Raw genomic sequence first — 57,017 nt, 5'->3', positions numbered from 1 at the left:
GTGTTCCGACTTTTACCCCAGATAAAAAATCTTTTTTCAACTCTGGATTTATATGAAGTATCGAGATCGTTAGAATCAAATAAAGGAGATTGACGAAAAATTTTTGTCCCGTCATGATGACTGAAAAAAGAGAAACAGAAGTATCCACCCATGAACTTAACAATATCGTGGACAATAACCTCCAACAAATAACCCCAATAAAAAATAGTACTAATTGTTTACTGAACACCACTTTTTTCATTAGTAGAAGGTAGCCAACTAATAGCACCATAAATACATCACTTATTGACATATTGATCCCGAAAAAAACACGCGAAATACAGAGTGTAAATCCCAGTAGGTAAAGTAACCTTCCTAAAATTTTTTGGTTACTTTTCGTTAATTCATCAATTGATGAGTACCCATTTGCTTCAATTGTTTTCATTTTCTATCTCCCCGTGCGCCTTTAACAGCAAAAATTCACTGATTGATTTATTTTTCCAATCATCATTTCTATCTTTTCTTCATTCATTAGAAGCATTTGCAAACGCTATAACTTTCTTGGCTGCTTCGCTTTCATCTTCTGGTAACTGTTCAATTAGCTGGGTGACTTCTTTTAAAGAAAAGCCTTTAATGTCCCCAACAAAAATCTTCTCAAAAATTTGCGTTTCTTTCTTTTCTTTTTCTAATAGCAATTCTTCATATAATTTTTCCCCAGGACGTATCCCTGTTTCGACAATCTCGATATCTTCTTCTGTATAACCACTCAAATGGATCATATTCTTAGCTAGATCCACGATCTTGATCGGCTTATCCATATCCAAAACAAAAATTTCTCCTCCCTTAGCCAATGCACCTGATTGAATAACTAATCTGCTCGCTTCAGGGATCGTCATGAAGTAGCGGGTCATCCGAAAATCGGTGACAGTGATCGGTCCCCCTCTTAAAATCTGTTCTTTAAACAGTGGAATAACACTACCTCTAGACCCAAGTACATTCCCGAAACGGACAGCCGAAAACTTGGTCTCACCAGATTGGTTCAGACTTGTGATTAACATTTCTGCGATTCTTTTTGTTGCTCCCATCACATTTGGCGGGCGATTTGCTTTATCAGAAGAAATCATCACAAAGTTCTTAACATGATTTTTTTTAGCTGCTTCAGCCACATTTTTTGTTCCGTTAATATTATTCTTAATTGCTTCTGTGGGATTATATTCCATCAGCGGAACGTGCTTATGTGCGGCTGCATGATAAACAATCGTGGGATGGTATTTTTCCATCAAATAAAAGATGCGTTCTCTATCTTGAATATCAGCAATGATTGGTAGAATCTCTACTTTCCTCTGAGGATCTAATGTAGTTAGTTCTCGATGAATCGAATAAATCGAATTTTCTCCATGTCCAAGTAAAATCAACTTTGCTGGTTCAAATGCCAAAACTTGCCGACAAATCTCTGAACCAATCGAGCCCCCAGCCCCAGTTACTAAAATCGTTTGTCCTTCTAATTGATGGCTGATACTTTCTAGGTCAAGGGAAACTTCCTCTCTTCCTAATAGATCGATCACATCTACTTCTTTTAATTGCGAAACATTGATTTTTCCGGTAGCTACTTCTTCAAAAGAGGGAACCATATTTACCTTGATATTCTTATTTTCAATGGATTGAACAAGCTGTTGGATCTTCTTTTTTGGTAACGAAGGAATCGCTATCGTAACCATATTGATACGGAATGTCTGGATCAATTGATTTATTTCACGGGTATTTCCCAGTACTTTTTTACCTAAAAGATAAGTTCCCCATTTGTTACAATCATCATCGACAAAGCCCACAACTTCAATATTATTCACAATTTGAGAACCTAAAAAACTTTGATACAGTAATTGTCCACCCTCTCCAGCACCAATGATCAAGATTCGTACTTTTTTTTCATTCGAACGACCATTTTTATTTTTCAATTCAACCCAGACCCGCCAGCCTAACCGACTACTAGCAATCAATAAAAGTGCCATTATGTAAGAAAAAACAACTAATCGCAAACTAATCTGGTACATGAGCTCCTGGTTAAACAAGTAAAACAAAGGAAAAATTGAAAATAACATAAAAGTGAGTGCCGCAAAGATCCCTAACAACTCATTAAGATTCGTATAACGATTGATTCTTGTAAATACTTTAAAGATCCCACCATAGAACAGATAACAAACAACTGATGAAATGAGTGTTATTGCCAAATAATCCCTATTGATGATAACAAATGGAACCATAAATATAAAACTGATGTAATTAGCAAGTATGATCAGAAAACTATCGAGTAGCACCAAACTAATCGCTTTGATTTTTCTATTTGGTTTAATCAATAAATCACCTTCTTTAGTACTTGATATGCACGATCTTGATCAACATTTTCTTTCAATCATTTTAACACACCATCTACTACCTCAATAATAGTAGTTGATATCTTTCGACTTCTTTACTCCATTATAGACAATCCCTAAGATATTTGCCTGAGCGATCGTCAATAGTTCCTTTGCTTTGAACAATTCTTGCTTTAGCGTTTTTCGTTCTCTCACGACAATGATTGTACCATCTGTTTTTGAAGCTAGTATCTGTGCATCCGTCACAGGCACAACAGGCGGTAAATCAAAAATGATCAAATCAAAATTTATGCTTAATTCGTCAATGATTTCATTCATTCGGCTTGACTCGAGTAATTCAGAAGGATTGGGAGGTTTTGGTCCACTGGTCATCGTCCACAAATGTGCAATATTTGTTTCATGAATGAATACGAAAGCTGATTCATTTCTTTTTTTTAACAGGTTAGTTAGTCCGTCACTGTTCGAGGTTGAACGAAATGTACTTTCTACACTTGGCTTTCTTAAATCTGCATCAATTAGGAGTGTTTTCTTCCCGCTATTTGCAAAAACAATCGCTAGATTCGCTGAAACAGTTGACTTCCCTTCCTCTGGACCTGCTGAAGTAACGACGATTGTCTTTATATCCTGATCAAATGAGCTAAATTGGATATTTGATCGAACCGTTCGATACTGTTCAGAGATCATGGACGATTGTTTACTAGCACTAATCAGAGGAACACCCTTTTTTTTCATATTATTTTTCACGTATTAGTCTCCTCATCTATTTTCGTGTGAACCGATTTTCTCTGCTTAGATGTGTACGCGCTCGTTGTCTATGTGTATGAGTTCCTTGTCGAGAGTATGTTGTGAGTTGAATCGATTGCCCACTTTCAATTTCCTTATTACTCATTTCACTAATTATCCCTAAGACTGGATACCCCATCGTTGCGAGAAAATGCTCATCCTTTACTGTTTTATCCAATATTTCTAACAAGACAGCCATCCCGATCCCTAGAAGTAAACCTAAAAATGCACCAAGAAAAAGATTCAACCGTTTATTGGGTGAAACCGGTAGCTGATTTGCTTGCGCGATTGATGTGATCGTTACTTTATTTACGTCTAAAACTTCTTTTACTTTTTCTTCAAAAGTATAAGCAAGAACATTTGCTATATTCGCAGCTTTTTCAGCTTCATCTGACATCACCTTGATATGGAACATTTGTGAATCTGAAGATTGAATAATCTGAATATTCTTTCTCAATTGATCTTTCGTTAAGTAATAAGCAAATTTATTTTCTAAGTATTCGGTTGCTTCATTAAGTACGATATCTCCTAAAATCATGTCTTTATATGTATTAATCAAGAGTACATTTGCATGTACTTCTGATTGTAAATTATGGTTGACGATTTCGTTTTTCGATTGAACGATCAATTCAGCCGATGAACTGTATGTTGGAGTAATAACAAAATAAGTTACTCCAGTCGCAACGGCGAAACCGCCGATCAATGAACAAATGATCAACAGTATCCGCTTTTTTAACCAGCTTAGTATCTCATTCAAATTAATAACCGCTTCCATCTTTTCGCCCCTTTCTATTCTATTTTTCACGTCGAACTATTTTCTTTCTGAAAAACTCACTTACGCCAAATAGGAACAAGCTCAACAGGATACTGAAAAGACCAAATTTCATAAACATAAAGAGAAAATTTTTCAAATAAGTCGTTAAAAATAAGTATAGAGCTTCAGAATGAATACCCAATCGTTCAATCAATCGAGTTACATACAAATAGGTCGGTAAAGCCCCTACCATTAATCCAGCTCCACCGATCACATAAGCAAGGTAACGGATAATTAAATGAAAGAAAGGTTTGTTAAGCGAAATGATTGCGGAAAATAAGATTCCAAAAAAAGCGACTGCAAAAATGAGCAACAGGTTAAGAGTGGATGTATAAGCCATTATTTTTTTGCCGTATAACGCAAAATAAGGGATTTCGATATCACGCCGAACTGTTTCAATACTCACTTTTTTTAGTTTATTTACTGTGGTTTCAAATTCTGCATTTCTTGGGTAATTCTTTTCTTTTCCATAACTTTCTAATTGGCTTTGGACTGTCTCTTCTATTTGCTTCTCCCCCTCTAATTGAAAGGTTGAGCCAGCATAGATACTATGAATATATTGTTTGATATTATCATTTACTAAGCTTTCTGAAACTGTCTGATTCAACCATTTTTGGGAGATATTGGCGCCTCTTCCTGCATCAGCAATTGTGTGATTGATCTCTTTAGTGATCGTTTCCCCATAATGTGAGGATTCCACTGCACGGATCATAAAATTTTGATTGAATAAAGTAATCTTAAGAATGCCCAAGACAAAAATTGCAAATAAACTAAGCGAACAGATAAAAGCAAGAATCATTTTTGGCACTTTTCGCCATTGTTTTCTTTTTTTCATAACTATTTTTACCAAATGTAAGAAAAGACCATAAAATTTCACAAACTCATTGCAGCTTAAATTGCCCCACTTCGAAATTTTTTATCCACTAACTTCATTTTTAGTGAGCCAAACAAGCGATTATTCGATTGATCATTTGATTCTTTTTTGGTAAATCCACCTCTTTTCAAAGCGTTTTGCTTAACACATGAGTAGCGCAATTTTTCAATTCATTATTTATCTGGTTGGATCATTGGCCCCTTAATGAGATCGCCTAGAATAAATAATCTTTGATCCGTCATTCCAATACTATCGACTGGATAACAAGTATACAAAATCAGTTTTCCTTGCTGTTTTTGAACTAGAAGTTGACTAATCAATTTCGCATTTTTATCTAAAATCTTTGTTTCGTATACTTGGTAAACATACTCACCATAACTAGTGGAAATGTTAATCTTATCCGTAATTTTGACAGCACTTAATTTTCCAAATTCACTACTATTATGCCCACCAATCAATGTAGTCCCATGTTCACCTGGATACACAGACCCCATGTATTGTCCAGCACCCTCTCGTAAAATATCATCTGAGTCTCCATAATATAAGGGCACATTCAAATTTACAGAAGCAACATCAACCTGTCCATATTGATACCCGCTTCTTGGATAATCGATTTTACTGGAGGGAATGTTCTCTCCTTCCAACTCAATTGTTTTCCGTTTTTCTTCTAACTCACTAGTTGACATACCTTTAGCTGATGGTTGTGTCTTTTTTTCATATTTTGGAATATCCGAAAGCAGAAACAATCGTAAGGAAGAAGTCGTAAACTGAATGACAGGTCGCCCAATAATATACATTAGCGAATAACCCATGATCAAAAAAAAGATAGGGGTAAAAATCATTCCGCCTATTCTTTTTATTTTTTTCTTTTTTTTATGCAAGTTTGACTTTCTTTCCTACGATGAATGCACCTGTCGCAGTCATCATTAAACATCCAATTGCAAGAATGCTTGAGATAGGGAATGTTCCCGTTTGTTTAATCGGTTGTTTCGAGTTGAACACTGCTGAAATCGAGCCATCAGAGTTTTGTGCGCCTAGCTCAACATACCCTTTATTCCAACTTAAAACGACTAATCCTAAAGCATCCGCTGTTGATGAAATCAATTGCTGAATTTCCAAAATTGTTTCCCTAGGGATAATTTTTATTAAATCATTTATCGTATGAACCGATGACAAATCAATGTCTAAATTAGTCAGTTTTTGCTTCACATTTTGGATATTTTTTACTGCTGTATCCACTTGTGACTTGGATAAATCATTTTGTTTTAAATAATTTTCAGTTTGTGTAATATATGTTTGAGGCATTTGAAATTCTTTGCCTTGAATTAAAATAGGTTGAGTCAATTCTTGGATGATCATTTGCTCATCTTGCGAAATCGCCCCGGCAGCATCAACATAAGACGTAAAAAAGAAACTACATAAAATTAAAACCATACTCTGTAACACATATTTCATCTTCTAACTCTCCTTTTCCTATCAAAATAATTAAACAACCATTAAAAAATAACACATAAAAGCATTTCTACCATCCATATTAGCATATGTTATTTCTTAAGACAATTAAATAAATGCCTTCAAAACAAATAACCATTGTAATAAAATCACTACTCGCAAAATAACAATTACTATTTAGAAATAGTTATTATAATAAGCGATTTTGCTGAGAACATAGTATTTACGTCATTTGTATTCTTAATCTCTAATCCATATTATCGCGAGATCTCTTATTAATATAACGATTTGAACAATAGAACAAAAATTTCCAAATTTAGAAATTTTAAGTCAAAAAAAGCTTGGAACAAATAAAAGATTGTCCCAAACTCTTTAATAGATGTAAAAATAAAAATGATATTCTAACTTTCGTATTTCATTAATTAATCGATTTCACTTACTACAAAGTAAGTTTTTCTCAACCGCTCTTGCCATGTATACGAAAATAAGGTGAATTTTACTCATTTCCTCCTTGATTCAATACCACACTAGGTTTCGCATTTAAACGAAGATCAGCGAAATTGGCTTGTTTCAACTCTACATGCGCAGCTGCTCCAATCATTGCTGCATTATCACCACAAAGTTTTAATGGAGGGATCAGCAGTTCAATTTCTGGATGTTCTTTTTTCAATGCCTCTTCGAGTGTTTCACGCAATCCTTGATTGGCTGCAACTCCACCTGCTACAATCAATTGTTTGACTGGGTATTCGTTACAAGCACGAAGGGTTTTATTGACTAAAACGTCCACAACGCTCGCTTGAAAACTAGCAGCTAAATTATTTGTATCAAGAGTTTCTCCACGTTGTTGGGCGTTGTGTACTAAATTGATAAAGGCGCTTTTTAAACCACTAAAGCTAAAATCATAATTACTTTCATGGATCATGGCTCTTGGAAAATGGTAGGTATCTTCACCACGATGCGCTAACTGATCGATTTCTTTTCCGCTTGGATAACTCAAACCTAAGACACGACCAACTTTGTCATAAGCTTCTCCAGCGGCATCGTCTCTCGTTTCACCGATGATTTGATAGTTCCCGTCTTCCTTCATATAGACCAGCTCTGTATGTCCACCACTGACAAGCAATGCTAGTAGCGGAAATTCAAAAGGCTTTTGAAAGCGTGCAGCGTAAATATGACCTGCCATATGGTTCACAGGTATCAAAGGCAAATTGTTCGCCCAAGCAAAAGCTTTAGCGGCAGAAATCCCAATCAGTAACGAACCAACTAAACCAGGACCATAAGTAACCGCTACAGCACTCAGTTGTTCAACAGAAGTTCCTGCCTCCGCCAAAGCATCTTCGATACATAAGGTGATTTGCTCTACATGATGGCGACTTGCTACCTCTGGAACAACACCGCCAAATCTTTTATGGCTGTTAATCTGTGAAGCAATGACATTGGCTAAAATCTCATCACCATTTTTCACAACTGCGACACTCGTTTCATCGCAACTTGATTCAATTGCCAGGATCAATTCTTCTTTCATTTCATCGTCTCCGTTTTTAACTTTGTACTCATAATGATCGCATCTTCTACTGGATCATGATAATAAGATTTTCGTTTCCCTAGTTCTCTAAATTTCTCTGATTGGTAAAGATGACGAGCTGCTAGGTTAGACGTTCGTACTTCTAAATAAACATTATATGTTCCTGCTTGTTTTTCTCGGTCTAATAAAAAGCGTAATAACTGACGTGCATACCCTTTTTTTTGCAGTTTTTTTGCCACAGCAATATTCGTGATCTCCGTCTCATCGATAACTTTCGAATAACCAATGAATCCTTGGAGTAGCGAATTTTCCACCAATAAGTAATATTGCGTATGTGGTTGTTGGATATCCATTAAAAATTGGTCTTTGGTCCAAGGAGAACCATGTTCATATGCTTCCTCACAAAGCGCCCATAAACAAGACGCTAACTGTTCATCTTCAAAGTCATTCTTAGTATAAATCAATTGTACCTCTCATTTTTCTAAATATTTGATCATTTCTAATCCATCTTCATTTGTTTGGGTATAATACCCTTTTTTTACTTTGTTCGATTGAAATCCTAATTTCCGATAGAGTCTTTGGGCATCTTGATTACTCATTCTCACCTCTAAAGAGAGTGTGTCACAGCGATTCATTATAGCAAATTTTTCAATTTCGTCAATTAACAATGTACCGATATTTCTTCGTTGGTACACAGGAATAACCGCAATATTTGTAATATGGCAATCCAAGCCAAAAATTCTCGCACCTATAAATCCAATTAACTGTTCACCGTCTAGTATTCCTAAATATAAATTTTGAAAAGGTGAATTTAATTCAGAAAGGAAGGCACTTTTTGTCCATGGTAATTCGCCATTGTATACCTGGCGTTCAATCGATAATAAATCTTTGATATCTCGAGGCATCAGCTCTTTTATTCGATAGCTTTTCCCTTGATTTTCAATTATCTTAGTAGCAAATTCTTTTTTTTCATAGAATAAACTTCTAGCATATGCTTTAAATTTTTTCAACATATCTTTCGTCTCCAGGAGTGTGGGTTTCCAACCACTTTTCCTCTGCTTCTACTTTTTTCAAATAACGTGGTACAAAATTGGTTAAATCTCTTACTGGTTCACGATTGGCCCCTAATGTTGCAATCGTACAGCCATTAGGAAGATCCCATTCAAGCACCTTATTTATTTCTGCTTCATGTAATACTTCCTTTATTTCATTCGTAAATTTTTGCGTATCTGTTCCGACAAATAAGATAGGTTCATCGAACTGAGACAGTTGCTTAAGCAGTTCTTCAATTGAAATATGTACATCTTCAAGAACTGTTTCTAATTTTCCATTTTGTCTTCGGTACACACCAGCATAAACATTTTTTCTTCTTGCATCAAATAAAGGCACGATCAACCCATTTACGTTCCGGCAATTAGCAGCAATTGCTTGTAAACTTGAAATCCCCACAAGTTCTTTACCCAATGTATATGCAAGTGTTTTTGCAGTAGTTACACCGATTCTTAGACCGGTGTATGAACCTGGTCCATCGGAAACAGCAATTCGATCGATAGCGGTTGGTGCTAATCCGAGTGCTGAGAATAACTGATCGATAGCCGGCATCAAACTAACGCTATGATTTTTCTGTTTATTGATTTGGATTTGCCCTAAGACAGTATCATCTTCAATCACGCCGATAGCTAAAGTTTGATTAGCGGTGTCTATCCCTAATGTAATCATTTTGATGCATCCTTTCTACTAACTTCTATCGTTTTATATTGTAGCATACTTCTTGCTAAGAAAAAGACAATTCATTTCAGAAAAAAAGAAAAAAAGTTGCAATCATTCGCAACTTTCTCTTGATTTGTTCTTTAGTTTTTTGTAGACTCACGCAAGATAAGATCCGTTTCTACAATGATTTTTCTCGAAACAGGTGCTTTTTCATTCATCATTTGTAACACGGTCTCTACCGCCAGTTCCCCCATCCATTCCGTGTGAACTTTGACTGTCGAAAGAGCTGGGGAAACATATTTTGCTACACTAATGTCATTGAATCCGATCAATGAGATATCCTCAGGTACTTTCAGACCTTTTTCGTTAATTGCCTTCAATGCACCGATCGCTAGTGTATCATTTGCTGCAAACAGCGCCTCAAACGAATACTGTCCACTATCTAAGTATTCTTTGACTTTCCGATAGCCAGATTCAACTGAAAAATCTGCTTCAATGATCGTTGTAGTCAATCCTTTACCAGCCATGATTTGTTGGTAGGCGGCAATCCTTGGGTCATCAATCCGTTGATGTCCTTTTTTGGTGTATTCCCTACCAGCAAGCATTGCAATCGTTTTTTTATCTTGGTTAAAAAAATAATCAATCACTTTTTGGATACTTGTTTGAAAATCAACGATTAATGAATTAATGTTATAGGGTGTTCCATCAAAATCAACTAATAACAGATTGCTTTGTGTCTGCTTCAATTCAATCAACTGCTGCTCATCGAATTTTCCTAGAGCAATCGTTCCATTTGTCGGTCTATCACTGATAGCGTCCCACGTTTCCTTTAGCAAAGTCACATTTGATTCCTCTGCCTTTTTCTCTATTCCCAAACGAATAGCAAGATAATAGAGATCCTCTAATTCTTCTTGATCATTGTACCATTGGATCAAACGCAACGACTTTTGATTCAACGATGTGTTTCTATGATGCTTCGTGTAATTCAGCTCTTCAGCAGCCTCAAAAATTTTTCTTTTCGTTGCTAGGCTAACTGATAACTCCTGATCATCATTTAAGACTCTTGACACAGTAGCAGGAGAAACCCCTGCCAACTTTGCAATATCTTTAATCGTTGCCACTTGTTTCTCCTCCTATCTATTCCACTCGGGCATTCTTCTTAAAGCGTTGCAGTAAAGCGTTGGAAAGCTTCTTGACCTTTTATATCGCGTTTGAATACCCCTGAATCTTCCAACACACGAGCAAAAACTTTACCAATAGCTTGCTGAACGATCTCTGTTACTGTTTCAGTTGTCACATTTGGATGGTCGGCTTTCAAGCCCTTCGCCCATTCCATGTGATACTCAGCTATCTTATTTTCTTGTCCAAGCAAATACTTTTCTACTTCTGCCATTTCTGATTTTAAACGAGGTGGTAAAACAGCTAATCCCATGACTTCGATCAAACCGATATTTTCTTTTTTAATATGCTGAATATCTCGGTGAGGATGGAAAATCCCTTCTGGATGTTCGTCAGAGACATTGTTATCTCGTAACACTAAATCGAGTTCAAAATAATTTTCGCGTTTTCTAGCAATTGGTGTAATCGTATGATGGGGCGTACCATCTTTAGAAAATGCCGTCACTGCTACCGCGGGATCTGAATATTGATGCCATTTTTCTAAAATACTATTAGCAGCTTCCACTAGGATTTCTTTCCCCGTCGCTTGCAGACGAATGACAGACATCGGCCATTTGACAACACCTGCGATTACTTGAGGATAATCCGATAATTTGATTAATCGTTCGATTGGAGCTTTAGCCATTGGAAATTCATGGCGCCCTGCTTGGTAATGATCATGTGACAGAATCGATCCTCCAACAATTGGCAGATCTGCATTTGAACCAACAAAGTAGTGTGGTAAAACCTCTGTGATTTTTAATAAACGTGAAAATGTTTCTTTCGTAATCTTCATAGGACGATGCTCTTCTGACAAGATGATCGAATGTTCATTGTAATAAGCATATGGAGAATACTGAAATCCCCAACTTTCCCCATCAAGATTCATTCTGATGATTCGATGATTGGTGCGAGCTGGATAATTTAAACGTCCTTTATAGCCTTCATTGTTCATACAAAGCATACACTCAGGATAATCAACTTTTTTGGCATGTTTTTCGGCAGCAATTTGCTTAGGATCTTTTTCAGGTTTGGATAAGTTGATCGTAATCTCTAATTCGCCATATTCTGAAGGATACGTATACCTGATATTTTTCGCAATCGCTCTGGTTTTGATATAATCATTTCTTTTACTCAATTGATAAAAGTAGTCTGTTGCTTCTTCTGGATTTGTTGCGTAATGTTGTGCAAAAAACGCATTGACTACTGATGGTGGTGGTGTTAAAAAATCCATTAATTGTGCTTCAAAGATTTCGATTTCAGCTGGTAAATCAGTAACCACTTCATTTTTTTTGGCTTGTTCGACTAACCGATCAAGTAACACCACCGATTCTTCTGAAACAGGGCGCACTTCAGTGTTTTCCAAAGCCTCTTCGCCGATCATTCCCAAAATTCGATTTTGTAAATAAATTCGATCCATTTCCATCCAGCCACCAGCTTCAATTGCTAGTGTCGTAAAATCACAAATCGTTTGACTGATTGTCATCTTCTCTCTACTCCTCATAACCATGGGGATGACTCACATGCCAATCCCAGGCTGTTTTAATGATTTCTTTTACATCTGTGTAAGCTGGTCGCCAACCTAAGATTTCTTCAGCTTTAGCACTGGAAGCGACCAACCGGCTTGGATCTCCGGCTCTACGTGGTGCCACCTTAGCTGGAATTTCTCGATTTGTTACTTCTCTAGCGGCTTCAAGCATTTCTTTGACGGAGTAGCCTTGATTGCTCCCTAGATTAAAGAAGTTACTTTCATTCCCCGCTCTTAAATATTCTAAAGCTAAGATATGGGCATCAGCCAAATCTTCCACTTGAACATAATCTCGGATGCATGTTCCATCGGGTGTATCGTAATCATCACCGTAAATCGCCAAAGAATCACGTTGACCTAGAGCTACTTGGAGAATAATAGGAACTAAATGCGTTTCTGGTGTGTGATCTTCCCCAATCGATGCATCTGCTTTTGCACCTGCTACATTGAAATAACGCAATGCTACATATCGCATGCCATAGGCTTGGTCACACCATTTCATCATTTTTTCCATCATCAATTTGCTTTCACCGTACGGATTTTTTGGATTCGTAGGAGTTGCTTCGGTAATTGGTGATTCTGTAGGTTCACCATAAGTGGCTGCTGTAGATGAAAAGACAATATTCTTCACATGATATTCATGCATCACTTCTAACAATATTTGCATACCATAGACATTGTTATTAAAATACTTCAATGGTTTCTCAACAGACTCTCCCACTAATGAACTAGCTGCAAAATGAAGGACTCCTTCGATCGTTTCTTTTTCAAAAACAGACTGTAAAAAAGATTTATCCCGAATGTCACCTTTGTAAAATTGTGCTTTAGGATGAATTGCTGCTTGATGCCCCGTTAATAAATTATCCACTACTACCACTTGATAGTTTTGATTGATCAACCGATCAACAGCATGTGAACCGATATAACCTGCGCCACCCAATACCAAGATTGCCATGAAAACACTCCTTTTTTTACAAAAGCAGCAAAAAGTACGTTTTGAATCGTTTGAAACTATGACTCTTTTGTTTCTGATGCCTTTGCTATTTATTTAGTAAATTTATAATAAAACATTTAGTAAATATTTTCAAGGAAAATTTGTAAAGGTTTCCAATAAATAGACGTCAGACTAGCCTTTTTTTTCAATTTGTTACATAATAGAAGCAACAACTAATAAACGAGGTGGATTTAATGAAAAAATTTGTATCTGGAATTTTAGTCGGTAGTCTTGCAACAGCAGCAGCTGTTGCTGGATTGGTAGCTTCAGTTAAAAAAACAGTAATCGATCCCATTGATGAAAAAGAAACAATGATCGAAGAAAATCGTAAAAAAGCGATGCGTAAACGTGTAGCTCGCTAATCTTTAAACGATTCAAGAAAATCATCCCTTTTATAACCCAAAGAATCATTATTAATTAGTAAAACACAACCGATCTTAAAAGTTAGATGAATGATCTAGCCTTTAGAGTCGGTTGTGTTTTTTGCTTCAATTGGTTGTCCTTCCAAGAATCAGCTGTGCCACTTTATCGATTTGCCTCAAATTCCAAGCATCGGTATATGGTCGTGAGACTGTAGCTGTCAACCAATCCACACCTTCGACCGGAATCCCTAAACAATATAAATTTTCTTCTAGCTCTCCCTGTTTGTTCCAGACTTGATTGGTGCTTAGTTTGATATCAATTGCACCAGTTTCATACACGCCAGTCGTGTCCTGATAAGTAAAAGGACGAATCAGCTGATGTTTTTTCAAGCTATTTAATGCTGGGTTCTTTGTTTGTGTCAAATCCGTCTGCGGGAGTCGGGCTTCAATCAAGTAGCGACTTTCAATCCGTTGTCCCTCGTTTTCTACGATAAAGAAACCGGCCTCTGTTTTGATTTCCAGCGGTGGGGAAACGATTGTGAAAATACCCGCATCAATCAGAGCGGCTAATTCTCTTGTCCGAACAACTGGCGGACCGATCGTGAGAAAAGCATTGAGCTTAGTAAACCAACCCCATAATACTTCTCTGTATTCTTTGGCAGTGAAGATGCCCCATTCAATGACCAGATGGACAGGATCACGCCAATCTTTTAACGCATCAAAAGCTGAAGCAAGCGCCCCAGTACAATTTCCTTTCATTGATTCATTGATTTGATAATCAATAAACTTTCGACTTTCTTTTTGAAAGTCATGCTTCTCATGATAGATAGGCGTTTCAAAAAAATCCCACTCCCATTGATAAGGCTGTAATTCAGGAAATTGTTTTTGCCAATCACTTTGATCACGTGTTAAAAAGATTTGTTCAAATAATACTGGTGAAATAGCTAGATGTTTTTCCTCAATTAATTTCTTATAATAAAAAAGTTCGACATCTTTTTTTAGCAAGTCGAAAAACAGTTTCCCAGTTAATTGTTGATTTTGATAAAGCTTTGCTAAATTTTCTTTGGTGATCAATTTAGGAACAGCCATTGCTCCTCCCCGTTTTTCATTTTTTCCTCGAGGAAAATAGGGCAACCCTTTTCTAGACCCGCAGTATACGATCGGCTCACGTCCAGACGGCAAATATACCAATTTCTCTCCTTGTTTTTCAAACTTACCTCCTCTATTCTCGGTAAGTAAACCTACATAATCAAAAAAACTTAGACCTAATCCTCTAAGAATCACTGTGGCTTTTGGCGGAATAGTTTCTACGGAAACATCAGCTGGATTTGCTGGCGGTTGGTAGAACAATTGCTCTTTTTCAGCATAGTCATAAAACCTTTTCTCGTCTTTGGATACTTTATTTTCCCAATGTCCCGTAGTAATCACTAACTGATCTACTACTAAATGCTGTTCGTTTGTTTTCAAGTAAAAACCTGTCTTTATCTTGTCAATCTCTTTCACTAAGGATCGAACGATAGTGAATGAATGCGGTGCTAATTTTTTTAATTGTTCATAAAACCACTGCTGGTACAAGCCATAAAAACATCTGGTAGCTGGTTCATTAGCCCGTAAGCGCCCGGCTTCTGCCAAAAAAAATTCTTTATTCACAAACTGTTGCTTTTCGATATACTTTTTCGCCTCTGTATGGCTCCATTGATATAAATTAGGCCCCGGTGAAATCTCTCCGCCACTTGTTAATGTTTCATCTGTAAAAAGCGTAACTTGCTGAGAGACTGAGTTCATCAATAACTCTGTTGGTTGATCGAGCCGCCAGACTCGACCACCAGGCCCATCAGGATCGAATAAACAGATCTGGATATGTTGGTTTTCCCGATTGTTTCGGATCAATCGTTCTACCATGCTTAGTCCTCTGGGGCCTGCCCCAACAATGCCAATAATCATCGATTCAGCTTCCTTTCCATCAACCCTTTTAGCACCACGGCTTGATTTTGCTGTTCATTCTTTGCACCATAAACTAAGGTCACGATTGGATAGTTTTGACAGAGTTCAGCTAGCTGCTTGACTGCCAATTGCTTTTCTTGATCTGTCATTAACTCTTCTAGGTATTTTTCTTCAAAAACAGGAAAACGTTCAGGAAGATGTCCAAAGAATTTTCTCAACTCAGTACTTGGTGCAATCTCCTTTAACCATAGATCAATCTGTGCTTTTTCCTTTGATATCCCTCTTGGCCATATTCGATCAACTAAAATTCTAAAGCCATCACCCTTTTCGCGCGCACTGTACACTCTTTTCAGTTTGATCATTTTCTCCACTTCTTTCATTGCTTATACATTGATCATAGCATAAATGATTAGATTCTCCTTTGATTATGTCATAGCAAAAAATTGTGACTTGATTTCTGTTAGTACTCCCTAAATGCTAAGTTTCAATTTTGCACGATCTATGGATACTTGCTAGTGATTCCTATCTCCCTTTTCTAGAGGGGCAATGTGTTGGTATTGATTATTATTATGACAAGCATCATTAGTTTTGCTCGATTGTCGTCTCAATATTTTTTTTAAAGGTACCCCACCCTTATCCATTTCAATTCCTTGACGATTTGTTATATTCTCTTGTTTATCTGTGTTACTCTTTCTGAAAATGTTTAACGATTGACCCCACTTCTTAATCCTTTTCCTGAACGTTAGCTTTTCAGTTGTCAACTTACTTGTTTTTTGTTCTTGAATGCTTTCTGGTTTTGAACTATCTTTTTGTTCGACCGATTGATCTTCTGTTATTATTTGTGGAGAATCTAATGCGCTCTCTATATTTTCTATAACCACAGAATTGGTTATAGAAACTCTACTTTGGCTTGGACCATCATGGCTGATTAAGCGTTTTATGTTATAGTCCTTTACGACCTGCTGATATAATTGGGCAGAAAGATCTAGTGAGTATAATACTCTCCCAAGTTCAGATTGCTCTACCTTCTTATTTATAATCTTAGACACAACCGATTCAACGATCTCCTCATATGTCTTTCCTTTTAATTTACCAGCTAGTGAAACCTCAATCGTTCCAACAAGTTTATCAAGTTCCTTTTTTCTTTTTTCTGTTATTTCTACTTTTTTTACTATTTCTGCAGGTTGTTGCTCAGCGAAAGTTTCATTAGATATTTCTGGCATTGTCTTTTCTCCCCCATTGTTTGATTTATCATTGAATCATCATACATGACGTACGCAATGGAGATAGAACTTTTATTTCTGGAAAGAATAAAATTTAGTATTTTATCTTGTGCGATCTAATGAATTCTTTTTATTCCCGTTGCCTAATCGAATAATCAGTCATGCAATTTTCTAAAAAGTATCTGTTACTTTATATACAAAAACTTCTGATAAATTGGCTCTATCATTTGTGGAACTGGTGAATGTATCAATCCCAAAAAGTAAGACCAAAATCTAACTTCTGGTGGTTACTACAGAATCAAAGTTGATCCTTCAGCCCCATTTTCCTTCCAAATGAAATAACAAAAAATCTGAGACAGAATGAGGTTCATTCTGACCCAGATTTGACTTTACACGACTCATCAGGATTGACCGATAATTTGACGTCATGACGTTCTATACTTTTTTACTTTTAATCTTGCCAGACCAGCCATCATATCCACCTTTTAAGATATAAATATCTTGGTAGCCAGCTTTTCTTAACTTATTCGCTGTACGAATACTTAAGCTTTTCTTTTGGTCGTAGATATACACCGGTTGATCTTTTCGGATAGATCCTAATGAATCTTTTAAAACAGTATAAGGGATATTTCTTGCCCCTAAAATATGTCCTGCATCAAACACGTCTTTTTCACGAACATCAATGACTTGTGCCTTACGCATCCCATCACGAAATTCTTCTTCTTCCAGTGTTTTTGCAGAACGTTTTGCCATTACTCGTAGATAAACTTCCCAAAACACAATAGCAAGAATAATCAATAGCAAAATGATGTTAATTACCCATAAAACCATGTCATTCCTCCACGTTATTCCGCAAATTTCAAGGCTAATGAAGCAGCACCGATCACGCCAGCTTCATTTCCTAATTCTGCTAATTTGATTTTTGTTGATTGTTGTACTTGAGGGAACGTAAATTGGTTGAAATATTTTTCAACACGACTACGTAAAAATTCCCCGGCAGCAGATACTCCGCCGCCTAAAACAATACTTGATGGGTTCATAGTGTTCCCTAGATTACCGCAAGCTAATCCTAAGTAGAAACAAACACGATCAACGACCATCAGACCAAATGGATCGTCTGCTTGTGCCATTTCAAAAATATCTTTACTTGTTACTTCTTCTCCATTGTCAAGCATTGCTTTTAATTTTGAATCTCCGGCATACTCTTCTGCTAAGAAACGTGCTAAGCGAACTACACCTGTTGCACTTGAAACTGTTTCTAAGCACCCTCTTTTACCGCATGTACATTCAAAACCTTCTGGGTCCACTGTAATGTGTCCAATCTCGCCACCTGCACCAGCAACGCCGTGGATCAAGTTCCCAGCAGCAACGATTCCGCCACCGACACCCGTTCCTAAGGTAACAAAAATAACGTCAGGATCATTTTCCCCTGCACCTTTCCAGCGCTCACCTAAAGCAGCAACGTTCGCATCGTTATCAATAGCAAATTTGATTCCAGTTCCTTCTTCAATTTGTTTTTTTACGTATTGAAGTTCAGTCCAATTTAAATTGTAGGCTCCGATCACTGTACCTGCTTCACTATCGACACTTCCTGGTGTTCCCATACCGATTCCGATGAAATTTTCAGCATTCATGTTATATAATTTGATACGATGATTTACTGACTCGATAATTTCCGGAATAATATGTTTACCGTCATCCAATATATTGGTATCGATGCTCCATTTTTGTTGAATCTCTCCTTCTGGTGTTAGAATTGCAAATTTTGCTGTTGTTCCACCTAAATCAATCCCAATAATTTTTTTGTCCATTACAAGTTTCCTTTCTTTCGGCTTTCTTCCACTCGGTGCTCTCGTTTTAGTATGCGCCACGCTGTCATGTATGTATCATGATCGATCAAACGACTGTCATGAAGATTCTTCAATTCAATCGTCATTAATTCAATATCATAGATACGTGACCCAACATAGACAAAGATGCCAAATCGTTTGAGCAGTTGTTGCACGTCATATAAGCTCTCCATCTCAAAGCACTTCCTTCACATTATACAAGTAATCCGTAGTTTTTTAAACCCAATAAAACACATATTATCAAAAGAAATCCAAAAACAAGCGTAGATAGGATTTTTTGATGAATCGAGTAATTGGTCACTTTCTGTGGTAGGCCGATGATATTTCCTATAAGCAAGCCACCAACAATCCCACCGAGATGCCCCCAGATATCGACTGAGGTATCCGTCAAACCAAATACAAAACTGATAACAATAAACAACATGTAATGACGAATCAATTGGCGAACCTGAGAGTTATTTTTGAAATGAAATCCAAGAATGAATAACGCACCAAACAAACCAAACAAAGAAGTACTTGCTCCACCAGATAGAACGCCAAGATCGTTGAATGCAAAACTCGCTGCATTCCCAAGGATACCACTAAACAAGTAGATCAAGAAAAAACGCCAATGACCGTAGAGTGTTTCAATTTGGTCTCCCATAAAATACAAAATCAAAGAATTCATGACAAAATGCACCAGTCCAAAGTGAATGAAAATCGGTGTAATAAACCGCCACCATTCATTTCCAACTACAATAGACGGCCCAAACATGCCTAAATATGCAGGAATATTTAAAAATGGAAAGAACTCCATCATTGCAAACACGATGGTTTGTATCGCTAAAAACAAATAAGTCAAAATTGGTCTTCTTAGCCAAGCGTTTAATTTTAATTTCTGTTGATAATTCATGTAACCCTCCTTATTATTTATCGATAAACAAGTGTTGCACTTTTTTATCAAAACTTTCTGGTACCCATTGATTGTTTATTTGTTCTTGAAAAACCAGACTACATGTCTGGTTCGGATAATTGGCTAGATAGCGATCATAGTAGCCTCCACCAAAACCAATCCGATAACCATTTTGATGATAAACAACCCCTGGAACGATCAGCAAATCGATAGCGTCCGGTGAAAAAGAATGATCAGATAATGGCTCCAGTACGCCAAAAGCGGTGCGTTCAAATCGGGTATCCGGATCAATTTTAAAAAAACACATTTGACGTTCAGGCAATGTCTTAGGAACAAGTATGGTTTTACCCTCTTCCCATGCCTTTTCAATAATTGGGGTCGTAGCCACTTCTATCTCATTTGCCATCGTCAAACCAACCACTTTTGCTTGCTGCCATTCATTACTTTGAAAGAGTTGTTGGTAAATTTTTTGCTCTTTTTGCTGCTTCTGTTCACTTCTAGCAATCTTTTGTAAATTTTCAATGCCAAGTTTTCTAAGTTTTTCTTTAATATGACTCAAACGTATCAACCCACCTCTCGTTAAAATGGTAGCGGAAAATAGTAAAAATAGCAATTTAACTTTTTAAATAAAAAGAGTTTTATAAACAGAATTTAAGACATCACTCTCACTCTTTATTCTAAAAACGAGTAAACGGTGTTCACGCATCAGCTCCTTGAAATAAGCCTCAATTTTTCAAAACATGAGAAGCTGTTTAAAAAAATTCTTTCTTATTGTCATCGGAGCTTTCCGATGCCTTCACGACCTCTGATTCACTCTTTTCATTTGAATAGACAGAATAATCGTAGTCTCAAAATAACGAGAAACTACTTTGGGAAACACTGCTTACTCAACACAATCGTTTCTTCCCCGTATTTATTTTCTAAGCAATCGTTTGTTTGGAAAATAATAAATATAAGAAATATGGAGCTCCTAGGACCGCAATTAAAATCCCAGTAGGAATCTCACCACTTGGTAGAATCACTCGTGTAAGAACATCTGCAATCGTTACAAAAAATGCCCCAAATAATCCACTCAAGATCAAGGACAGTTGATTTTCTCTTCTGACGACAAATTTAGCCAAATGAGGAGCTAACAAACCGACAAAAGATAAGCTGCCAGCTACCGCAACGCTTCCGCAGGCTAAAGCAACAGCGAGTATCAATAGGATTTTTTGACTTTTCTGCACGTCTAATCCTAGACTTTGCGCTCTTTCTTGACCAAAAGATAATAAACCAATTCGTCGACTGTAAATCAGCACGAAAGGAAGCAAAATGACTGCCCAAGGTAACAATGAGAAAACATATGGCCAACTAGCTCCCCAAAGTGAACCTGCTAACCAGGCATTAACAAAACCATAGTTTTCTTTCGACAATTTAATCGTAAATAAAAGCATCAATGCAGACAATCCAGCATTGACTGCAATTCCTGATAGTAAAAGCCGGTTCATCCCTAAAAAACTATTTCTCGTATAAGCAAACAAGTACACAAGTAAAGCTGCAAGCAAGCCGCCTAGAAAAGCCACGATCAATAGTAAAAACGGAAAAGTTTGGTTGGCATAAAAGCCCAAATAAATCATAACGAAAAAACCTGCTCCAGCGTTAATGCCCAATATGCCAGCATCAGCTAGTCTATTTCTGGTAACTCCCTGCAAGATAAAGCCTGAAATACCTAAACACATACCAGCAAGAAGACTGATTAATAGACGAGGGGCACGAAATTCATAAACAATCAACTCTTGGATTGCCGAACCCTTCCCTTGAAACACCTCAGCTAATTGATCAAATGGAATAAATGGTGTGCCAATCATTAAACTTGCAACTATACTAACAACTAATAAAAGAAATAAAACAACTAGTGATTGGTAACTTCTTTTCATCCTTGTTCCCTCCTTACTTGGAGTAGTAAGAACGGTACACCGATCAAAGAAATAATTAAGCCGAATGGCGTTTCAAATGGCGGATTGATCATTCGTGCAACATAATCCGCCAACATCACTAATCCTCCACCTACTAAAAAAGAGGCTGGTAAAACATACCGATAATCGGAACCAATGATTCCTCGGACGATTGGTGGAACCATCAATCCAATAAATGAAACTGGTCCAACTAACGACACCGCCATTGCAGCTAACCCCGCCACTAATACAAATGCAAAAAATCTGATCCGTCCAGGGTTGCCTCCTAATGCCAAGGCATGTGACTCACTTAAGTTGACCAACGAGATGGAGCGACCTAGCAAAAAAGAGCCACTAACTGTCAACAGATAAATCGGAGCCAAAATTTCCAATTGATGCCAAGTGACATTCGCAGCGCCTCCCACGAACCAAAACGCCAAGTCTTGTTGCAAATTGAATAGTTGTGTCAGCGCTTGACTAATAGCTGTAAAAAAAGTACTGATCGCAACACCTGCTAAAATCAATTGAAGTGGATTCATCCCCATTTTTGAAAAACGTAAGAAACCAAAAACAAATAACGTAACTACCAACGAACCAAGTAATGACAGTAAAAAAACAGAAAAAGCAGAAGCTTGTGGCCAAAACGCAAAACAAAGAGCCATTGCAAGTGATGCTCCTGCATTAATTCCTAATAACCCTGAATCAGCTAAAGGATTCCGTGTCACCCCTTGCATCAATGCGCCACTAAGAGCAAAACAGCTTCCGACTAAGAAAGCCCCAAGCACTCGAGGCAACCGAATCGTTCGGATAATCAACTGCGATTGAACTGAGTCGTCAAATTTAAAAATCGCTTGCCACAAATTAGAAAAGTCGACAACCGCCGCTCCATTGGCTAACGCAAAGAAAAATATACTAACTACTCCTAGCAACAATAGGGAAAGAATCATTCGTTTCCTCTTTGTCTTCATTGTTCATCCTCCTTACGATCATTGATTAAATCGTAAGACAAAACAACGGGTTTATTCGTTTCAGGCAATTCGATGATCTGCGCTTCAATTTCATAGATTTCCCTCATCCATGACGTTGTGATTACTTCATCAGGTGTGCCTTGAACCACTATTTGTCCTGCTTTCATCCCAATTAAATAGTCAGAAAAGCGAGAAGCGTGATTGATGTCATGGATCGACATTAAAATGGTTGTCTGTTTGATATGATTGATCTCTTTCAGTAAATGTAAGATTTCCAATTGATGCGCAGGATCTAAAAAAGTGGTTGGCTCATCTAAAATCAAAATATCCGCTTCTTGGGCTAAAGCCATCGCAATCCAAACTCGTTGAGCTTGTCCACCTGATAGACTCGAAAGCTCTCTTTCTTTCAACTTAGTTAGTTGCGTCGCTTCCAACGCCCATTGGATAGCATGTAGATCTTCTTCATTTAATCCACTAAAAAATTTTTGATAAGGATAACGACCATAAGAGACCACCTCTTCGACAGTCATGCCTAAAGGGTGTTCACTACTTTGGGCTAACAGTGCAATTTTTTGCGCTAACATCTTAGGACTATATGTAGAAATTTCAGATCCATCTACGATAATCTTTCCTTCTTTGACAGGTAACAGTCGAGTAAAACTTTTTAATAAAGTTGATTTACCACTGCCATTAGGACCAATCAAACTTGTCACTTTTCCTTCTGGTATCTTGATAGACATTTTTTCAATCACTTGTTTATTTAAGTAACCCGTTGTAATATCAACAGCTTCAATCGTCGTCAAATTTTTCATCCTTTCCCTGAAAATCATTCTCAATTATGAAGCTCCTTCACAAATTCGTCAAGTTTTACTCAAAATGGCTCTTTCCCGAAAATAGTTGACATGACCACTATTGTCAGGAATAATATCAATTGAGAATGATTATCAATGAAAATCCCTTCAGGAGGAAAAAATGAAACTAAAAAAGAATATCTTTACCATTGGGGCCACAGTGTTGCTGCTTAGTTTACTTAGCGCCTGCTCTTCTTCAAATAATTCATCCAATTCAACTGACACAGCAGGTAATGAAACAACTGCAAAAACTCACCTAGTGACTGATGCCTTGGGTCATAAAGTCGAGATCCCTAATCAACCAAAACGAATCATCGGGAGTTACCTCGAAGACTATCTTATCGCTTTAGGTGAAAAACCTGTTGCTCAATGGACAGTTGGTAGTGGATCGATTCAACATTATTTACAAAAAGAATTAAAAGATGTTCCCACGATCTCTTATGATCTTCCGTATGAAAAAGTCTTAAGTTATGAACCCGATCTTTTATTGATCTCTTCTTCGGCTACAGTTGAAGGAGGTAAATACGAGCAATACAGCAAAATTGCGCCAACCTATGTCGTAAAAAATGGGAATGATGTCACTTGGGAAACCCAACTAAAAGATATCGGAAAAGCATTAAATAAAGAACAAGCAGCCGAAAAAATCATTACTGATTACCAAAAAAAGGTGAAAGCCACTAGACAAGAACTCGCAGATAAAATCAACGGCAAAACGGCTGCTGTTTTATGGGTAACGAATAACTCAGCATTTATGGTTAGTGAAACACGTTCAAGTGGAAGAATCATTTACGGTGATCTTAAATTTGGTGTGCCAAATCTAGTTACTGAAATCTCTAAAAGTGCAACTTCAGATTGGTCAGCTGTCTCTGCAGAAAAATTAGCAGAGTTAGATGCAGACTATCTCATCTTAGTCAACAGTGATGAAAAAGCTGCGATGTTTAATGAAGCAACTTGGCAAAATTTAAAAGCGGTCAAAGAAAATCATGTCTTAGAATTTGGTCCTGAATCTAGTTGGCTCTATAATGGTCCAATAGCTAGTCAAAATATGGTCAATGATATCAAAAATAATTTGAAATAAATCACCTGAACAAGAATAGACGTTCACCTTCCTTTCTTTACAAATTGGAGTGAACGTCTTTTTTTATTTAACTATGTGCTAAACCACTTTGCTCATTTTTTGCCATTTCTGAAATCGATGAGGGTATTGATTTTCTTGGTTGACAATTCCTTCATGTTCTTCCACTAATTCAAAACTTGTAAAATCGATTTCTCCAATAAATGTATCCCCCTCAAACTCTGCATCAATTAATGTTCGCCAGATGATTTTTGTTTCTGGTAACAAAGCTTGAAAAATTCGACTTCCTCCTGACACATAGATATCTTCAGGTATATCCTTGGCATATGCCAAAAGTTCATCAATCGAATGAAGGACTTCCGCATTTTTTTCTACTTTAAAATCTTTTTGAATAGTTAACACAATGATATGCCGATAAGGAAGAGACAATTTGCCCATGCCTTCATATGTCTTTCTTCCCATCACTAATATTTTATCCATCGTATGTTCCCGAAAAAAACGCATATCGTTTGGTAACCTCCAAGGAAGCAGGCCATCTTTTCCAATCAAACCATTCTTGTCTTGTGCCCACATTGAAATAAACATGTGTTTCATCCTCTCAAACTGAATTTGAACAAACGATTTCAATCATACAAGAAAAACGACCCTGTTACAAGAAAAAGAGTCGCTTGTCAGGTTTATGGTTTCATTCAACCTTCACTATTAAAAAAAGTCTAGCTTCCTAAAAAGGATTCTAGACTTACGCTGAACTAATTATTTAGTTTCACGGTGTAAAGTAACTTTACGTTCGCGTGGGCAATATTTTTGTTTTTCCAAACGATCAGGGTTGTTACGTTTGTTTTTGCTTGTTAGGTAGTTACGTTCTTTACAAGAAGTACACTCTAAAGTAATGTTTACGCGCATGTTTTTCCCTCCCATTTTTTACTAGAATCCTCTAAGATGACTCTCAGACTTGATTATCTTACCATGATTTCCACTAGATTGCTAGCCTTTTTACAAAATTTGTTAAGTAAAACTACTTGACGAAAGTTATCTAAATAACTACTTGCTAAACAAAATCTTTTCCTTTTCCAACTATTGCGCTTACACTTGAAATATAAATAATTTTTGAGGAGGAAGATTTTATGCCTTGGAATATGAAAGATTATCCGCCTGCAATGAAAAATTTAGAAGAGTTAACACGAAAGAAAGCAATCGATATCGGTAACGCCTTGCTTGCAGAAGGCTATCCTGATGATCGTGCTATTCCGATTGCTATCAAACAAGCCAAAGAATGGTCAGAAGATGCTACTTCTACTGAAAAAAAAGAGTTTTCTCAAGAAAAAAATCCAACAAAGCATGATTCTCACGACACAAATCCAAGAGCTTCTAAATTATTGACAGCCAAAGTGATCGTAAAATTTGAAGAAGATAAGTGGATTGTCCAATCAGAAGGAGCTAAAAAAGCAAGTAATCATTTTGATACGAAAGAAAAAGCGATTGAAAAAGGGAAAGAAATTGCTCAAAACAAAAACACATCATTAATTATCTACAAAAAAGACGGAACGAAAGAAAGAGAAATAAACTATTAATAAAAAACAACTCCTCCACAATAAAGGAGGAGTTGTTCACTGTTAAAAAGGAATAAAATCAATCCGCTCGAAGCGGGATGTTCTTTTGCTTCGCTAGCTGATTACTTTTTAGACTGTTACATAATCGATTGCTTCAGCCTTAGGGATTTCTTCGTCAACGAAGAAAACTTTATACCAAGTTAAAAAGCTGAAAATCGTCCAAATTTTTCGTTGCTCTTCATGACGCCCTTCATGATGGTCATTTAACAACTTCATGATTTTTTCTTGATCAAAGAATTCTTTGGCAAAATCAGCCTCAAATAATTCTTTGACTTGTTGATAGCCATGGTCTTCTTTCAACCAAGCTTTGATTGGTACAGGAAAACCAAGTTTTACACGGTTAGACCATTCTTCTGGCAAATGTTTGTTTGCTGCTTGTCGGAAAATATCTTTGGTATTATTTTGATTTAACAGATACTTACTTGGGATCTGTTCTGCCAATCTCATCACTTCGATGTCAAGTAACGGTACGCGTACTTCAAGTGAGCTAGCCATTGATAATTTATCCGCTTTTAATAAAATATCTTTTGGCATCCATTGATGAAGGTCAACGTATTGCATTTTGTTCACTTCATCTTCGATTTTTTCAGTTTTAGCATAATGGACTGCCATAATCTCCTGAACGGAAGGAGCCTTTTGGTATTCTTGTGTTAAAATATCTGACGCTTCGTTTTCTTCAAACACTCGGGCATGACCAATAAAATATTCTTTCGCAGGAGCTAAAGATTCATATAAATGGATTCTACCGTGGAAGTTTTTCATCTTGCCAATTTTTCGTCCCAAGTTATAACGTGTTCCTTTTGGTAGTTTCTTCAACCCTTGAGCAATGACACGAATAACTTTTGAATTCGTATGGAACCCATAAGTTTGGTATCCCGCAAATAGTTCATCTGCCCCTTCACCTGATTGGACAACTCGAACACTTTGCGAAGCCAAGTTTGCTAAGAAATAAAGTGGGACACATGAAGGATTCGAATCTGGCTCATCTAAATGGTATTGAATCAAAGGAAAAGCTTTAAATGACATATCTCCATCGATGACAGCTGCTGTATTATCTAAGTCCAAAAGTTCTGTTAACTTTCTAGCTTCAATAGCTTCATTATATGTTTTATCATCAAACCCAATTGAAAAAGAATGATCAGGTTTTAATACAGAAGTCACATAGCTTGAATCTACCCCACTAGATAAGAATGAGCCAACTTCTACATCGCTGATCGTATGTGCTTTAATCGATGCTTCAACTGTTTCATCAATCTTATCGATCCATTCTTTCCGTGAATAGTTTTGTTTTTCTTCAAAATTAGCATCCCAATATTGATGAATCGCTAACTTATTATCTTTGTAAGTGAAATAATGACCTTCTGGCAAACGGTGAACCCCTTTAAAAAAGGTTTCTCCATTTAATGGTGAATATTGAAATGTCATATAAGGTTTCAAGGCTTCTTTATTCAATTCTTTATGAAAATCTGGATGTGGTAAAAAGCTTTTGATTTCTGATCCGAACATAAATGTGCCGTTCATTTCCGCATAATAATATGGTTTGATTCCAAAATGATCCCGAGCACCAAATAATTCATTGCGTTTATTGTCCCAGATTGCAAAGGCAAACATACCCCGAACCTTTTGTAATAGATCAGTTCCCCATTCTTCATAACCATGCAACAATACTTCTGTATCCGCATGTGTTTGAAAAACATGTCCAGCTGCAATCAGCTCTTCTCTAAGAGGTTGGTAATTATAGATTTCCCCATTAAAAATGATGACTTTTGTTCGATCTTCATTATAGATAGGTTGTTTTCCACCCTCTAAGTCGATAATACTTAATCTTCTAAATCCTAAAGCAACATGCTGGTCAATATAATCACCCGAACTATTCGGTCCCCGATGAACGATTCGATCCATCATGTCGTTTACGATTGCTTTTTTATTGTCTTTGTCGTTAATAAATCCTACAATTCCACACATTTTATTTTTCACATCCTAGATAATAATTACTATTACTTTGTTTCGTCCATAAGCATCTTATCATAGAGGCTATTAAATCTTGAAATAATAGCTCTCTTACAGTTTCGTCACATGAAATAACAGTGAATATTTTTGAGTTCTACTATAAAAAAAGTAGTCCTATTAATTAATTTAACATGTTTTGACTAAGGAAGCTATTTTGTTTAGCAAAGACTTGAAAAATATTCATTATTATTTAATCATCTCTATCATTTAACCAATCAAAAGATAGTCCTTACTAAATAATCCGCTCTAATTAAGTTACGAGCGATTTCCAATAAGACTTGTTTGATTTTACTCTTAAACCTTCTTGTCGTGAAAGAAATTCCGTTGGAACAATCTCGTTTAAAAACAAGAATATATTTTCCACTTACAAATAAACCTAACTAGATCTGACCTCATCTCGCCTAGTATCTGGTTTATATTTTCTTTTCTATTTCTTCGAACATAGCTGAGAAGACTTTGTTCGTTTACTTATCTCTAAAACTATATTTTTTTTGATTCATTCATGTTATTATTATGAAGGATCTTTATTGGAAAGGGTAATGTTATGAAAGTATCAATTGTGGTTCCATGCTATAACGAAGAAAAAACAGTTCCTCTTTTTTTTAACGAGGTCGAAAAATTTAAGGGAATACATGAATTTGAATATTTGTTTATTGATGATGGTTCAAGAGATAATACATTACAAGCAATCAAAGCATTAGCTAATGACCATGAATATGTACGCTTTATTTCCTTTTCTCGAAATTTTGGGAAAGAAGCTGCTTTATATGCTGGTTTACAAGCTTCTACTGGCGACCTTGTCTCTGTAATGGATGTTGATCTACAAGATCCACCTGATCTATTACCAGAAATGATTGAAACAATTATGCAATCTGATATTGATTGCGTCGGTACTCGTCGTTCGACTCGTGACGGTGAACCACCGATCCGTAGTTTTTTTGCTAAGAAATTTTATCAGCTAATCAATAAAATCAGTGATACTGAAATGGTTGACGGAGCGAGAGATTTCCGTTTAATGACTCGCCAAATGGTTGATGCTATCTTGGAATTAACTGAATACAACCGCTTTTCGAAAGGCTTGTTCAGTTGGGTTGGTTTTAAAACCAAGTATATTTCCTTTGAAAACCGTGAACGAGTAGCTGGTGAAACCTCTTGGTCTTTTTGGAAATTATTTAATTACTCTATTGATGGAATCGTCAACTTTTCAGATGCACCATTAACAATTGCTTCATTCGTGGGAGCATTATCATGTATTGGTTCAGGTCTTGCTATTTTATTTATTATTTTACGTGCCCTGTTGTATGGTGATCCTACAGCTGGTTGGCCTTCCATGGTCTCTATTTTCTTGTTTATCGGAGGTATCCAATTATTGTGTCTTGGAATAATTGGCAAATACATTGGAAAAATCTTTTTAGAAACCAAACAACGTCCAGTGTATATTATCAGAGAGACTGAAAAAATTAATCCAAAAAACTATCAAAGCGAGAAATAAAAAAACTCAAGTTGTAACGATCTCAATAGTTAGTGATCTAACTGTTGGATTTCCTACAACTTGAGTCTTTTTTTATTTTCATCTATTTATGATGGTTAAAACAATGGTCCCAATCCCCAGCATAGTCAAACTAAATTGTACGAGTTCTGCTTTTTGCGGATTCCAGGTTTTCAACAATTCTTTTACCAGCATTAACACTAAAATTCCTACAACAATATATAAAATATAATAAGTTCTCATTCCTGAAGCCCAGATCGTAGGAGAAAATCCCATAATTATTCTTGAACAAGCGCCCATCATCATTAACAACATAAGAAAAGATGCTGTTTTTTTATTTTCAAAACTTAAGTAGATCCCTAGGAGCAAACAAGCCAATAAACCTAAAACAAGTAAAGTCGCTAGCCATGATCCAGGACGAGTAAGTGACAGATTCGTTCCAGTATCGGTAAATAGCTTTGTTAAGTGACTGCTATCCCATATTTGTGCACGATTATTGCCACGAATGTGTATAAAACTTTCACCCATCGTATTCCCTAGATAGATAATCAGATTCAAGAAAAAAGGTATAGCAGATAATAAGCGGCCATAATAATTTTTGCACTTGTTATAAGAAAGTAAAAAAACAAATAAGAACAAAATTAAGAACAATACATTTGTATCTAGAAAAAAAGGCTTTCCAAAAGAAGAAATACCCAAATCCAATTTAGTGATAAACCCAAATTGATCATATTGAGGAAACCACTTGCTAATTTCTTGAGATGTCCTGATGGCATTCCCCGGTGTTGTCAACGAAAATAGTAACTCAATAAAACTTATGAGCAATGGGAGAATCAATAAGCGATGATATGCTCTTTTATATAATAAATAGCCAGTTATAATGGCCGTTAAAGTAAAAAAGCACGCATTCACTTGTTCTTGGTTAGCAGCAAATATCAGGAAAGGCAAACTAAACCAATAAATACTAGGAGTGATAGCTCTTCCTTTTAAGCGTTGGAAGAATGGGAAAAAAGCGAATAAGCAAAATGAAACGGACCATTGATAATTCAAAGTTGTCGACTCCCAGCCTGTTTCCCCCATCACGGTAAGTGGGACTAAGCAGTAGACAGATGTAACTAGCAACACGTTCTTACCATCCAATTTTTCAAAAACATACTTACAAATCATCAGGACCGTGCCCAACATGATGATTGAATTGACAAATTTCCACAGCAGAAAATGTTTAGAAAAAAACATCATAAACAGCTCTATGATAATTCTCGAACTCCAAGTTTTATAATGTTCGATCGAAGCTCCTAAATACCCTAGTTGGTCTAATCTATTTGAGTAAACTAAATCGTCTGCTCTAAATGATGGCATATATAGATTGAAAAATAAAAAACCAAGCCAAATAACTAAAAGCAAAAAAAATATTTCTTTATTAATTCTTTTTTTATTCCAGTACATTATTAAACTCCTTTTTATAATTTATCCCAGCAATTATAACACAGAGGCATCTGTTTCCTATATTTTTTTCATCCTTTTATTTTTAAATAATGAACAAACTGGTCACTTTATCAAAAATAAACATAACGATTAACAGGTTTCATTCATTGGTTTTCCAAAGCGTTTGATCAACCATATTTGGCTAAAAAAGTATTCATTACTTGTTAATAAAACTTTACAAGAAAAATAAGTACTCCAAACAAATAACACCGCATAATTTTTGAAACATTCATAAATTCCCCCTTCTAAATGATATCGTTCATGAAGAGACAAAAATTACAATAACTATCGATAGGCATCTGACGGAAATTCGGTAGGAGCATCTTCTCTTTGTATTCATCGAGAAAACGAGATGCTCTTCGTTCGCTCTCTTCACTAGCTATACGTCTTATTTCCTCAATCAATGCGATTGACAAGTCTAATTCGTCTATGCCCAGCTTTGCCATTTTCCCCCTCCTTTAAATTAGACGTTTCCCCCTAACCAGTTCTTTATTTAAACCCCTTTGTGCATTTTTAGAACAGATACCGTAAAAAAATAATCAGGAAAAAACTCAGAAATTGGTTTATTTAGCTTTTCCGAAAATTTCGCAGCTTCATCCAGCCCGATGGACATAACCCACCTCTCTCTTTTTCCGCATTTTTTCAAAAAAAGTTTAATTTGGTCGAAATGACTCTTTTTTATTTAACATTGCATTTTTGGAACAATAGGCATAATATTAAATAAAAACTAATGAAGGAAGTATCCGAAATGAGTGTTTTTTCCGATGAATTATCGAAATTAATGCGAAATAGAGACATGTCAGATGAAGACCTTGCTTCGGTGGTTAATGTTAATAGGACCACAGTTTCAAGATGGCGGTCTGGTGAAAGAAGTCCGAAAATAGAGAAGCTCCCAGAAATCGCATCGGTATTCAATGTTGATCCGAAAATTTTCGTGGGAGAAAACAACGAATCAATCACTTCTGCCTCTTTTATAGAAACTATCTACAACAAATTAAGCGAGAATAGACAAGAAAAAGTGGCTGAGTTTGCAATAAATCAACTAGAAGAGCAAAAACAAGAAAATTCACCCACACCACTTCGTAAAGAAAGTAGTGAGAAAGAAATTTACACACTTGCAGCTCATGCATCCGATCCTAATCATCGATTCACAGATGAAGAAGTCGCTGAGTTAGAGTCGTATTTAGACGAGTTGGATAAAGAGTATGACAAGAAACAAGCTAAGCGAGATAAGTGTCGAAAGCAGTCAGATTGATATGAAACTTTTGCGAATGAACGCAGCGCAACGCCTCCTGTCGTCAAGACGTGTTGCATCCCTTCTCAGGAACGATATTATAATATCCTTTAGAATAATTGGAGGTAAAAACATTGCGAAGTAATGAAGAAATAGTTGAGATCGTAGATTCGTTACGAACGGAACAGGGATTGTCCGTTAGCGAACTTGCCCGAAGAGTAAACATGTCTAAGTCAGCTTTGTCTAGGTACTTTAACAAAATCAGAGAATTCCCTTTGAGCAGAGTAGAAGATTTTGCAAGGGCGCTAGGTGTATCTCCTGAGTATATACTAGGATTTGAAGAAGATATATTGATAGAAAAAACTGTAACTACAATGAAAAAAATCGATGATGAAAAAAAACTAAAAGTCTATGATTTCGCACATAAACAATTAAAAGAGCAAAAGAATGAGCGTGTAACGTCGATTGGTAAAAGTAGTCAACGTGGTTAGCTTGGTATGAAACCCTTGTGAATGAAGCTTAGCGGCGAGTTAGTCGTTATTAAAACTCCGTTTAAAGATAGACACGGGCGTATAATAAAATTTGTCGGTGGTGAGAATATGGACGTTTTAAAGGAAAAGCGCCTAGAAAAAAATATGACATTAGAAGATGTCGGCAAGTTAGTCGGTGTTGGAAAGTCCACAGTAAGAAAATGGGAAAATGGCATGATTGAAAATATGGGAAGGGATAAGATTGTGTCTCTATCAAAAGCATTGGATATTTCCCCTCTGGAGATATTGGGTATGAATGAACAGGAAATACCTAAATCTAACACATCGTTTAAGGATTTAGAAAATAAAGAAGTGATGGCTAATAATATTAATCATTATATGAAAAAGTATGGAATTGATAGAAAGAAACTTTCTAACGATTTAGGCATTAGCTATACAACTTTGACGGATTGGATAAAAGGTAAAACTTATCCACGAATCGACAAAATCGAAATGCTTGCGAATTATTTTAATATATCTAAGTCGGATTTAGTCGAAAATAAGTCGGAAGAAAAAAATTTATTGATAGAAAAAACTTTATCTACAATGAAAAAAATCGATGATGAGAAAAAGCAAAAAGTCTATGATTTTGCACAGAAACAATTAGAAATTCAAACGAACGAGCGTGTAACCTCGATTAGCAAAACTGATGACGAAGAAATCTATACTTTGGCAGCCCACTCTCCTGATCCGAATAGAGAATACTCCGAAGAAGATATTGAACATATCCAGTCTGTTTTAGCTAAATATAGAAAGAAATACGAAGATAAAAACAAAAAGTAATCGTGTGGTGTTGAGATGTGAACAGCTATGAAACGTTATTAAGTAAAGTTGTACAAGAGTTGCCTGTTTTAGAAGTTGAATTACTGCGAGATATCGGAGAAGAAGCAATTTACGAAAATAATTATATTTACTTAGATAAAAATTTAAGCACTATTCATAAGAGGATACATCTATCAGAAGAATTCTCTCATTATAGAACAAGCGTCGGCAACATCATCGACTACACCCACCCCAGAAACAGAAAACAAGAGATCCAAGCACGTCGAGATTCGATCGAACGTCTTGTTTCTCTTGATAATCTGCTTGAGTGTTACAAATGCGGTTGTCGCTCAAAATACGAATGCGCAGAATTTCTAGAAGTAACAGAACCATTCTTCGCTGATACGCTTAGGCACTACTTTGCTAAGTATGGTTCATTCTACATACATAAGGACCATCTTTATGTATTTGATTTAGATTCACTTGTGATTATTCCTACAAACGATAATAATTATAAATAGGAATAATTATGAAATAATCATTTTTTTATTTTTTTATTTTGTTAATAACCATAACAATATAAGAAATTAAATGAAAATTTAGGAATAAAAAGGAAGTGAAACGATGAAATTTGGAATGAGGAAACCAAGTTTAAAGAAATCGATTAGCGCTCGAACTAAAGGGAAAGCTAAAAGGAAATTAAAAAAGGCGTTGATTCCTGGGTATGGTAAAAAAGGAACAGGTTGGATTAAGAATCCAAAGAAAGCAGCTTACAATAAAGTTTATAAAAAAACTACTTTTAGTTTTTGGGATTTATTCAAATAAAATAGAAACGAGGAATGAAAATGAAAAAATATATGGGTGCTTTTTTTGCGATTATTTCATTAATAGTATTTGGTGCTTGTAGTAATAACGTAACTGTTGATGATTTAAAGGCAAATGATTGGGTTATAGAAGCTGCTAAAGATGATGATGCTGATATGATTCTTTCGTTTTCTGATCACATTGTGACGATAAAAGTAGATACTTCTAGTATGAAATCATCTGCTAGTGACGAATGGGAAGCTATGGGCGAAGAATTTGCAAAAAATATGTTTAATCAAATGGATTACAAATTTGAATATACATTGAACGGAAACGTAATGACGTGGAAAACAGATGAGAATAAAGATGCTAAATATACTGTAAGTAAGGATGCTAATAATATCAAATTAACACCTGATAAATCTAATGATTCAGATAATAAAGAAGAGTTGATTTTAAAACCTCAAAAACAAAAATTAAAAGAATCGCATTCTTCTGTTTCCACCTCTGCTGAAGATACTTCAACAACCAGTGAGGAAATTTCTTCCTCAACAACAGAAAGCTCAACAGAAAGCTCAACGGAATCATCAGTTGCAATCGCTAATAGCTCTACGCAATCGTACGAAAGCACAGAAAGTTATTCTGAAGTACCAAGTTCTAGCGTAGTTCAAACTGCGGAAGCTACTAGCTCATCAGAGCAACCAGTTCCACAAGATTATATTCCATCTGAGCAACCTCAGCCTGAAACCCCACCTCAACCAGAAACTCCAGATGTTTTGACTTTGCTACCCGGTGAAGGTCCAAAACAATTAGCCGACCGCGCAGGAATCACTACTGACCAATTATTTGCGCTGAATGGCTTAGATCCAAACAATTATATGCTTTATCCGGGACAAAAGCTAAGAGTTAAATAGGCTAAGAAATATTCTTATTGATAAAAAACACGCCCCACCGACCAAAGCGAGAGCGTGTTCTAGTTTAAGAACTACGGTAAAGTAGGTCTATTTATTGTACCCTATTTTACCATCTCGAAATCCGCTGTACAACCGAACAAACGTACGAAAGGAAATATAAAGATGGCTAAACGTGAAATTGATCATCGAATTAAAAGCTATGTAACAAAAAAAGAGGAAATAAAATACATGTTCTACATTTACGCTGGTGTAGATCCTATGACTGGCAAGAAAAGAAAAGTAAAAAAAATGGGATTTAAAAGTGCGCTTGAAGCAGATCGAGCTTTAAGAAGAATTGAAACTCAAGTAAAAAATGAAGGTGCTGACTCAGTAAAAGTAAAACAAAGTAAAAAATTCTTAGAAATATATAATTTATGGTTCGAAAATTATAAAAAAACTGTAAAAGAAAGTACTTGGGCATCTACCGAAGAAATTTTTAGACTTCATATTCTGCCTGTCTTTGGAGAAAACTTTATAAATAAAATAGACGTATTTTTTTGCCAGAAAGCTGTGAATGAATGGTCAGGACAATATCCAAAAACATTCAAAAAATATAAAAACTATACTTCCAATGTTTTTGACTATGCTGTTTCAATTCAGGAAACAGAAAGCAATCCTATGAAAATTATCACAGTACCAAAGGGTGAAATCCTAAGCATAGAAAAAAAGGATATTGAATTCTACACTAAAAATGAGTTACTAGAATTCTTGAGAGCTGCTAAGCAAGAAAAAGACACGATTTATATTTTTTTCTACTTATTAGCTTATACTGGCTTACGTAAAGGAGAAGCATTCGCTTTGACATGGTCGGATATTAATTTTAATACAAATACACTAACCGTCAATAAAACTATCACAAGGGGCAAAAATGGGCGTTTAATTGTAAATGAACCAAAAACGAAAAATGGAGTTAGAACGATATATTTAGATCATGAGTTATCAAACGCTCTAAAAAAATATAAAAAAAGCAGTACTAAACTTACCCATATTTTCGATAGTGCAAATTTAGTTTTTGCCAACAATGGAGAATTGTACAATCCAACAATCACACGTTTTTGGTTGAAACAAATTTATAAGAAAAACGAACATCTAAAACGAATATCCGCTCATGGATTTCGACATACACACGCAAGTTTACTTTTTGAATCTGGTGCTTCTCTAAAAGATGCTCAAGCAATATTAGGACATGCAGACATACAAACAACAGCGAATATCTACACGCACGTAACAGAAAATAAAAATAAGACCACTATTTCTAACTTCTCAAACTATATGAAAGGATGAATGGGATAAAGTCAAAAAGGGTACTAAAAGGGGTACTCTTTTTCAAAAAGAGAGCTATCCAGCAAACGCCAGATAGCTCAGAAACGTTGGTATAAAGGAAGGTACAGGATTTGAACCTGCGCGCCGGTATTAGCCGGTTCGCCGGATTTCGAGTCCGGTGCATTACCACTCTGCCAACCTTCCATACCTATTATTTTTAAACTTTTTTTAGTAAAAAGTCAAGCCTATTTCCCGATAGAAATCAAAAACCGGCATATTTATTTTATGAGAAGACAAAAAAACACAAGAATCATTTTCTGCTCCTTCTTAAATAGTGCCCAATGTGAAGTAAGAAAGAGTATTGGAATGAACCTTGTGTTATCACACTTCATAAGTAGATCTAACTAATTGTTTCAGGATTTTCTAAAGAAAGAATAGAATCAATCGTTCGCTTGATGAACGAAATAATTTGTTCTTCAGTTGGGTGCATGATGTTTGAAGACATTAAAGATGCGATTCCGGTAACTGCAACCCAAGTTCCAGTGTGTAATGCATCAACGTATTCATCTGACAACTGGTTGTATCGATGATCTTGTTTGACGATTTCACGGAAATAGTTATAAGAAAAATCATGCATTTTTTGTCCATCGCCATGTTCGTCGATATATAATGCCATGTAAAGACTATGATGTTTTTTTGCAAAGTAGATATAGTTTAATCCTAGGTCAATAATTTTATCTCCAGTACGTTCAACTGGAAAAACATTTTCTTTGAGTTGTTCAAAAATTGAGTCCAATAAAGTATTTTTTAGATCCTCCATGTTTTTGAACTCTAAATAAATAGGTTGTGTGGATATACCCATTTTTTTAGCAATATTTCTCGCAGTAAACCCTTTAAAACCTTCCTTTGCAACAACATCATAAGCAGCTTTCAGAATTTGATCTTTAGTATAGACTTTTCTTCTCATTAAAACTCCCCCACTTCTTACTGCAGTATATGTTGTTTTATTGTAACCGATATACACAGTTTTTGGCAAATAATTTACTCAAAACGTTATATTTTAAGTTTTTTTCTTATTTATTTTTAACAATGATACAATATTATTTAAGAATAAACAAAAATACTGTTTCCCCTTACAAAAATTGATTTTTCTGTAACTGTTAGTTGACCAAAAGATTTCTTTCACGTTATAGTTAAAGAAAACGACAAAGAAGGTATGTAATGGTTAATAAAAACGACGTTATTTATATTCACCCCATCAAAAAAAAGCCATCTCAAAAAAATAAGTATTTTTATTTAACATTTACTGGCTTGTTTTTTCTAATAATCGGGCTTGTTTCTGGACATCCGGTTGAAACTATTGAGGGGCTCAACAATATCCTTACTTCTCCTAGTAATCTGATGACCGATTATTTGGCAATAGGTGGTTTTGGAAGCGCATTTATCAATGTTGGTGTCCTGACTTTGTTGTCCGTACTTCTTTGCTATCATCATAAAGTCTATCTAAATGGACTAATCTTTGCTTCTGTATTAACCGTCACAGGCTTTTCTTTTTTTGGAAAAAATCTGTATAACTCTCTTTCCATTATTTTGGGTGTCTATCTCTATGCACGTTTTGTACATAAACCATTTTCACAGTATATTATGGTTGGCTTATTTGCTAGTGCCTTGTCACCTGTAGTTAGTTATATCACTTTCGGTATGAACTTACCATTGGGCTTAGGTATTTTATTTGGTAATCTGACTGGTATACTCGTTGGTTTTTTACTCCCTCCTTTGGCATCGCATACCCTTATTTTTCATCGTGGATTCAATTTGTATAATATTGGTTTTACTTCTGGATTGATCGCCATGGTCATGGCTGGTATCCTTCGGTTATTTGATTTTTCAATTGAAGTTCAATCGTTCGTTTCAACAGGCTACCATCAAGAACTTACATTAGTCATTTTTCTTTTTTTTAGTTTAACTACGCTATTTGGTTTTTTTATTAATTCATGGAAGCTCACTGGTTTACATGACATTTTTCAAACTTCAGGAAAAGTAACTACTGATTTTATGGCGATCTCAAGTATCGGTGCCACCTTACTAAACATGGGGTTAGTAGGGCTAATGCTTTCCATCTATGTTCTTCTTATTGGTGGTGAATTCAACGGCCCGATTATTGGTGCAATCCTATCTTCAGTTGGATTCAGTGCCTTTGGTTGTCATCTAAAGAACAGTTTCCCCATACTTATAGGGATTTATCTTGCTTCATATCTGGCTACTATCCATGATGCCTCTCAAACAACAATGATCGTAGCAGCGATATTTGGTACTGCACTTGCTCCTATTAGTGGTTTTTATGGTAGTATTTTTGGTATTTTGGCTGGATTTTTGCATATTGTCTTAGTCCATAACGTCAGTGCATTACATGGCGGATTAAGCCTATATAATAGTGGATTCTCAACTGGATTCGTTGCAGGTTTTCTTGTACCGATCTTAGACAGCCTGACTGTTGGCAGAAAGGAAAAGGATGACATTGGAAAAAGAATTATCAAAAAGAATCATTAGTGAATTTTTAACCTATCTTTATTCTCACGAGATCACTGAAATAAGGATTGGGCTAGAATCAACACCCGAAGGATTATATATTGAAATTCAAGGAACTTGTTATTCTCCTCCTTCTGATTTGCATGAGTTAGCGGAAATGCTCAATGAACCAAGAAATCCTACTATGGATCTATATTACCAAGAGCTTGGAAATGTTTTTCTGGATCAATCAGATTTCCGATTACTTGGAAGTCTGATTGATGATGTGGAACTCATGTACGAACTTCCCATCTTAAATATAAAAGTATTTAGACGAATCCTTTGATTCAACAGGCTTAGTGAAAAGACAAAATGAGACACTGATTTTCACTCCCCTGAGATATTCCCTTTAGCTTTCATATAGTTATGGCGTTCAGAGTATTCTATCCACGTAAGTAAGCTAGAAACGCATAAGAGGTAAAGCAAAAACTTCTTCTTTTAGTTTCCTCAGCTTATTTTAAAGATTTAATACTTGAACGCCGATTTTTCATTTAATAGAGGATATTTTTCCTAAAACTACAGGCACAAAAATAATACTTCAAATACATCTTTAGTTGGATGTTTTTGAATCGTTTTTAAATTATACTTATTACAACTTACAAAATTGTTTGATAACTGTCATTTAAAATAGTGGCACAAAGAGTCACTAATAAAGTACATTAGTAATATAAGAAAACGTATCAAAGGAGTTGATAGACGTTGAACATTGCGGCATCACGAAAATTGATCAATTTTATATCTATCATTGGATTAGTAATTTCGATAGGCTTAACGATTTATTTTATCAATTTGGGTGTATTTAAAGATTTAAATTCTTTAAGAGGATTAGTTGGAGATTCAATTATCTTAGGTCCTATCATTTTCATCTTAATCCAAATCCTGCAAGTTGTTATTCCAATCATTCCTGGAGGGATAAGTACAGCAGCCGGTGTATTAATTTTTGGACCTTATGCTGGTTTTATTTATAATTATGTAGGAATTTGTATCGGTTCGATCATCATCTTTTTACTTGGTCGGCGGTATGGTAAACCATTTATTTTATCTATGGTCAGTGACAAGACGTATAACAAGTATGTTGGTTGGCTCGATAACCAGAATCGCTTTGAAAAGTTATTTGCTTTAGCAATTTTTCTACCAGTGGCCCCTGATGATGCGCTTTGTTTAATGGCTGGTCTAACAAATATTTCTGTAAAAAAATATACTTGGATCATTTTATTGGCGAAACCCCTCTCGATTTTCTTATACAGCATGGCTTTGATTTATGGTGGACATTTCTTAAGTGGATTACTAGGATAGTTTATTATAAGTGGGCGTACTGCGTTAAGTATTTGCGCAATCTGTCCACTTATTTTTATTTTTACGTTATAATATTTATGGTAGGTGATTGAATGTTAATTTATTTAAAAAGAAGTTTAGGAAATGCTTGGGACTTTCTTAAAGGAACTCAAGCATATTTTCGTGATGTTTTGATTATGCATTTATTTATTTTATTTATTTGTTTACCCTTATTGAATAGTACGACCAGATTCATCTTGAATCGAGGAGCCATTGATTATATATCTAGTGATAATATCTCTACGATCCTTTCACAGCACCCAGGCGTCTTATTGTCTTTGACTGCTGTCTTATTAACTATCTTACTCCTAGTTTATTTTGAGTTTACTTTTTTATTGATGAGTGTTTACTTTATTAAGAAACAAACACCTATCTCGTTGAAACAGTTACTTCAAGCAACGTTTCGTCAATTAAAAAAAATACGCCCATTGACTTTTCTTTTTTTCTTAGCTTATTTCGTACTTATTTTACCGATTAGTGGGTTAAGTTTTAATTCTGATTTACTATCTAAAGTTAAAATCCCAGCTTTTATCATGGATTTTATTTTTACTAATCGTTGGATCGTGGTTAGCAGCTTCATTCTGTTTTATATCTTTTTAGCTTACATTGGTATCCGTCTCATTTTTGCCTTACCAGAAATGATTCTACGTGATCGACCATTTAAACAAGCGGTTAAAGAAAGTTGGTATTTAACCAAATCACGTTTTTTTGCAATCCTTGGACAGTTCATCATTATTGGTGGTAGTATTTTACTCATTTCATTTGCCGGCTATTTAATTGTGCTCCTCGCACAAATAATTGTAGAACAATTTTTCCCTAATTATTCATTGATTAGCGCTGTTTTTGCAATGACGATTCTTCAAGCTATCCTTTTATTCAACATCGTTATGTCAACAGTCGGAATTTTTTACATTATTATTGATTTCATGGATGATGAAGGTTTTCTTCCTGAGACTCCTAACTGGTTTCGTTTAGAATCTCCTAACAAACGTTTTTCTGTTCTTAAAAATTCAAGCTTAGTTTTATTTGCTGTATTTTTTGGTGTAGGTGTTTGTCTCTACAATATGGATTATTTGACTTCTGCTTCTCAAACGAAACCTGTAACGATTTCTCATCGTGGTGTCAGTGGAGGTAACAGTGCCCAAAATACTTTAGCTGCTTTAGAAAAAACAAGTCGTACCTACCATCCTGATTATGTGGAGATGGATGTACAAGAAACCAAAGATGGTCAATTCGTTGTCATGCATGATTTTAACTTAAAAAAATTAACAGGGATAAATAAAGCACCGCAAGATCTAACCTTGAAAGAATTAGAAAAGTTAAAAGTAACTGAAAACGGTGCGAAAGAACCTGTCGTTTCCTTTGATACTTATTTAAAGAGAGCCAATGAATTAAATCAAAAACTTTTAATCGAAATCAAAAATTCAAAAAATGATTCTAAAGATATCATTGATCGCTTTGTCAAAAAATATGAGGAAAACATTTTAACTCATCAGCATATTTTACAAAGTCTTACGTATCAGACGGTATCTGATCTGAAAAATGCCAATCCTAATTTTTATGTAGGCTACATCCTACCATTCAATATTGTTGGACCACCAGTTACTCCGGCCGACTTTTTGACGATGGAGTATAGTACGATCAATCGGAATTTTATTGATTCAGCTCATCAAGATGGTAAAAAAGTGTATGTCTGGACGGTTAACGACTCAGATGGAATCAGTCGTATGATGTTTTATGGTGTTGATGGGATCATTACTGATCAAATGACTATCTTAAATGAAAATATCAAAGCAATGGATGAAGAGATCACCTATTCAGATAAATTATTGAATTTCGTTTTAGGTGTTGGTTAAAAAAGAGCCCCATGGATTGAATCCATGGGGTTCTTTTTCAATTACTTTATCTTTCTCTCGCGCTTTTCACCGCACGAACCACTGCTAAGATTGCCGGAATAGCAGAAATAACTGCTAAGATAATGCCCATTTTACCTGAACTCTTTCTTTTTTGCATGTTTTTTCGCTCCCTTCTCTCTCCTCTAATTATAGAGAAGTTTACGATATTTCTCAAAAAAAGTGTTTATGAAACCAAAGCAGATTCTGCTACTGTATAAATTTCGTCCAGTTTAACTAGTAGACGAAACTTACTATCGTAAACAGCTAACCGATCTCTCTGATCATAGCTTTCTACAAAAATAACAGCCGTATTAGTATATGTACGTTCCACGCAACCAATCACTTCATAGTTCACTCCAATCGGTTTGCATATGTATGACTTGCCTATTTCTAATTTTAACATCTCTCAATTCCCTCCTTTATTTTGTTAATCTTTAATTTATAATAACAAAAAAAAGATGATTTGAAAACGATTTATTGAATTTTTTTATATTTTTTCTTAGAATTACACGATTTCAATCTAGTTCCCCCTTTTTCTCACATAACTAATACCAAGATATAATTGTAATTTATAAGTGACAGATTTGTTTGAAACTGTTAGCCTTTTGTTCGTGTAAACCTCCGAAAAAGCATCTAAACTATTCTGTGAGGAGGGAATTTCATGATTGTTATTCAAGCTACTGTATTTATCCTGTTATTGATTGGATTGCTTATTGGACTCACAGAAAATTAAGAATCCCTTGTTGACATAGCAATTAATTGCGAAAAAAAAATAAGGGTGCTACACTGATTACAGGAAGGAAAATTTAACAGAAAATTCCAACCACAATTTACATTAATAAAAAAAGAGGTGACTTACATGACATTTACTAAAACAAATATTGAATACCGAGTTGCATTTGATACTGTATCCAATCAATTTATGGCAATTGATGCTACAAATGAAAACAACGTGGCATTTGGTATCACGATTGAACAAGCTGTCCGTGCATTAAATGAATCCAAATAAGGAGTGAATCATTTCTAATGACCGAAAACAACTCGGGATCGAAAAAAGAATAAAGACGTTTGCAACTAATACAGTTAGCAAACGTCTTTTATTATTTATTCAATTTGAGTTTGTGCTTTATTTTCCCCCATGAAATTTTGCTGATTCCCAGAAAGATTAGAACCATCGCAATTTGCATGATTGGTACTCCTGCCCCCGTATACACACTTAGAAAATAATCTTTTTGCTCTGGCGAGTAGGAACAAAACCATGAAACCCCAAATAAAAATAAAAACTGGGTCAATATCAAACCACTAGTAATGACTAGTGCAGAACAATAAAAACCACGATCTTTTTTAGCATAGATTGAACCTAAGATCAAAAATAAAAATCCTAAAATCGCTAAACATAGAACAACACCACTTGTCTTTTGATAAATCGCAATCATAATATTAGAGATTTTCGCTGTTTTTGATAAAACTAAAATCGGCGGTTGTGGATCTTCACTATTAATCCAATTATTCAATAAAGGAACCCGCAAAAAGTTTTGCGCTGCTTCTACATCCGCATGGGTTCCAAAACTGTAATTCCCTCCTTGATGAAAATCTTTGTAAAATAAATTGTCACTATAAGCTGTCCTAAAAAAATCTAAGAGTACTGGAATATCCTCGGCAATCTTCCCATCTCCTGTACTCATTAAGTAGACTTCACGTTTCTTCTTCAAATCTCCCTTACGATAAGCAGCCCTTAACTCTTGATTGACTTGTTTCCAAAATTCATTGGTTTCTTTTGCGTTATTTTGATAGTAGCCAGACTCATTCAACACATCTCGCAGTGCCCAAAAAATAATGTCTCCCTTTAATTCCTTTACTTTTCCTGCCTGAGTCCAAGCATGTGTCGTATATAATTCTTTGATTCTAGCAGCTTCTTTAGCAAAAGCAGGTGACACAGCTAATGCTTTATTTAACGCTTCATGAGAAACCCAAATCCTACTGTTCTCTTTGTTTATGTTCGTTCCATCATCTATTCGAATCAAGTTCTTCATCAATTGAGCAAACTCTCCGCTCGTACGATCATTGACTACTGCAAGATGATAGACTTCTTCATTTTTATGCTTAATCATTTGATTTGTCACGATAAAGCTGATCATAGGAAGAAAAAACAAACTGAGCTTGATCAGTTTTCTTCGATCAAGGGTAATTTGTGAAAAAAACTTTTCAACAGTTTTCGTTGGTCTAAAATCCACTCCTAATAAAATCTGAACAAAACTAATGATTAAGGCTGCCAGAACAAAAGGCAACAACCAGAGTGAATCTTCGCGAATATACCAGTAAAATGGAAAGATTAGAGACAACAAGAAAAACCAAGGTAAAATAGTTTTTGTTGCACGATATTTACGATAATAAATAGCTAATAAACAAGCAACGATAATTACGACAGATGGAATTACAATGGCGTTTCGATAAATACGTGTCGAATATTCATGGGTAAAACCGATTGGTGAAAATAAAAAAAAGACATAGATAAAAAACAAGATACTATTCTTTTTAACGATCGGCTTTACACTCAGTGTAATCAGCACGCTAGCTAAAATATTAAACCCACCTAATAATAGCGAGTATGGTAGCTGAATTTTATTGGCAAAAGCTAAAAATAAGCTATAAGAAATACCTTTTGATAAAGTTTTAGCATTGTACTCTCCTAACCACTGCCCGTCCACTAAATTACGGGCATAATGAATAAAAAGCTGGTCATCATAGCTAGCTGTCATATCGATGCTGTAAGTCGCTTTGTAATAGAGATAAAGACGTATTAGTGTAAGAATTAGAGCGATACCACAAATAAAATAAAGTTGTTTTTGCCTAACATACTGAAGCATTTCCTTTACTCTATCCATGTACCCTAACCTTTCCTCCGCCTTTCTTCTTGATACTAATCATATTTGATAATTTATTTTTAACCAATTCACTCAACTCCTTATTCAATAAGCCTCTAATAAGTATAGCAAAAATTCATTTCATTGATATTAACCTTAAAAGATTCTTATTAACTTGTTTGATTGCTTTTTTAGCAGGTTCTAAGCGTTAAAAACAAGAATTATACTGTACTAACTTAATGACTGATCTTTTCCACTTTGTAACTATCGTAATCTGCTGTTGTGCAAATCATTTCCTTTATATATCTATTTTTATCAATAGGTGATCAAAAATTCACATTTTTTATTTTGTAATTTAATTTTTAGATAAAAAACAACTTTGTATATCTTTAGACAAGTATTACAGAATGATATATTTTTTTATTAGGAGGTTTATTTCTTTCATTCCTACATGGAAGGAAAATATTTTTATTTTTGGAGGAAAAAAATGGGAACTTTTTTAGTGTTAGTAGGTTTAATTGGTATTTGTTGGGGGTTAGTAGGACTGATTCGATCATTTTTCAAAAAAGGGAATAAAAAACGAAACTTTATTATTATAGGAACAGCATTTATTCTTATGATTTTCGGAGCGTCTATCTCTCCTACCAGTCATTCCGATAGTTCAAAAGCAAGTACACAATCTGAAAAAAAGATCGAAACAAAAAGAACATCAAGTACTTCTAGTGAAGAACAGCTGAAACAAAAAGCTGAACATAAAGAAAAAGAAAAACGGAAGCTTGAAGCTGAGCGTAAGAAACAAGAAGAAGAAAAACAAAAACTTGAGGCTGAGCGCAAAAAACAAGAAGAAGAAAGACAGAAACTTGAGGCTGAGCGCAAAAAACAAGAAGAAGAAAAACAGAAAATTGAAGCTGAGCGTAAAGCACAAGAAGAACGTCAAAAACAAGCTGAAAATGAAGCAACAACAGCACTATCACAAGCTGAAGCTCATCCAACTAGAGAAAACTATAACTCAGCAGCTACTTTAATCCAGGCTATTCCAAACGGCAATCAACACTTGTCTGCTCGACTAGCTACAGTAGATGCAACGATCAAAGCAAATGAGGCAGCTGAAGCAGAACGACAACGGCAAGCTGCGGCCGCACAAGAACAAGCCAATCAAGTTGCAGCAGCACAAACACCGCAACAAAACAACGAACAAACGGTTTATATTGCTCCAGATCATGGTACAAAATATCATTTAAATCCGAACTGTTCGGGACTTAACAACGCAAATTCTGTCGTAGCTATCTCGCTGCAAGAGGCCCAAGCACGTGGATATACGTTGTGTAAGCGAGGTTAATCTAAAATAATAAAATGAACTGTGACAGCAGTGTCTAGCTCTGATAACTAAGCCGGAGAATCCGAAAATAGTCTCTACTATTTTGGACTCTCCGGCTTATTTCAAGTGGATGGCGCTTTACCCCCATCAATCAGAGGTTGTGAAAGCATTGGGGAGCTCCGATGACAATAAGAAAAAATTTTTTGAAATAGTTTCTCATATTTTGAAAAATTTAGGCTTATTTCAAGGAGTTGATGCTTGAACACCGTTTATCCATTTTCAAAGCACAATGTAAGATTTGTCTCCCTAATTTATTTTTTATTGTGAACATTTCCGGTGTCCGGTCTCTCCTAACTTTACTTAAGCATGGTCATACAAAAAAAAGAAAATTTTTACAGCCATTCCCCTGATATTAATAGTCGGATATTAGCTTAAATACCATAAATTTTTTTGCGTTTCTCCTTTACAAAAAGAACGTTTGTTCGTTTAATGCTATTAAAGAATATTTACGGATTGTCATCCTCGAAATCGCTCATAAGGGAGAGTCCACAATGATTAAGAAATATGGCACAGTAACAAAAATAAAAATACTACAAATTGGGGCTCGTCCCTTGATAAGATTTAGCTTGAATGATACGAACTGTTTAATCGCTGGTCATGGTTTAAACTTTCTTGCTGAAGTAGATGAAGGAATGAAATTAGTAATCAGTGGCTATTATAATCAAAGAAACCAATTGGTCGTCAAAGAATATCATGTGCTCGGTCCCACGAAAATACTGATTGATTTTAAAAAAATCAAGAAAGAATTTATTGGTAAAAAATAAAAATTAGTTTTGAAGTATATAACTCCCGTCTAAAAAAATCAGAACTTTTTTGTAAAAGAAAAAAGGTATCCATCTGTCTCAGCGAGTAGGTTTGGATACCTTTTTAAATCAGCAAAATTAGGTTCATTTTTTATTTATATATAAATGCTGTTCTAGGATTACTTATTGTTCCTGTCTCTTTGGTACCTTTCTATCTTTAAACGGATGATATGGTTAATTGCTTACTTGATTAAAGTCAGAAATGATATCATTCAACTCCGTTTGAAGTGTCGAAACAATCAAATGAAAATTTTCTTCATCCGTTTTATCATATGGGGATGTTTTTGTTACATAAAGTAGCTTCTCGTTTTCTATTTTCATTAGAACCTGTGTTGCGGTTTGTACTTTGTTTTGATAATTAAACGCAGACATTCCACTTTGAATAATCGTTATGATTGCGGAAGCAATCGAAACGACTAATAACAAAGACTTATGATCAGATGCCTCGTGAATTAAAATAGGGATAGCAGCAGATAATACGATTTTTATAATATTCCCTATGCCAATGATTCTATTATACGATTGAATATCTTTTTTTAATTTATTAATTGTAGAATCAATCGATTCAATAAACGCTTTTTGATCCATATCATTTCTCCATTCACTTTATTAAAATTTGGTCATAAAACTATTATAATTGGATTTACCTATGTTTCAGCTAATTACAAATCAAAACAAATGGCTATTAAATAACAATTATTATTTTATCAAAATAATGATATATTTGTCAATGATAGTATTCGTGCACGGATAAAAGCTATTGAAAAGATCTGAACAAAGATTTAATCATTACAGACGACATAAAAATCACATTTGATGTATGCTCACAATCTCTGACCAACCGAGCAAAGTAAGCTTGATTGATTTAAAAAATTAAAACTGTGAATACTATTGCCCACAGAATTGACAAATGTGCCCATCTCTCCCCTAACTGTCCATAATGGTAGATATGTGTAAGCAGTGCCTAACCGAAAAGTTGGCATGAAGCATGAAGATATAAGTCATAAAGATATCTCTATTATTCAACTATATGATCAAGTGTCATATGAAAGTATTGAACGAACTTCGATAAGTCCAATGACTATATCAATAATCAACAACGAAAATTTTCTGGACAAAATATTTCTCTGCCAACAAACCAAAAAAGGATGGCTATAATTAGCCATCCTTTTTTATAAATACCTCAATGAGTATCATTTTTCATTTTAAAGGCAAATTGTTTTGGATAATTATTTTTTAATAATTACCTATAACTCCTTATCTTAAAGACGTTCGTTCAATTCTTTGGCAAGGTCTTCAAAGCCTGGTTTGCCTAGAAGTGCGAACATGTTTTTCTTATATCATACATACATTTATTACTTTTTTCTCTTTTGCAAAGTTAAAAAATGCTGAAATATCAGCATTTTATCTATCTCCTGCTTTTTCTATCTTTTCTGATTTTTAATATCACTATCACCAAAACTATCACTAGTTTTTCTATTATTTTTACTTTTTTATATGTATATTGAAATGGGAGTTAGAAAAATTAATAGGAGAACGAAAAAAAGACCTCAACCAAATTTAATTGGCTGGAGTCTTTTATATACCCTGTAGTCCTCAAATCCACCGTTTCCAATTTAAAAGTTAGTTTAAATTTGTTAAATCCAAAAATATCATGTAGATATGTCGCATTATATTAATTTAATTTTTGCTAAGCTACTTAAAAGATTATTATAAGCATCTATCAATAAAGAAAAATCTCCAATGATCATTAACGTGATAAATATTATTATTATAGAAGAAATCCAAAGAAAGAGTATATTTTTTCGTTTTTTTACCATGATTGCTTTGCTTAACTCCATGTCATTGGCAAAAATGCGCTCAATGTCTTTTTCATTTAATATAGAACTATAATATTTTTTATTTTTTTCGTATTGTTCGTTTAATTGATCTATTTGATTGTTTATTTCAAAATTGCTTATTATTAAGTAAATAATAGATATTATTAGCATAGCAACTGTTATAATCGTTATCTCAGGAGTAAATATATTTTCTATTTTCCCAGTAGATAACGTATTAAATAATATAGTGGATATTATAAATGTAAAAAAACTGGTGAAGTTTTTTTTGAAATCATCAGAAAAAGCTGTTGCTTTATCTTGAATTTCTGTATCTAAATTTTGAATTAGTAAAACTACATTATTCAATATTTGGACATATCTATCTACATTTTCTTTTAGATATATTTCATAATTAGATTTAATTGATGGTAAGATATTTTGAATGTTATTAAAAACAGAATTTCCATCATAAAAAAGCGTTATAATATTTCTAGTAAGGCTGATTTTTTCATGTGAATCTTTGTTATAAAAAACCCAGCAATATATTTCATAAAAACTATTTACAATATCTTTATCAGTTACTAGAGTAGAAAAGTTAATCTCTTCAACAACTGTTTTTTGACCATAAAATTTAATATTTAGAGTGTCATCTTCTAAGACAGAAATATTTGCCAATGAACTTAAAGATAATAGCAGGCATAATCTGTCAAAAACCTCAGTTAAACCTATATTTTCTTGGGACTCCTTAACAAAAAAGTCACTAGGGGAAAAAAAGGGTAACGGAGAAATATTGGTATACTCTGTCAAATTGGCAATATTTTTTTTCTCAATTGTTAAGTTTTCTTTTTTTAATTGTCCTAACTTAGAACTAAAAATAAAATGATCAGTTCTGAGTTGTACATCATCATTAAAAAGATCAAACAGGTATATAGCTTCAGTATCATAAAAATATCTTTTTAATTTTCCAAGAATCTCATTTACATTAAGTTTTCGGGAACGGTCATCATTATAAGTTAGAAAAAGTAAAAAAATGTTTAAATCATATATAGATATAGTTATAAATCCTTGAGATTTTTTTTCCTTTTTAGAAATATAAATCTCACATAAAAAGAAATCTTCTTCAATTAGTTCTGCTCTATCCAAAAACTCCTTAATATTGCCCTCTAAATTTTTACGAATTTCAGAAAATTCATTTTCAAATTCTATATATTCTTTTTCTTCGCCGGATTTATCTGAAAAAGTAATAGTAATAGTATCCCTGGCTTGATTAATCGATTGATATAAATTTTCTAAAGTATATATTATTTCTTCAAAGTTTTTGTTGTCAACAAGAAGAGGTTCAAACATCACTTCATTTAGATTTTCTTTTTTGACAGATAACTCTTCCTTAAATTTTTCCATACGAAGCAACCCTCCTATCATTTTATCACCTATTTACCAACGAAAACTTTCAAAGGTCTTCTCTTCGGTCGATTTTATTTTGATGAATTTTTCACCATCAACTTCTTCTGCAGAGATGTTGTTTTTTATTTGATCTGAAGAGCCATTCAATGTGATGTCTACAAATTGATTAACAGCTTTTGTTTCTTGCCATTTTTTTTTATTTATTGCTTTGGATTTAATACTAAACTCAGTATCTTTAAAGTGACGATAATAGCTACGAGCGAAATTCCCCTTCACCTTATCAATATCTAATTCTTCGGATTCTGGAGTATAATCATTAAATAAGCTCTCAACTACATCTTGTAATCTAAAAGTTGGTTGAGTTTTATAAAAAGATAAAAGATTGTTTCTACATAGGATATAATCAGCTGGATATTTTTTTTCTAAAGACGATTTTAAACTATTAGATAATACAGTAAATGATGCTTTCGTATTTTCCTCGTCTGTAGTCATTGGTTCCAGTTCAAGGAATAGATTGTACCAATAATCTGATATTTTCTTATTATTGTCAGAAACTATGACTTCCTCAATTTCATTTTGTTCATTAAATTTAAACACACAAGTTTTCAATGATTTATTTTCAAAAATCAGTCCTTCTCTTGAAACTAAATCATCCTCATCTAAGAAACGATTTGAATCAATTTTAGCAATAACAAAATACGTAAATTCACTGTCACAAAATAAGGATTGAATTAGACTACCCTTTTTTATTTTTTTACCTAATTTACTAATTTTTTCTTGAGTTTTGGTTTCTATATCTAACAATCTTTTGGCTACTGTATCTCTTTCTTCATCAGGAAGTATTTTTTTTATGAAAGATGACCGAACAACTCTAACCACTTCTGTTCCATCTCTTCTGATAGAAAAATGCTTCTTATTAGGATTAAGTAATACTTCATCAGTTAAATCGGATATATATTTTTGTGCATCTTCAGCCTGAATTTTCTTGAAAGTTACACTAGCGCTTATTAAATCAATATGATGCATTGTAGTAAAAAAAGTTTCCATATGTATATACCTCATTTCATATCTGCTAAATTAATTAAACCAAAAGAAAGCCCTAAAGACAATAGCCTCTGGGCTTCTTAGCAGATATAATCTTTGAGGATTATAAAATCACTTTAACACACGGGGAACATAAGTTCAAGTTAAACGTTTATGATATTAAAACAACATTTTGTGATATTCATAACATTAAATTTGTAACAAAAATGTTATATATAATTTTATGTATTTCCCCTCATCGAGGGGCTTTTAGTTTACAAGGTTAAATAGATGTCCTTAATTCGAACATCGTTGACTGCACCTTCACCATTTGCCTGATTACAACGACGGAAAATGATATTGATTTTCATTCCTTTTTTCACCCAACTTAGATCCACAGTAACGTCCATTCCTAAAGCATCGCCACCTTTGTATCCATAGGTTTTCTTCACATCAGGGCGTTTGATCCCTTGTGAAGCCACACGAGTAATTTCTTCATTTGTGCCATGCTTCATAATAAGAATATAAGCACATTTTCCAATTGGACCATCTGGTTTATCTGGCACTAGCCAACCAGCAACTCGAACTTTCCCTTTACCTACTTCATTGAACTTATCCAATTTCGCCCATGCGTTCCCTTGATGAACAGCTTTACTTGCTGCTACTGCTTTGTCATGTTCGGATGGTGTTTGTGGTTTTGTGACTGGTTTCACTTGCGTTACTAATGGTTTGGAACTAGAACCAAAACCATTCGCTATATCTCGTGCAAATTGCTCTTTGCTGATTCCCATACTTGCTAAATAGCCGTATGGATCCGTGTGGTCACCACCATAATTTTGTGTTACCCATTGATGGCTTTTCACTCCTTTTGTGCCTTTTCCGCTTGCATCAAGTGTTTTAGGAATACCGAATTGATTACATAAGTCGCGAATCAATTCCACATACACACGGTAATTTTTTTCAAATAAAGCTTTATCTGTCGTATGTTGTAATTCGATTTGCGCTGGTGCATAACAATTGGCATCTAATGCGCCCCAAGAAACATAGCCTGGTTCTCCAATCAAATAAACGATACCATCGCCTACAATATGAGTCGTATAAGCGTTACGCCAATTTCGTTTCATATAATTTGCTTCATTACGTCCAGTTGCTCTTGGATTAGCTGTTTCATGTGCAATAATGTACCAATTTTGAGCTTTTCTTGAATCGCCTTCGTTTGCTGCTAACATAAATTCTTTGTTAATTGTGTAACTCATTTTCATCGTCTCCTTTATCTAATTTTTTGATTCCATAAGTCGTTTGTTTCCATAATTGATCGCCATACACTGTAATTCCTACAGCCACAATAGCTACAAAAAAGTTAAACACGTTATACCCACCAAATAATAGTGGTGTACAAATACAACTAATTATCGTAAGTGCTAAAGGAATTCTCCAGTCGGGGAACTTAGGAATTTCCTTTAACACTTTTCCTGCCACATATAACCCACACATAGCGAGTATCATTTCAGTTGAGAGTGATTCCACGACACCTCACCACCTTTCAACCATAAAAAAGAAGCACAGAATTATTTCCGTACTTCCTTCTCGATTTCAGTAACTTTGTCATCGATTCGCTTCACATCTGAACGTATAAATTCAAATCCTTTATTCAACTCATTCAACGTAGCCAAAAAGTCTCGTCGGTCCTGTTTTGAGCTTTCTCTTTCATCATGTAGTTCTTTTCGATAGTAAATATTGATTCGCCAAGAAGCGAAAATAATAAACCCGATCAATATAACTGTTAATGGTAAAAAAATAAGCCCGTCGATTGCGACTAGCTTGTTAAAAATCTGATCGATACCTTTCATTTTTTCTCACCCTCTTCCTATTCAGTGAGAATTTCTTTCACTTTTTCATCTTCTTTTTTATCCAAAATTGCTTGAACTTTCTTTTTTAATGTTTTAGGTACGTCATCAATCGTTTTCTTTCCTTTTTTGATTAGGTCTGCATAGATGTTTTCCATGTTACTCACTCCCTAATGAAGATTCATAAATTTCGATCATTGCCACTTGTAAATTCGTAACTTGTTCATTTAATGATTGATTATTTTCTTTAAACGCTTGATTTTCCTCTTGAACTTGTTCAAGCTGTTGTTCGGTCTTGCGATGGATTTCTTCCAACAACTCTAGTTTTTTAGAGAAATCTTGTGTGACAACTTCTTCCCATTTCCGTTCACTCGGATTCCAAAACTGACGATCTAACGGAATATCTGGTAATGGCGGTACCAAGGTATACGGCACTCCTTCTGGAAAATCATCTGGCATGTTTTCCCATACCTTGCAACCTACCGGATAAATATGTTCATACATTGTTTTCATCATTCATTCCCCCTATTAATTTGGCCACGCATCATTTGTAAAATAGCTGACGGTTCCAGAACACTCTTGATTTTCTGGTAAATTTGTAGTAGAAACCATCACAGCAATTCCCGAAGCATTCGCATAAACAGATAATGCAGGATTTCGATTGGTTTTATTCGCCAAAGTTCCACCCCAATCCTTTAGCGAAGTTGGAGTATATCCTTTTGGAAAAGCCATTAAATTTTTCCATCCAGCAAAATTTGCTGATTTATTTGTAATCGCAAAATTAGCCACTACACTTCGTCCACATCGTTCAAATCTGACTGAACTTTCATTGGTAAAATCTGTTGTATTCGTTGTTTTTACTGTTTTTGAAACAAAACGATCTAAAGCTACTGGTGTATCATTCACTGTTGGTGTTTGTAAAAAGTTTTTAAAACCATCAACTGACTGATTACCAGATGTTTGTACTAATGCTTCAGCTCCATCAATTGCTCTAAAATGAGTTTTTAAATATTTAGGAACACCATTTTCTTTTAATTGCACAATATCAGACATTAAACTTCGCCTACTTTCTCAAATGTAATTTTTGCTACTCCATCTAATTTTGCTTTATCTTCTTTGGACATCAACCCATTAGCGTTCGTCGTAGCTACAGATGTCGTTGTTGCATTAACTCCAGGATCTCCCTTATCTCCTTTTGGTAATACAAAATTGAATCTAGCCACAGATGAGGTTCCTACATTTGTAACAGAAGCAGTAGATCCACTAGTAACTGTACCTACAGCAATAGTTGCGGACTGTCCGGGATCCCCTTTATCGCCTTTAATTGTTGTGGGTTTGCCTTCTACAGCATTCCAATGAGTTTGAGGGTAAACCTGAACATTATTCTGTTTTACTTTTACAATATCTGTCATTAGTTTATACCTCCCCTATTTTTTCAAAAGTAAAGTTTAAGCTTTTTTCATTTAGTTCTTGGAGCTGTTTATTTATATATTCAATAGTCATGTTCCAAATATATTTATTTGGATCTTGAAAGTCTTCCAGTCCTATCCCTACATATTTATATTCTGTCGTTAAGCCAGCTCCCTCATCTTTTGTTAGATAATAAGGTGATTCAAATAAATTAGGCTGATATGGCGTAGCTATTGAAGCTTCTTCTAACTTGATATATTCTATGTTGATTGATCCATCTACTATTTGGGAATTACTATCTAAACGTAGATAAGTACGCTCTACTTGTTTCATTTCTACCACGCTACCAGTAACAGAAATAATTTTTGTTTCTCCCGCTAACATAGCAGATAAGTTCGTTCCCAGTAGAATATTGCCCCCGGGAAATTTTCTATAAGTTAGTCGAATTTTTGATAAGTCTCCTAAAAAATCCTCATTCACTGTTACCTTAGCAGAAAGCGTATAGGTTGTTTTGGGTTTAATTTGCACAACATTACCTGTTTCAGCACCAAAACCAGAATTTCTGAATGTCAATTTTACACCTCTATTTTCGTTGACAATTGTTACATTATCTTTTGTTGTAAAATAATCACTAGTTATAGTACTTAATAGATTTGGGTTTCCACTATAATCATAGTCTCCAAAGTCGATGCTGTTTGAATAAACTTTCTTAATTTGAGAACAAGAAGTTATTTCATTATCGTTTGTTGTACTAATAGTGCCATCTTCTGTAATCGAAATATTGGCTCCTGCTTTCAAAATTTTCAAAGACTCTAGCTTCTGTTTCAACTCTTTAGTAAAATTAAAATCTGTTTGCTTAGTTGCAGACAGAATACCTTCTTCAGTGACTTCTAAAAGTTCACCAACTTTTATACCTCCTAATTTTTCAGCAGTAGCAATTGGTAAAAGATATGTTCCACTTTCACCATTTACAATCTTTTGAAACATTTCGGCAGTTAAAATACCATCAGTATCTTCGCTTGCGTAAGGTAGTTTGGTAATCGCATTTTCTAATCCTAAATCAGCCTTCGTTAGAATGACTGCTCCAGATTTACCGTTAACCGAAAGAACTTTTGACTGTCCCGAGGTAATGTTTTCTAATCCTAAAACTGCAGAAACATGAGTAATTGGCATAAATTGACGTTGAACTCCTGTGTCGTCTGTTTCCATCATACGTTTAACCTTCACCAATTGATTCACCTTCTTCCTGAACAACAACTGATTTTCTTGTTAATTCTATAGTCATATTGTCATACAGTACGACTTGTACTTGATCACCTAATTGAATTGTTTTTCCAGTGTAGTATTTAAATGTGCCATTTTTTAATTCATTGGAAGGGACGATATCTTTTTTCTTACCATTTATTTCAATACCAATTTTTGTTGCATCAAATACTTTGCATGTACCAGTAATCCAATCTGTTTTTCCAGCAATATATGGATTAATAGTCAAAATCTTATCTATTACTACTTCCTCCAGAGTAAATACACGCTGTTCTTTATCATCAATTGTGGCTACAATTAACGCTCCTTCGGATATATTATTTTCAATACTTTCTACTTTTTCTATCTCATGATTCCTAGAAAATAAATCATCTTGTAGAATATCCACTACTTCAATTTCAGCATACGCGATAGTAAATAAGCTTGTTCGTAGTTTTTGATATAAATAATCCATATCGGCAAGCAAACGTTCAGAAATTGAATTGTGTCGTTTTCCTTGAATATCTACTCTCGCATCCATTAATTCCGCAAGCATCGTTCCACCAGGATCAATCGTCTTTAAAATATCCTTAATTGATTTAAACCATACCAAATAGTCTGATTCTTGTCCTTCTCTCCAATCTTGGAAACTGTGTTCCTGTTCTTGTCTCCAACGATCAAATTCTTCTTTCCTTTCATTCATCCAGTCCGTAAAATCGCCTTTATTTTCATTAATAAAGTCCGTCATATCCGCGATTAAATCTTCGATTGATTGCCAATAAGAACCCATTTCTCCTTCTGTTTTTGAAACAGCATTAATGACAAAATAAGAGAAGTCTTGAGTTGTTCCAATCAAGTCTTCTCCTTTAAATATAATGAAATTGGCTGTTTGTCGATGTAAACACTGCATGGAATATTTATCAAAAATATAGTTAATTTTCCCTTTTTTAGCATCCACAATTTTTGTTTCTAATTGGACTGGATATTTCCCACCTACAAC

General features: G+C 34.9%; 62 protein-coding genes, 1 tRNA gene and 3 pseudogenes (2 of these 66 running past the window's edge). 19 read left to right on the top strand and 47 right to left on the bottom strand.

The features are described from left to right. The 14 genes from AB3I12_RS11195 to galE all read right to left on the bottom strand — a co-directional run. Nucleotides 1-424, bottom strand: partial view of an O-antigen ligase gene (locus AB3I12_RS11195; protein ID WP_063627250.1) — the 5' portion only. 857 nt of this gene lie to the left of the window's left edge; the window shows 424 of its 1,281 coding nt (coding positions 1-424); its start codon is at nucleotides 422-424; its stop codon lies beyond the left edge, outside the window. Nucleotides 425-503: 79 nt separating this feature from the next. Further along, entirely contained in the window at nucleotides 504-2,333 is a 1,830-nt protein-coding gene (locus AB3I12_RS11190) for a nucleoside-diphosphate sugar epimerase/dehydratase (RefSeq protein WP_063627251.1), read from the bottom strand. An 81-nt stretch (nucleotides 2,334-2,414) separates the two neighbouring features. Further along, a complete protein-coding gene (locus tag AB3I12_RS11185; protein ID WP_063627710.1) occupies nucleotides 2,415-3,083 on the bottom strand; it encodes a CpsD/CapB family tyrosine-protein kinase in 669 nt (222 codons plus the stop codon). Between the two features lie 28 nt (nucleotides 3,084-3,111). Beyond that, nucleotides 3,112-3,909: a YveK family protein gene (locus AB3I12_RS11180; RefSeq protein ID WP_063627252.1), complete on the bottom strand. Its 798-nt coding sequence runs from the start codon at nucleotides 3,907-3,909 to the stop codon at nucleotides 3,112-3,114. 19 nt (nucleotides 3,910-3,928) lie between these two features. Next, nucleotides 3,929-4,783 (bottom strand): hypothetical protein, encoded by an 855-nt coding sequence (locus tag AB3I12_RS11175; RefSeq protein WP_081248821.1) that lies wholly within the window; start codon nucleotides 4,781-4,783, stop codon nucleotides 3,929-3,931. Between the two features lie 212 nt (nucleotides 4,784-4,995). After that, the gene (locus AB3I12_RS11170; RefSeq protein ID WP_331245434.1) at nucleotides 4,996-5,703 is read right to left on the bottom strand and encodes a class D sortase; all 708 of its coding nucleotides are present in this window, start codon (nucleotides 5,701-5,703) and stop codon (nucleotides 4,996-4,998) included. Further along, nucleotides 5,696-6,277: a hypothetical protein gene (locus tag AB3I12_RS11165; protein WP_034698353.1), complete on the bottom strand. Its 582-nt coding sequence runs from the start codon at nucleotides 6,275-6,277 to the stop codon at nucleotides 5,696-5,698. Before AB3I12_RS11165 ends, AB3I12_RS11170 begins: the two co-directional genes overlap by 8 nt. Nucleotides 6,278-6,770: 493 nt before the next feature. Then, nucleotides 6,771-7,799, bottom strand: coding sequence for a tRNA (adenosine(37)-N6)-threonylcarbamoyltransferase complex transferase subunit TsaD (gene tsaD, locus AB3I12_RS11160; protein WP_010718855.1), 1,029 nt, complete (start codon nucleotides 7,797-7,799; stop codon nucleotides 6,771-6,773). Continuing rightward, nucleotides 7,796-8,263 (bottom strand): ribosomal protein S18-alanine N-acetyltransferase, encoded by a 468-nt coding sequence (rimI, locus tag AB3I12_RS11155; RefSeq protein ID WP_063627253.1) that lies wholly within the window; start codon nucleotides 8,261-8,263, stop codon nucleotides 7,796-7,798. The genes tsaD and rimI (AB3I12_RS11155) overlap by 4 nt, the downstream gene beginning before the upstream one ends. Nucleotides 8,264-8,272: 9 nt before the next feature. Next, nucleotides 8,273-8,812, bottom strand: a complete 540-nt coding sequence (rimI, locus tag AB3I12_RS11150; RefSeq protein ID WP_063627254.1) for a ribosomal protein S18-alanine N-acetyltransferase — start codon at nucleotides 8,810-8,812, stop codon at nucleotides 8,273-8,275. After that, nucleotides 8,796-9,518: a tRNA (adenosine(37)-N6)-threonylcarbamoyltransferase complex dimerization subunit type 1 TsaB gene (gene tsaB / locus AB3I12_RS11145; protein WP_010718852.1), complete on the bottom strand. Its 723-nt coding sequence runs from the start codon at nucleotides 9,516-9,518 to the stop codon at nucleotides 8,796-8,798. The genes rimI (AB3I12_RS11150) and tsaB overlap by 17 nt, the downstream gene beginning before the upstream one ends. A gap of 131 nt (nucleotides 9,519-9,649) precedes the next feature. After that, a complete protein-coding gene (locus AB3I12_RS11140; protein WP_063627255.1) occupies nucleotides 9,650-10,630 on the bottom strand; it encodes a LacI family DNA-binding transcriptional regulator in 981 nt (326 codons plus the stop codon). Nucleotides 10,631-10,668: 38 nt separating this feature from the next. After that, a complete protein-coding gene (gene galT, locus AB3I12_RS11135) occupies nucleotides 10,669-12,153 on the bottom strand; it encodes a UDP-glucose--hexose-1-phosphate uridylyltransferase (RefSeq protein WP_063627256.1) in 1,485 nt (494 codons plus the stop codon). 7 nt (nucleotides 12,154-12,160) lie between these two features. Further along, complete coding sequence (gene galE, locus AB3I12_RS11130) at nucleotides 12,161-13,150, bottom strand: UDP-glucose 4-epimerase GalE (RefSeq protein ID WP_010737796.1); 990 nt, start codon at nucleotides 13,148-13,150, stop codon at nucleotides 12,161-12,163. 233 nt (nucleotides 13,151-13,383) lie between these two features. On the opposite strand from galE, the gene AB3I12_RS11125 reads away from it, so the two are divergent. Further along, on the top strand, nucleotides 13,384-13,551 hold the full coding sequence (locus AB3I12_RS11125; protein ID WP_010718848.1) for a DUF3042 family protein: 168 nt from the start codon (nucleotides 13,384-13,386) through the stop codon (nucleotides 13,549-13,551). A gap of 126 nt (nucleotides 13,552-13,677) precedes the next feature. Here the strand turns inward: AB3I12_RS11125 and AB3I12_RS11120 are convergent, their stop codons facing one another. From AB3I12_RS11120 to AB3I12_RS11070, 11 genes are all read right to left on the bottom strand, one after another. Continuing rightward, entirely contained in the window at nucleotides 13,678-15,495 is a 1,818-nt protein-coding gene (locus AB3I12_RS11120; RefSeq protein WP_063627257.1) for an FAD/NAD(P)-binding domain-containing protein, read from the bottom strand. Continuing rightward, nucleotides 15,492-15,857 (bottom strand): DUF488 domain-containing protein, encoded by a 366-nt coding sequence (locus AB3I12_RS11115; RefSeq protein WP_025480161.1) that lies wholly within the window; start codon nucleotides 15,855-15,857, stop codon nucleotides 15,492-15,494. The genes AB3I12_RS11120 and AB3I12_RS11115 overlap by 4 nt, the downstream gene beginning before the upstream one ends. A gap of 150 nt (nucleotides 15,858-16,007) precedes the next feature. Continuing rightward, nucleotides 16,008-16,718, bottom strand: coding sequence for a hypothetical protein (locus tag AB3I12_RS11110; protein WP_063627258.1), 711 nt, complete (start codon nucleotides 16,716-16,718; stop codon nucleotides 16,008-16,010). 435 nt (nucleotides 16,719-17,153) lie between these two features. Next, nucleotides 17,154-17,549, bottom strand: a complete 396-nt coding sequence (locus AB3I12_RS11105) for a rhodanese-like domain-containing protein (RefSeq protein ID WP_010737800.1) — start codon at nucleotides 17,547-17,549, stop codon at nucleotides 17,154-17,156. A 14-nt stretch (nucleotides 17,550-17,563) separates the two neighbouring features. Then, complete coding sequence (locus tag AB3I12_RS11100) at nucleotides 17,564-18,529, bottom strand: ROK family glucokinase (protein WP_010718843.1); 966 nt, start codon at nucleotides 18,527-18,529, stop codon at nucleotides 17,564-17,566. Continuing rightward, the gene (locus AB3I12_RS11095; protein ID WP_010718842.1) at nucleotides 18,529-18,741 is read right to left on the bottom strand and encodes a YqgQ family protein; all 213 of its coding nucleotides are present in this window, start codon (nucleotides 18,739-18,741) and stop codon (nucleotides 18,529-18,531) included. The genes AB3I12_RS11100 and AB3I12_RS11095 overlap by 1 nt, the downstream gene beginning before the upstream one ends. Nucleotides 18,742-18,761: 20 nt before the next feature. Further along, nucleotides 18,762-19,460, bottom strand: coding sequence for a rhomboid family intramembrane serine protease (locus AB3I12_RS11090; protein ID WP_063627259.1), 699 nt, complete (start codon nucleotides 19,458-19,460; stop codon nucleotides 18,762-18,764). 13 nt (nucleotides 19,461-19,473) lie between these two features. After that, nucleotides 19,474-20,019 carry a 5-formyltetrahydrofolate cyclo-ligase gene (locus AB3I12_RS11085; protein ID WP_010737802.1) on the bottom strand — a complete coding sequence of 182 codons (546 nt, stop codon included), beginning with the start codon at nucleotides 20,017-20,019 and terminating at the stop codon, nucleotides 19,474-19,476. 361 nt (nucleotides 20,020-20,380) lie between these two features. Further along, nucleotides 20,381-21,376: an iron ABC transporter permease gene (locus AB3I12_RS11080; protein WP_010718839.1), complete on the bottom strand. Its 996-nt coding sequence runs from the start codon at nucleotides 21,374-21,376 to the stop codon at nucleotides 20,381-20,383. Continuing rightward, nucleotides 21,373-22,362: an iron ABC transporter permease gene (locus AB3I12_RS11075; protein WP_014834567.1), complete on the bottom strand. Its 990-nt coding sequence runs from the start codon at nucleotides 22,360-22,362 to the stop codon at nucleotides 21,373-21,375. Before AB3I12_RS11075 ends, AB3I12_RS11080 begins: the two co-directional genes overlap by 4 nt. Beyond that, nucleotides 22,359-23,192, bottom strand: a complete 834-nt coding sequence (locus AB3I12_RS11070) for an ABC transporter ATP-binding protein (RefSeq protein WP_172595703.1) — start codon at nucleotides 23,190-23,192, stop codon at nucleotides 22,359-22,361. The genes AB3I12_RS11075 and AB3I12_RS11070 overlap by 4 nt, the downstream gene beginning before the upstream one ends. Before the next feature lie 142 nt (nucleotides 23,193-23,334). On the opposite strand from AB3I12_RS11070, the gene AB3I12_RS11065 reads away from it, so the two are divergent. Beyond that, nucleotides 23,335-24,291, top strand: coding sequence for an ABC transporter substrate-binding protein (locus AB3I12_RS11065; protein ID WP_010718836.1), 957 nt, complete (start codon nucleotides 23,335-23,337; stop codon nucleotides 24,289-24,291). Nucleotides 24,292-24,369: 78 nt separating this feature from the next. Here AB3I12_RS11065 and AB3I12_RS11060 read toward each other — a convergent pair whose 3' ends face one another. Further along, nucleotides 24,370-24,873: a dihydrofolate reductase gene (locus AB3I12_RS11060; RefSeq protein ID WP_063627260.1), complete on the bottom strand. Its 504-nt coding sequence runs from the start codon at nucleotides 24,871-24,873 to the stop codon at nucleotides 24,370-24,372. Nucleotides 24,874-25,041: 168 nt separating this feature from the next. Next, nucleotides 25,042-25,206 carry a 50S ribosomal protein L33 gene (rpmG, locus tag AB3I12_RS11055; protein WP_002320810.1) on the bottom strand — a complete coding sequence of 55 codons (165 nt, stop codon included), beginning with the start codon at nucleotides 25,204-25,206 and terminating at the stop codon, nucleotides 25,042-25,044. 206 nt (nucleotides 25,207-25,412) lie between these two features. Here rpmG and AB3I12_RS11050 point away from each other — a divergent pair, with 206 nt between their 5' ends. Then, entirely contained in the window at nucleotides 25,413-25,859 is a 447-nt protein-coding gene (locus AB3I12_RS11050; protein WP_053766725.1) for a DUF2188 domain-containing protein, read from the top strand. A 108-nt stretch (nucleotides 25,860-25,967) separates the two neighbouring features. Here AB3I12_RS11050 and asnB read toward each other — a convergent pair whose 3' ends face one another. After that, nucleotides 25,968-27,863, bottom strand: a complete 1,896-nt coding sequence (gene asnB, locus AB3I12_RS11045) for an asparagine synthase (glutamine-hydrolyzing) (RefSeq protein ID WP_063627261.1) — start codon at nucleotides 27,861-27,863, stop codon at nucleotides 25,968-25,970. A gap of 589 nt (nucleotides 27,864-28,452) precedes the next feature. On the opposite strand from asnB, the gene AB3I12_RS11040 reads away from it, so the two are divergent. Beyond that, entirely contained in the window at nucleotides 28,453-29,400 is a 948-nt protein-coding gene (locus AB3I12_RS11040; protein WP_010718832.1) for a glycosyltransferase family 2 protein, read from the top strand. Between the two features lie 78 nt (nucleotides 29,401-29,478). Here the strand turns inward: AB3I12_RS11040 and AB3I12_RS11035 are convergent, their stop codons facing one another. Then, on the bottom strand, nucleotides 29,479-30,843 hold the full coding sequence (locus AB3I12_RS11035; RefSeq protein ID WP_063627262.1) for a DUF6056 family protein: 1,365 nt from the start codon (nucleotides 30,841-30,843) through the stop codon (nucleotides 29,479-29,481). 284 nt (nucleotides 30,844-31,127) lie between these two features. Further along, complete coding sequence (locus tag AB3I12_RS11030) at nucleotides 31,128-31,328, bottom strand: hypothetical protein (protein ID WP_063627263.1); 201 nt, start codon at nucleotides 31,326-31,328, stop codon at nucleotides 31,128-31,130. Nucleotides 31,329-31,630: 302 nt separating this feature from the next. Between AB3I12_RS11030 and AB3I12_RS11025 the strand changes: the two genes are divergently transcribed. The 8 genes and pseudogenes from AB3I12_RS11025 to AB3I12_RS10990 all read left to right on the top strand — a co-directional run bounded on the left by AB3I12_RS11025 (nucleotide 31,631) and on the right by AB3I12_RS10990 (nucleotide 36,449). Then, nucleotides 31,631-32,137: a helix-turn-helix domain-containing protein gene (locus tag AB3I12_RS11025; protein WP_196763497.1), complete on the top strand. Its 507-nt coding sequence runs from the start codon at nucleotides 31,631-31,633 to the stop codon at nucleotides 32,135-32,137. A gap of 113 nt (nucleotides 32,138-32,250) precedes the next feature. Further along, nucleotides 32,251-32,607 (top strand): helix-turn-helix domain-containing protein, encoded by a 357-nt coding sequence (locus tag AB3I12_RS11020; protein WP_063627265.1) that lies wholly within the window; start codon nucleotides 32,251-32,253, stop codon nucleotides 32,605-32,607. A gap of 108 nt (nucleotides 32,608-32,715) precedes the next feature. Further along, a pseudogene (locus AB3I12_RS11015) lies at nucleotides 32,716-32,901 on the top strand (helix-turn-helix domain-containing protein); the annotation flags it as partial. Continuing rightward, nucleotides 32,899-33,429, top strand: coding sequence for a helix-turn-helix transcriptional regulator (locus tag AB3I12_RS11010; protein ID WP_155727585.1), 531 nt, complete (start codon nucleotides 32,899-32,901; stop codon nucleotides 33,427-33,429). The pseudogene AB3I12_RS11015 and the gene AB3I12_RS11010, both read left to right, overlap by 3 nt. 17 nt (nucleotides 33,430-33,446) lie before the next feature. Then, entirely contained in the window at nucleotides 33,447-33,929 is a 483-nt protein-coding gene (locus AB3I12_RS11005) for an ImmA/IrrE family metallo-endopeptidase (RefSeq protein WP_063627266.1), read from the top strand. A 103-nt stretch (nucleotides 33,930-34,032) separates the two neighbouring features. Continuing rightward, nucleotides 34,033-34,233 carry a hypothetical protein gene (locus tag AB3I12_RS11000; RefSeq protein ID WP_063627267.1) on the top strand — a complete coding sequence of 67 codons (201 nt, stop codon included), beginning with the start codon at nucleotides 34,033-34,035 and terminating at the stop codon, nucleotides 34,231-34,233. Nucleotides 34,234-34,253: 20 nt separating this feature from the next. Further along, a complete protein-coding gene (locus AB3I12_RS10995) occupies nucleotides 34,254-35,126 on the top strand; it encodes a LysM domain-containing protein (RefSeq protein ID WP_063627268.1) in 873 nt (290 codons plus the stop codon). A 162-nt stretch (nucleotides 35,127-35,288) separates the two neighbouring features. Then, entirely contained in the window at nucleotides 35,289-36,449 is a 1,161-nt protein-coding gene (locus AB3I12_RS10990; RefSeq protein WP_063627269.1) for a site-specific integrase, read from the top strand. A 95-nt stretch (nucleotides 36,450-36,544) separates the two neighbouring features. Here AB3I12_RS10990 and AB3I12_RS10985 read toward each other — a convergent pair. After that, a tRNA-Ser gene (locus AB3I12_RS10985) sits at nucleotides 36,545-36,632 on the bottom strand. A gap of 196 nt (nucleotides 36,633-36,828) precedes the next feature. Beyond that, nucleotides 36,829-37,395, bottom strand: coding sequence for a TetR/AcrR family transcriptional regulator (locus tag AB3I12_RS10980; RefSeq protein ID WP_010737811.1), 567 nt, complete (start codon nucleotides 37,393-37,395; stop codon nucleotides 36,829-36,831). 254 nt (nucleotides 37,396-37,649) lie between these two features. On the opposite strand from AB3I12_RS10980, the gene AB3I12_RS10975 reads away from it, so the two are divergent. From AB3I12_RS10975 to AB3I12_RS10960, 4 genes are all read left to right on the top strand, one after another. Further along, nucleotides 37,650-38,978, top strand: coding sequence for a DUF1576 domain-containing protein (locus AB3I12_RS10975; RefSeq protein WP_063627270.1), 1,329 nt, complete (start codon nucleotides 37,650-37,652; stop codon nucleotides 38,976-38,978). Continuing rightward, nucleotides 38,947-39,282: a hypothetical protein gene (locus AB3I12_RS10970; RefSeq protein WP_025480148.1), complete on the top strand. Its 336-nt coding sequence runs from the start codon at nucleotides 38,947-38,949 to the stop codon at nucleotides 39,280-39,282. Before AB3I12_RS10975 ends, AB3I12_RS10970 begins: the two co-directional genes overlap by 32 nt. Nucleotides 39,283-39,695: 413 nt before the next feature. Further along, nucleotides 39,696-40,292, top strand: a complete 597-nt coding sequence (locus AB3I12_RS10965) for a TVP38/TMEM64 family protein (protein WP_010737813.1) — start codon at nucleotides 39,696-39,698, stop codon at nucleotides 40,290-40,292. Nucleotides 40,293-40,384: 92 nt separating this feature from the next. Then, a complete protein-coding gene (locus tag AB3I12_RS10960; RefSeq protein WP_063627271.1) occupies nucleotides 40,385-42,187 on the top strand; it encodes a glycerophosphoryl diester phosphodiesterase membrane domain-containing protein in 1,803 nt (600 codons plus the stop codon). A 223-nt stretch (nucleotides 42,188-42,410) separates the two neighbouring features. On the opposite strand, the gene AB3I12_RS10955 is transcribed toward AB3I12_RS10960, so the two are convergent. After that, on the bottom strand, nucleotides 42,411-42,629 hold the full coding sequence (locus AB3I12_RS10955) for a hypothetical protein (protein WP_010737815.1): 219 nt from the start codon (nucleotides 42,627-42,629) through the stop codon (nucleotides 42,411-42,413). A 456-nt stretch (nucleotides 42,630-43,085) separates the two neighbouring features. Between AB3I12_RS10955 and AB3I12_RS10950 the strand changes: the two genes are divergently transcribed. Then, the gene (locus tag AB3I12_RS10950; protein ID WP_010718765.1) at nucleotides 43,086-43,235 is read left to right on the top strand and encodes a hypothetical protein; all 150 of its coding nucleotides are present in this window, start codon (nucleotides 43,086-43,088) and stop codon (nucleotides 43,233-43,235) included. Nucleotides 43,236-43,326: 91 nt separating this feature from the next. On the opposite strand, the gene AB3I12_RS10945 is transcribed toward AB3I12_RS10950, so the two are convergent. Continuing rightward, complete coding sequence (locus AB3I12_RS10945) at nucleotides 43,327-45,111, bottom strand: hypothetical protein (RefSeq protein ID WP_063627272.1); 1,785 nt, start codon at nucleotides 45,109-45,111, stop codon at nucleotides 43,327-43,329. 466 nt (nucleotides 45,112-45,577) lie between these two features. Here AB3I12_RS10945 and AB3I12_RS10940 point away from each other — a divergent pair, with 466 nt between their 5' ends. Both AB3I12_RS10940 and AB3I12_RS10935 read left to right on the top strand, forming a co-directional pair. Beyond that, nucleotides 45,578-46,429: a hypothetical protein gene (locus AB3I12_RS10940; protein WP_063627713.1), complete on the top strand. Its 852-nt coding sequence runs from the start codon at nucleotides 45,578-45,580 to the stop codon at nucleotides 46,427-46,429. A gap of 530 nt (nucleotides 46,430-46,959) precedes the next feature. Further along, entirely contained in the window at nucleotides 46,960-47,232 is a 273-nt protein-coding gene (locus AB3I12_RS10935) for a hypothetical protein (protein WP_010737819.1), read from the top strand. 213 nt (nucleotides 47,233-47,445) lie between these two features. On the opposite strand, the gene AB3I12_RS10930 is transcribed toward AB3I12_RS10935, so the two are convergent. The 13 genes and pseudogenes from AB3I12_RS10930 to AB3I12_RS10870 form a co-directional block, all read right to left on the bottom strand. Next, a complete protein-coding gene (locus AB3I12_RS10930) occupies nucleotides 47,446-47,859 on the bottom strand; it encodes a DUF4231 domain-containing protein (RefSeq protein ID WP_010718761.1) in 414 nt (137 codons plus the stop codon). 1,082 nt (nucleotides 47,860-48,941) lie between these two features. Next, entirely contained in the window at nucleotides 48,942-50,492 is a 1,551-nt protein-coding gene (locus tag AB3I12_RS10925) for a hypothetical protein (protein ID WP_063627273.1), read from the bottom strand. 33 nt (nucleotides 50,493-50,525) lie between these two features. Then, nucleotides 50,526-51,542, bottom strand: a complete 1,017-nt coding sequence (locus AB3I12_RS10920; RefSeq protein ID WP_063627274.1) for a hypothetical protein — start codon at nucleotides 51,540-51,542, stop codon at nucleotides 50,526-50,528. Between the two features lie 251 nt (nucleotides 51,543-51,793). After that, complete coding sequence (locus AB3I12_RS10915; RefSeq protein ID WP_063627275.1) at nucleotides 51,794-52,774, bottom strand: N-acetylmuramoyl-L-alanine amidase; 981 nt, start codon at nucleotides 52,772-52,774, stop codon at nucleotides 51,794-51,796. Continuing rightward, complete coding sequence (locus tag AB3I12_RS10910) at nucleotides 52,758-53,045, bottom strand: phage holin family protein (protein ID WP_063627276.1); 288 nt, start codon at nucleotides 53,043-53,045, stop codon at nucleotides 52,758-52,760. The genes AB3I12_RS10915 and AB3I12_RS10910 overlap by 17 nt, the downstream gene beginning before the upstream one ends. A 41-nt stretch (nucleotides 53,046-53,086) precedes the next feature. Beyond that, the gene (locus tag AB3I12_RS10905; RefSeq protein ID WP_010719480.1) at nucleotides 53,087-53,368 is read right to left on the bottom strand and encodes a hypothetical protein; all 282 of its coding nucleotides are present in this window, start codon (nucleotides 53,366-53,368) and stop codon (nucleotides 53,087-53,089) included. Nucleotides 53,369-53,385: 17 nt separating this feature from the next. After that, nucleotides 53,386-53,523, bottom strand: a complete 138-nt coding sequence (locus AB3I12_RS10900; protein WP_010719481.1) for a CD1375 family protein — start codon at nucleotides 53,521-53,523, stop codon at nucleotides 53,386-53,388. Nucleotide 53,524: 1 nt separating this feature from the next. Beyond that, on the bottom strand, nucleotides 53,525-53,878 hold the full coding sequence (locus AB3I12_RS10895; RefSeq protein ID WP_063627277.1) for a hypothetical protein: 354 nt from the start codon (nucleotides 53,876-53,878) through the stop codon (nucleotides 53,525-53,527). A gap of 15 nt (nucleotides 53,879-53,893) precedes the next feature. Then, entirely contained in the window at nucleotides 53,894-54,418 is a 525-nt protein-coding gene (locus tag AB3I12_RS10890; RefSeq protein WP_010718824.1) for a hypothetical protein, read from the bottom strand. Further along, entirely contained in the window at nucleotides 54,418-54,777 is a 360-nt protein-coding gene (locus AB3I12_RS10885; protein WP_063627278.1) for a hypothetical protein, read from the bottom strand. Before AB3I12_RS10885 ends, AB3I12_RS10890 begins: the two co-directional genes overlap by 1 nt. A gap of 742 nt (nucleotides 54,778-55,519) precedes the next feature. Then, a pseudogene (locus tag AB3I12_RS10880) lies at nucleotides 55,520-56,005 on the bottom strand (hypothetical protein); the annotation flags it as partial. Beyond that, on the bottom strand, nucleotides 55,992-56,267 hold the full coding sequence (locus tag AB3I12_RS10875) for an immunoglobulin-like domain-containing protein (RefSeq protein ID WP_306453878.1): 276 nt from the start codon (nucleotides 56,265-56,267) through the stop codon (nucleotides 55,992-55,994). The gene AB3I12_RS10875 and the pseudogene AB3I12_RS10880, both read right to left, overlap by 14 nt. 9 nt (nucleotides 56,268-56,276) lie before the next feature. After that, nucleotides 56,277-57,017: pseudogene (locus tag AB3I12_RS10870) on the bottom strand (phage baseplate upper protein) (its annotated part continues 162 nt past the right edge of the window); the annotation flags it as partial.

This window comes from Enterococcus sp. C65 (assembly GCF_040887165.1).
Lineage (GTDB): Bacteria > Bacillota > Bacilli > Lactobacillales > Enterococcaceae > Enterococcus_B > Enterococcus_B hirae.
The sequence above is the reverse complement of the archived record's forward strand: the minus strand, read 5'-3'. Positions and strand labels throughout refer to the sequence as shown.

What these genes read in the sequence shown, in the direction of transcription:
- AB3I12_RS11185 (WP_063627710.1), bottom strand. Translation starts at nt 3,083, where the DNA reads ATGAAAAAAAAGGGTGTTCCTCTGATTAGTGCTAGTAAACAATCGTCC.
- AB3I12_RS11180 (WP_063627252.1), bottom strand. Translation starts at nt 3,909, where the DNA reads ATGGAAGCGGTTATTAATTTGAATGAGATACTAAGCTGGTTAAAAAAG.
- AB3I12_RS11175 (WP_081248821.1), bottom strand. Translation starts at nt 4,783, where the DNA reads ATGAAAAAAAGAAAACAATGGCGAAAAGTGCCAAAAATGATTCTTGCT.
- AB3I12_RS11165 (WP_034698353.1), bottom strand. Translation starts at nt 6,277, where the DNA reads ATGAAATATGTGTTACAGAGTATGGTTTTAATTTTATGTAGTTTCTTT.
- tsaD (WP_010718855.1), bottom strand. Translation starts at nt 7,799, where the DNA reads ATGAAAGAAGAATTGATCCTGGCAATTGAATCAAGTTGCGATGAAACG.
- rimI (WP_063627254.1), bottom strand. Translation starts at nt 8,812, where the DNA reads ATGTTGAAAAAATTTAAAGCATATGCTAGAAGTTTATTCTATGAAAAA.
- tsaB (WP_010718852.1), bottom strand. Translation starts at nt 9,518, where the DNA reads ATGATTACATTAGGGATAGACACCGCTAATCAAACTTTAGCTATCGGC.
- galT (WP_063627256.1), bottom strand. Translation starts at nt 12,153, where the DNA reads ATGACAATCAGTCAAACGATTTGTGATTTTACGACACTAGCAATTGAA.
- galE (WP_010737796.1), bottom strand. Translation starts at nt 13,150, where the DNA reads ATGGCAATCTTGGTATTGGGTGGCGCAGGTTATATCGGTTCACATGCT.
- AB3I12_RS11125 (WP_010718848.1), top strand. Translation starts at nt 13,384, where the DNA reads ATGAAAAAATTTGTATCTGGAATTTTAGTCGGTAGTCTTGCAACAGCA.
- AB3I12_RS11120 (WP_063627257.1), bottom strand. Translation starts at nt 15,495, where the DNA reads ATGATTATTGGCATTGTTGGGGCAGGCCCCAGAGGACTAAGCATGGTA.
- AB3I12_RS11115 (WP_025480161.1), bottom strand. Translation starts at nt 15,857, where the DNA reads ATGATCAAACTGAAAAGAGTGTACAGTGCGCGCGAAAAGGGTGATGGC.
- AB3I12_RS11110 (WP_063627258.1), bottom strand. Translation starts at nt 16,718, where the DNA reads ATGCCAGAAATATCTAATGAAACTTTCGCTGAGCAACAACCTGCAGAA.
- AB3I12_RS11105 (WP_010737800.1), bottom strand. Translation starts at nt 17,549, where the DNA reads ATGGTTTTATGGGTAATTAACATCATTTTGCTATTGATTATTCTTGCT.
- AB3I12_RS11100 (WP_010718843.1), bottom strand. Translation starts at nt 18,529, where the DNA reads ATGGACAAAAAAATTATTGGGATTGATTTAGGTGGAACAACAGCAAAA.
- AB3I12_RS11095 (WP_010718842.1), bottom strand. Translation starts at nt 18,741, where the DNA reads ATGGAGAGCTTATATGACGTGCAACAACTGCTCAAACGATTTGGCATC.
- AB3I12_RS11090 (WP_063627259.1), bottom strand. Translation starts at nt 19,460, where the DNA reads ATGAATTATCAACAGAAATTAAAATTAAACGCTTGGCTAAGAAGACCA.
- AB3I12_RS11080 (WP_010718839.1), bottom strand. Translation starts at nt 21,376, where the DNA reads ATGAAAAGAAGTTACCAATCACTAGTTGTTTTATTTCTTTTATTAGTT.
- AB3I12_RS11075 (WP_014834567.1), bottom strand. Translation starts at nt 22,362, where the DNA reads ATGAAGACAAAGAGGAAACGAATGATTCTTTCCCTATTGTTGCTAGGA.
- AB3I12_RS11070 (WP_172595703.1), bottom strand. Translation starts at nt 23,192, where the DNA reads ATGATTTTCAGGGAAAGGATGAAAAATTTGACGACGATTGAAGCTGTT.
- AB3I12_RS11065 (WP_010718836.1), top strand. Translation starts at nt 23,335, where the DNA reads ATGAAACTAAAAAAGAATATCTTTACCATTGGGGCCACAGTGTTGCTG.
- AB3I12_RS11060 (WP_063627260.1), bottom strand. Translation starts at nt 24,873, where the DNA reads ATGTTTATTTCAATGTGGGCACAAGACAAGAATGGTTTGATTGGAAAA.
- rpmG (WP_002320810.1), bottom strand. Translation starts at nt 25,206, where the DNA reads ATGGGAGGGAAAAACATGCGCGTAAACATTACTTTAGAGTGTACTTCT.
- AB3I12_RS11050 (WP_053766725.1), top strand. Translation starts at nt 25,413, where the DNA reads ATGCCTTGGAATATGAAAGATTATCCGCCTGCAATGAAAAATTTAGAA.
- asnB (WP_063627261.1), bottom strand. Translation starts at nt 27,863, where the DNA reads ATGTGTGGAATTGTAGGATTTATTAACGACAAAGACAATAAAAAAGCA.
- AB3I12_RS11040 (WP_010718832.1), top strand. Translation starts at nt 28,453, where the DNA reads ATGAAAGTATCAATTGTGGTTCCATGCTATAACGAAGAAAAAACAGTT.
- AB3I12_RS11035 (WP_063627262.1), bottom strand. Translation starts at nt 30,843, where the DNA reads ATGTACTGGAATAAAAAAAGAATTAATAAAGAAATATTTTTTTTGCTT.
- AB3I12_RS11030 (WP_063627263.1), bottom strand. Translation starts at nt 31,328, where the DNA reads ATGGCAAAGCTGGGCATAGACGAATTAGACTTGTCAATCGCATTGATT.
- AB3I12_RS11025 (WP_196763497.1), top strand. Translation starts at nt 31,631, where the DNA reads ATGAGTGTTTTTTCCGATGAATTATCGAAATTAATGCGAAATAGAGAC.
- AB3I12_RS11010 (WP_155727585.1), top strand. Translation starts at nt 32,899, where the DNA reads ATGAATGAACAGGAAATACCTAAATCTAACACATCGTTTAAGGATTTA.
- AB3I12_RS11000 (WP_063627267.1), top strand. Translation starts at nt 34,033, where the DNA reads ATGAAATTTGGAATGAGGAAACCAAGTTTAAAGAAATCGATTAGCGCT.
- AB3I12_RS10995 (WP_063627268.1), top strand. Translation starts at nt 34,254, where the DNA reads ATGAAAAAATATATGGGTGCTTTTTTTGCGATTATTTCATTAATAGTA.
- AB3I12_RS10990 (WP_063627269.1), top strand. Translation starts at nt 35,289, where the DNA reads ATGGCTAAACGTGAAATTGATCATCGAATTAAAAGCTATGTAACAAAA.
- AB3I12_RS10980 (WP_010737811.1), bottom strand. Translation starts at nt 37,395, where the DNA reads ATGAGAAGAAAAGTCTATACTAAAGATCAAATTCTGAAAGCTGCTTAT.
- AB3I12_RS10975 (WP_063627270.1), top strand. Translation starts at nt 37,650, where the DNA reads ATGGTTAATAAAAACGACGTTATTTATATTCACCCCATCAAAAAAAAG.
- AB3I12_RS10960 (WP_063627271.1), top strand. Translation starts at nt 40,385, where the DNA reads ATGTTAATTTATTTAAAAAGAAGTTTAGGAAATGCTTGGGACTTTCTT.
- AB3I12_RS10955 (WP_010737815.1), bottom strand. Translation starts at nt 42,629, where the DNA reads ATGTTAAAATTAGAAATAGGCAAGTCATACATATGCAAACCGATTGGA.
- AB3I12_RS10950 (WP_010718765.1), top strand. Translation starts at nt 43,086, where the DNA reads ATGACATTTACTAAAACAAATATTGAATACCGAGTTGCATTTGATACT.
- AB3I12_RS10945 (WP_063627272.1), bottom strand. Translation starts at nt 45,111, where the DNA reads ATGGATAGAGTAAAGGAAATGCTTCAGTATGTTAGGCAAAAACAACTT.
- AB3I12_RS10940 (WP_063627713.1), top strand. Translation starts at nt 45,578, where the DNA reads ATGGGAACTTTTTTAGTGTTAGTAGGTTTAATTGGTATTTGTTGGGGG.
- AB3I12_RS10935 (WP_010737819.1), top strand. Translation starts at nt 46,960, where the DNA reads ATGATTAAGAAATATGGCACAGTAACAAAAATAAAAATACTACAAATT.
- AB3I12_RS10930 (WP_010718761.1), bottom strand. Translation starts at nt 47,859, where the DNA reads ATGGATCAAAAAGCGTTTATTGAATCGATTGATTCTACAATTAATAAA.
- AB3I12_RS10925 (WP_063627273.1), bottom strand. Translation starts at nt 50,492, where the DNA reads ATGGAAAAATTTAAGGAAGAGTTATCTGTCAAAAAAGAAAATCTAAAT.
- AB3I12_RS10920 (WP_063627274.1), bottom strand. Translation starts at nt 51,542, where the DNA reads ATGGAAACTTTTTTTACTACAATGCATCATATTGATTTAATAAGCGCT.
- AB3I12_RS10915 (WP_063627275.1), bottom strand. Translation starts at nt 52,774, where the DNA reads ATGAGTTACACAATTAACAAAGAATTTATGTTAGCAGCAAACGAAGGC.
- AB3I12_RS10905 (WP_010719480.1), bottom strand. Translation starts at nt 53,368, where the DNA reads ATGAAAGGTATCGATCAGATTTTTAACAAGCTAGTCGCAATCGACGGG.
- AB3I12_RS10900 (WP_010719481.1), bottom strand. Translation starts at nt 53,523, where the DNA reads ATGGAAAACATCTATGCAGACCTAATCAAAAAAGGAAAGAAAACGATT.
- AB3I12_RS10895 (WP_063627277.1), bottom strand. Translation starts at nt 53,878, where the DNA reads ATGAAAACAATGTATGAACATATTTATCCGGTAGGTTGCAAGGTATGG.
- AB3I12_RS10890 (WP_010718824.1), bottom strand. Translation starts at nt 54,418, where the DNA reads ATGTCTGATATTGTGCAATTAAAAGAAAATGGTGTTCCTAAATATTTA.
- AB3I12_RS10885 (WP_063627278.1), bottom strand. Translation starts at nt 54,777, where the DNA reads ATGACAGATATTGTAAAAGTAAAACAGAATAATGTTCAGGTTTACCCT.